This is a genomic window from Aromatoleum toluvorans, assembly GCF_012910905.1.
Taxonomy (GTDB): Bacteria; Pseudomonadota; Gammaproteobacteria; order Burkholderiales; family Rhodocyclaceae; genus Aromatoleum; species Aromatoleum toluvorans.
The window spans coordinates 55,577-106,251 of the sequence record NZ_WTVN01000013.1; the positions used below are offsets into that span (position 1 = coordinate 55,577).

Consider the following 50,675-nt stretch of genomic DNA (forward strand, 5'->3'; position numbering starts at 1 on the left):
CAGCTTGCTGCGGACCGGCAAAATGATATGACTTTCCCGTGCGGTGAAGCGTCCCGGCAGGCCCTTCCATGAGCGAAGAAAAGTTAACCATCGACCTGAACTTTGACAGTTCGCGAGGGCACTTCCTGCGCGCAATTCAGCACCAGTTGGACATTGTGACCTTGCTCTTAGCTGGCGCTGCCAAGGTTTCCGAGGAAGAATGCGAGCCACAGGGCTTTCATAATTTTAGCCCCGCCCATGGGGCCGCCCTTCCCCACGAGCAGGCTAGATCTAAAGCCGTAGGTTGGTTAAACACATGCTTTCTACGTGACTCAATTGAAGCGACGGATCAATTTCTGGGGCGATGCTTATCGTTCTGCTTCGCTATTCAAATAGCAGAAAAAGGTAAGGCAACCACCGCTGATTTAGATGAAATTGTACGGGTTGCCCCACAGCGCCATCACAAATTGCACTTCCCGGCCAAACTTCAGGAGTTGGAAAAGAAGTACGGGGTCAAACCCAACTTTACTGAGCACGTTCTTTCGCTAAACAAGCTTAGAACTTGTCTTGTACACCGACTGGGCGTCGTATCCAATCTGGATGCGAATGATGATGATCAATTAGTCGCCAAATGGATTTCCAGCAAGATGGTCTTGCGAGGCCTTCAAACCGGAACAGAGCTCGTTCTCACAGAGCCAGGTCAGGGGCTTCAGGAGGAGGCCATGCTCGAAATGCATATAGTTGAGCACGAAAAGGTGTTCCCGGTTGGCTCAAACATCATACTTGAGCCATATGACACATACAGCACCATCTTCACCTTATGGCGTTTTGGCCTTGCCTGCTCTGAAGCAGTTGAACGGTTCGTTGTTAGCGCGGGCGTTCCTGTGAGAAAGGCATGAGCGGCTAAACTGATGGGGCAATCGGACGGCAGCAAGCTGTGTGCACTGCTGCCGCTCAATCGGCGCCTTCTGACCGACAGCAAGGGCCGACAAGTTTGCATCGGCTGTCCGGCAGGTGTCAGAGCGGAGCCGTCGCTTGAACGGCGGCTACGCCGGACGGGTGACCGGCAGTAGTTGGGCCGGAAAGAGACTCGCGAAGTTGCTGACCAAGGTCGACGTCCCCGATCGCCGCGAGCCGGCCTGCCTCTTCAGCAGTGCCGGCGACGAGCACTTCGCGTAATTCTCTGCGGCGAAATATTCCGCCAGGCAGGTGCGGGTCACAGGGTCGTCGTCGACCACCAGCACCTTCGCATCATCGGGCATTCCCCGGGACTCCTCTCCGCGATATCCATCCTCACGGGGCGGGAACGGCAGCGCCGCCGGCGACATCCCGGTCGGATGTCATGCCGGCGGCGCGATCCCGTCAGTGCCCCTCCACCGCCACCTCGCGAACTATACGACGTTCGGCCGAACCGGCGGGTTCCGCGGGCGCGACGAACACGCCGAACTCCTCGGCGGCGTCGAGGATCCAGCTGTACAGGTAGTCCGCGAAGCTGCGACGGATCACGAGTTCCCAGCGCTCTTCATCGACGCGGCGGATGACGGCCGAGCCCTTCGCGAACACGCTGGAGATGCCCTTCCCGACCGGGAAGGCGCGCGGATGCACGTCGTAGGGCGTGCACTTCATCAGCAGCTCGCGCACCTTGGGACCGGTGAGCTCGAGCACGGTCTGGCCACCGCTCGTGTTCATCACCGCGTAGTGCCCGGAGAGCTCGCGCCGCAGCGCGGCCTCGGCTTCGAACTCGAGGCCGGCCGGTACGACGATCAGCCACTCGTCCGGCGACATCCACTGGATGCTGACGCCGCGCGACTCGTCGCGGGCGACCGGCCCCAGTGCGAGCGGCAGCGCGAGGCCCAGCACGCGCTCGACGCCGCCGCGGAAGGCTTCGTCCTGGGCGTTGCCGCGCAGCACGAGGTGGCCGAGGAAAGGTTTCTCGCGGACTACGACGCCGGCGTCACGGGCCGACGACGCGAGTGCGACGTTCACACGCGCCATCGCCAGCGGCGATTCCGACTTCACCGCGCCGCGCGGGTTCAGATCCATTTGTGCAATCTCAGACATTTTGACGTGCTCCATCGGCGTCGTAGAAGACCGGGCTCACGACCTCGGCCGCATGCACCCGGCCGTCGGCCATCGGCAGATAAACGGTTTGCCCCATGCGCTTGGCTCCACCCTTGACGACCGCGAGCGCGAACGAGTGGCCCAGGTTCGGGCTGTAGTAGCTCGACGTGACATGCCCGACCATCGGCATCGGAATCGTGATCTCCTTCTCGAGCACGATCTGCGCGCCCTCGTCCAGCACCAGCTTCGGGTCGAGCGGTTTCAGGCCGACGAGCTGCTTGCGGTCGTCGCGCTTCGTGTCCGGGCGCGTCAGCGCGCGGCGACCGATCCACGAGAACGGCTTCTTGTAGCCGACGCACCACTGCATGCCGAGGTCTTCCGGCGTCATCGAGCCGTCGGTTTCCTGGCCGACGATGATGAAGCCCTTCTCCGCGCGCAGCACGTGCATGGTCTCGGTGCCGTACGGGGTGAGGCTGTACTTCTCGCCCTTCTCGAACAGCGCCTTCCACACGTGCATCGCGTGGTTGGCCTGCACGTTGATCTCGTACGAGAGCTCGCCCGTGAAGGAGATGCGGTAGACGCGGGCGGGAACGCCGGCGACCGTGCCTTCGCGCATGTCCATGAACTTGAAGTTGTCGCGCGACAGGTCGATGTCGTCGGTGAGCTCGGCGAGCAGCTTGCGCGCGTTCGGGCCGTTGATCGCCATCGCCGCCCAGTGGTCGGTCACGGAGTTGAAGTACACCTCCAGCTCGGGCCACTCGGTCTGGTGCCACAGCTCCATCCAGTCGAGCACTGCCGCGGCGCCGCCGGTGGTGGTCGTCATGTGGAAGTGGTTGTCGCCGATGCACGCGGTCACGCCGTCGTCCATCACCATGCCGTCGTCCTTGCACATGAGGCCGTAGCGGCATTTGCCCACGTCGAGCTTGGTCCAGGCGTTGGTGTACAAGCGGTTGAGGAACTCGCGCGCGTCCTTGCCCTGGATCTCGATCTTGCCCAGCGTCGAGGCGTCGAGGATGCCGACCGATTCGCGCACGGCGCGGCATTCGCGCTGCACGGCCTCGTGCATCGTCTCGTTGCCGCGCGGGAAGTACCACGGGCGCATCCACTGGCCGACTTCCTCGAACTTGGCTCCGTGCTCGACGTGCCACGCGTGCAGCGCGGTGTAGCGGCGCGGGTCGAAGAACTCGCGGCAGTGGCGACCGGTGATCGCGCCGAAGGTGATCGGCGTGTAGTTCGGGCGGAACACGGTGGTGCCGGTCTGCGGGATCGTCTGCTTCAGGCAGCGCGCGGCGATCGCCATGCCGTTGATGTTGCCGAGCTTGCCCTGGTCGGTGCCGAAGCCCATGCCGGTGTAACGCTTGACGTGCTCGATCGACTCGAAGCCTTCGCGGGTCGCGAGCTCGATGCCGGCGGCGGTGACGTCGTTCTGCGGATCGACGAACTGCTTCGGGGCGCGCATCGCGGGCTTCACGTGCGGCACCTGATACAGCGCCACCGCCCTGCCCTCGCGGACCTTAGCGACCTTGGGCAGCGCGGGCGCTTCGACCTGGAAGCCGGTGCGCTGCGCCGCTGCAACACCCGCGGCGGCGCCGTCGGCGAGCGCCTCGGCAATCGCGCCCTTGCCCTGCACACCACCCACCGGGGTCATGCCCGGCACCTTGCCGGGGACGAAGCCGAGGATGTCGTCACGCCACTCGGGGCGCGCGCCGGTGTGTGCGGCCAGATGCACGACCGGGCTGTAGCCGCCCGAGCTCGCGATGGTGTCGCAGGACAGCGTCTCGACGCGGCCGGCGACCTTGAAACCGCCGATGTCGATGCGGGCGACCTGCGCGCCGCTGACGCGCTTCTTGCCGTTCGCCTCGATCACCGCAGAACCGGGGATGATGCGGATGTTGCGCGAACGCGCCTCATTGACGAGGTCGCCGTCCGGATGCTCGCGCGCATCGACGATCGCGACCACTTCGCGGCCGGCGTCGTGCCAGTCGAGCGCGGCGCGGTAGGCGTGGTCGTTGGAGGTCGACAGCACGAGGCGGCGGCCCGGGACGACGGCGTAGCGGCGGATGTAGGTCGACACCGCGCCGGCCACCATGTTGCCCGGCACGTCGTTGTGCGAGAACACCAGCGGACGCTCGTGCGTGCCGGTCGCGAGGATCACTTCGCCGGCGCGCACGCGGTGCATCCGGGCGCGCACCTGGCGGCGGCCGTTGATGCTCGGCGCGAGGTCGGCGAGATGCTCGGTGCGGCGCTCGTGCAGCGTCACGAAGTTGTGGTCGTGGTATCCGTTCGCGGTGGTGCGCGGCAGCAGCAGCACTTCGGGCATGGTCGCAAGCTCGGCGAGCACCGAGGCGACCCACGCGGAGGCCGGGCGGCCGTCGATCAGCTCGCGGGAATCGAGGAGCGAACCGCCCATCTCTTCCTGTTCGTCGCACAGGATCACGCGCGCACCGCTGCGGCCTGCCGCCAGCGCGGCGGCGAGGCCCGCGGGGCCGGCGCCGATCACCAACACGTCACAGTGACGGTTGATGTGATCGTAGATGTCCGGATCCTTCTCCTTCGGCGTGCGGCCGAGGCCGGCGGCCTTGCGGATGTACTTCTCGTACTTCGGCCACATCGACGCGGGCGCCATGAAGGTCTTGTAGTAGAAGCCCGGGGGCATGAACTTGCCGCCGACGCTGCCGATCACGCCCATCAGGTCCTTGTCGACGTTCGGCCAGCCGTTGGTGCTCGCGGCGACCAGGCCGCCGTACAGCGCCTGCTGCGTCGCGCGCACGTTCGGCACCTGGGCCGCTTCGCTCGCGCCGAGCTGCACGACCGCATTCGGCTCCTCGGCGCCGGCGGCGACGATGCCGCGCGGGCGGGAGTATTTGAAGCTGCGATTGACGACATCGACGGCGTTGGCGAGCAGCGCGGATGCGAGCGTGTCGCCGGCGAAGCCCTGGAGTTCGACGCCGTTGAAGGTGAAGCGCAGCGGGCGGCTGCGGTCGATGCGGCCTCCGGTGCCGAGTCGGTTCTGTTGGCTCATTTTGCCGCCCCCTTGCTGGAAGAAGCCTGTTTGGTGACGGACGGCTGCTGGCCGACCTTGTAGGTTTCGTGAATCTGGTAGCTCACGGTGTCACGCGTGATGTTGAAGAACTTGCGGCAGCCGGCGGCGTGGTACCACAGCTCGTGGTGCAGGCCGCGCGGGTTCTTGCGGAAGAACAGGTAGTTGCCCCAGTCCTCGTCGCTGGTGGCTTCCGGCTCGACCGGGCGCGCGATGTGCGCCTCGCCCTTCGGGCGGAATTCTTCTTCCTCGCGGTATTCCGCGCAGTGCGGGCAGTAGATGTGAAGCATGTTGTCTGCTCCTGTCAGTGCGCGACGCCCGCGGCGCCGTGCTCGTCGATGAGTTTTCCGGAGATGAAGCGGTCGATGGAGAAAGGTGCCGCGAGCGGATGCGCCTTGCCGGCCGCGAGCGTCGCTGCGAACACGTTCCCCGAACCGGGCGTCGCCTTGAAGCCGCCGGTACCCCAGCCGCAGTTGAAGAACAGGCCGCCGACGGGCGTCGCCGAGATGATCGGGCAGGCGTCCGGGCAGGTATCGACGATGCCGCCCCACTGGCGGTTCATGCGCACGCGGGAGAAGATCGGGAACATCTCGACGATGGCCTGCAGCGTGTGCTCGATGGTCGAGTAGCTGCCGCGCTGGCCGTAGCCGTTGTAGCCGTCGATGCCGGCGCCGATCACGAGGTCGCCCTTGTCCGACTGGCTGACGTAGCCGTGCACCTTGTTCGACATCACGACGGTGTCGAGGATGGGCTTCATCGGCTCGGATACGAGCGCCTGCAGCGGGTGCGATTCGACCGGCAGCTTGAAACCGGCCATGTTGGCGAGCACGCCCGAATTGCCTGCGGTGACGACGCCCACGGTGTCGGCCGCGATGAAGCCGCGGTTGGTCTCGACGCCGACGACCTTGTTGCCATTTTTTCGGATACCGGTGACTTCGGTCTGCTGCAGCATATCCACGCCGCGCGAGTCGGCACCGCGGGCGAAGCCCCAGGCCACCGCGTCATGGCGTGCGACGCCGCCGCGCGGCTGCCAGGAGGCGCCCAGCACCGGGTAGCGCGTGTTGCGCGACAGATCCATGATCGGCACGATTTCCTGGATCTGATTCACGTCCAGCACCTCGCCGTCGATGCCGTTGAGGCGGTTGGCGTTCACGCGGCGGTGGATGTCGCGCATGTCTTGCAGCGTGTGGCCCAGGTTCATGACGCCGCGCTGGGAATACATCACGTTGTAGTTGAGGTCCTGCGACAGGCCTTCCCACAGCTTCATCGCGTGCTCGTAGAGCCACGCGGCCTCGTCCCACAGGTAGTTGGAGCGCACGATGGTGGTGTTGCGCGCGGTGTTGCCGCCGCCCAGCCAGCCCTTCTCGACCACGGCCACGTTGGTGATGCCGTGTTCCTTGGCGAGGTAGTAGGCGGTCGCCAGGCCATGACCGCCGCCGCCGACGATCACGATGTCGTACTTCTTCTTGGGGGTCGGGTTGCGCCAGGCGCGCTGCCAGTTTTCGTGGTAACTGAGCGCGTGCTTGACGAGCCCGAAGCCGGAATAGTGCTGCATGACTCTATCTCCTTGAAGTGTGGTTTTCGCCGTCGAAGTCAGCCATCGATCAGCATTCGATGACATTCACGGCGAGCCCGCCGCGCGAGGTTTCCTTGTACTTGTCCTTCATGTCGCGACCGGTGTCGCGCATGGTCTTGATCACCTTGTCGAGGGACACGAAGTGCTTGCCGTCGCCGCGCAGCGCCATGCGCGCGGCGTTGATCGCCTTGATCGAGCCCATCGCGTTGCGCTCGATGCACGGCACCTGCACGAGGCCGCCGACCGGATCGCAGGTGAGGCCCAGGTTGTGCTCCATCCCGATCTCGGCCGCGTTCTCGACCTGCTCGGGCGTGCCGCCCATGACTTCGGTCAGCGCGCCCGCGGCCATCGAGCACGCGACGCCGACTTCGCCCTGGCAGCCGACTTCGGCGCCCGAGATCGACGCGTTCTCCTTGAACAGGATGCCGATGGCGGCCGCCGTGGCGAGGAAGCGCACGACGCCGTCCTCGGTCGCGCCGGGGATGAAGCGGTAGTAGTAGTGCAGCACCGCGGGGATGATCCCGGCCGCGCCGTTGGTCGGCGCCGTGACGATGCGCCCGCCCGCGGCGTTTTCCTCGTTCACCGCCAGCGCGTACAGGTTCACCCAGTCCATCGTCGTGAGCGGATCGCGCAGCGACGCTTCCGGTGCACTCGACAGCTTGCGGAACATCGCCGCCGCACGGCGCTTCACCTTCATGCCGCCGGGCAGCGTGCCTTCGATCTCGCAACCGCGCCGCACGCAGGCCTGCATCACCTTCCAGATGTGCAGCAGCCCGTTGCGCGTCTCGGCCTCGCTGCGCCACGCCTTCTCGTTCTCCAGCATCAGCTGGCTGATCGAGAGCTCGTTCACCGCGCACTGCGTCAGCAGCTGGTCGGCGCTGTGGAAGGGGTAAGGCAGCTCGGTGCTGTCCTCGACGATGCGGTCCGCGCCGGCGGCCTCCTCATTGACGACGAAGCCGCCGCCGACCGAGTAGTACACCTTGCTCGAAAGCTCACAGTCTCCCTCGCCGAAGGCCGTGATGCGCATGCCGTTCGGGTGGTAGGGCAGCGTCTGCCGGCGCAGGAAGACGAGGTCGGTCTTTTCCTCGTAGGGCACCGCGTGCAGGCCCAGCAGCGACAGGCGCTTGTTCTCGCGGATCGCCGCGAGACGGCTGTCGATGGTGTCCGGGTCGATGAGATCCGGCGCCTCGCCTTCCAGGCCCAGCAGCACGGCCTTGTCGCTGCCGTGGCCCTTGCCGGTGGCGCCGAGCGAGCCGTACAGCTCGGCGCGCACGCGGCGCACGCGCGGCAGCAGCCCCGCGTCCTTGAGCCCGGCGGCAAAGGTCAGAGCGGCACGCATGGGACCCACGGTGTGGGAACTGGACGGGCCGATGCCGACCTTGAACATCTCGAATACGCTGATCGCCATGACGTGTCGCTCCGTCGGTCGTTCAGCGGCTGGCCGGGTAGACCGGGAAGCGCGCGCACAAGGCCGAGACCTTCTCGCGCACCGCGGCGCTCACGGACTGGTCGTCGATGTTGTCGAGCACATCGCAGATCCAGTTCGTGAGTTCCTTCGCCTCGGCTTCCTTCAGGCCGCGCGTCGTGATCGCGGGCGTGCCGATGCGGATGCCGCTGGTGACGAAGGGCGACTGCGGGTCGTTCGGCACGGCGTTCTTGTTGACGGTGATGTGGGCCGAACCCAGCGCCGCGTCGGCCTGCTTGCCGGTGAGGCCCTTGGCGACGAGATCGACGAGGAACAGGTGGTCGTCGGTGCCGCCGGAGACGATCTTGTAGCCGCGCTCCATGAACACGCCGGCCATCGCGCGGGCGTTCTTCAGCACCTGCTGCTGGTAGGCGCGGAACTCGGGCTGCAGCGCTTCCTTCAGCGCGACGGCCTTGGCGGCGATCACGTGCATCAGCGGGCCGCCCTGGATGCCGGGGAAGACGACGGCGTTGAGCTTCTTCTCGAGGTCCGCGTTGCGGCGCGCGAGGATCAGGCCGCCGCGCGGGCCGCGCAGGGTCTTGTGGGTGGTCGTCGTGACGACGTCGGCAAAGGGGATGGGGTTGGGGTACAGGCCGGCCGCGACGAGACCCGCGACGTGGGCCATGTCGACGAAGAGATAGGCGCCCACGGAGTCGGCAATCTCGCGGAAGCGCTTCCAGTCGACCACGCGGGAATAGGCGGAGAAGCCCGCGACAATCATCTTCGGCTTGTGCTCGCGCGCCAGCGCTTCGACCTGGTCATAGTCGATCTCGCCGGTGGCCTCGTTCAGGCCGTATTGGACCGCGTTGTAGATCTTGCCGGAGAAGTTGACCTTGGCGCCGTGCGTCAGGTGGCCGCCGTGCGCGAGGCTCATGCCCAGCACGGTGTCGTGCGGCTCGAGCAGCGCCATGTAGACTGCGGCGTTCGCCTGCGAACCCGAGTGCGGCTGAACATTTGCGAAGTCGGCGCCGAACAGCAGCTTGGCGCGATCGATTGCGAGCTGCTCGACGACGTCGACATGCTCGCAGCCGCCGTAGTAACGCTTCGCGGGATAGCCTTCGGCGTACTTGTTCGTCAGCACGCTGCCCTGCGCCTCGAGCACGCGCGGGCTGGTGTAGTTCTCGGATGCGATCAGCTCGATGTGCGACTCCTGGCGCTCGAACTCGGCATCCATCGCCGCCTTCAGTTCGTCGTCGAAATCGGCGATATGGTCGGTCATTGCAAACATGCGTAACGTCTCCTCTGGTTTGTTGGCTATCGTGGAAGCCTTGTGCCGCATCGGAATGGCGGCCTCTTGGGAGGAGATGTTAGGAATTCTGTCGGAGGACCTTTTGCCTGTATCCGTCACGCACTTGCTCAATTTGGACTGCTGGGTGCGACAGCTTGCGAAATAGCGACAGACGGAAAAAACGCCGCGGGTGGAGGCACCAGGCGGCGTCGGGAACGGCAAGGGAAACGGCGGGCGCGTTTGCTGCGCCCAGGACCATTCAGATTGCGAACGGGTCCGTCACGCGGCAAACGCCTTCATGTGGAACACCTGCATGTCAGGCGGATAGCGATACGCCGCACCATGCGGGCAGGCGCGACGGTCGAGGCAACCGACGCTCATGCAGTGCTCGCCGGCGCCAGCGTGCAGGTGGCTGCGGCAACCGGCGTAGTCGAAGCCGGTGCCTGAATAGGCCCCGACCGGGCAGGATTTCAGGCAGGGCTTGTCGACACAGGCGTCGCACAGATGGACGCCCTCCCCGCCCGTGGCGATGTCGATCTCGGTGTCGAACAACAGCGCGCCGCGATAGGCGTGCCACAGGCCGTAGCGCGGGTGCATGAGGATGCCGAGCGGCGACGGGCGCAGGCCCTCCGCGCGCATCGCCCATTGCTGGAAGGGCACGAAAGGCCGGTCCGACGGGGAAACGGCCCGGGCCCCGAACTGCGCGGCAACGCCGCCGATCACTTCGCGCGACCAGGTGTCGAGCGGATCGCGCAGGTCTACCGGCTGGCTGTCGCGCCACGCGCGGAAATACGGCCAGGCCGATGCACCGGCCTGCCCCACCAGCACGACCGCGCGCGCCGCGCGCCCCGAGGGGCCCGGCGGCGCATGCTCGTCGCGTCCGAAGTTCAGGCCGCCGCGCACGATGAGGCCGTGGGCCGCCAGCGCTTCGCCGATCAACACGTCAATTCGATCACTCTTCATACCGCTGCAAGCATACCCTCGGAAGACGATGCGCTTGTCGCGATCGATGATCACGCAGGGAGAGTGGTTGTGGATGGGCTCGAAGTCTCGCCTCCTTCCACAAGCGGCCGCTCGCGCCGTCCGCGCCGCGACCGACCACCCTGCGCCACGCGCTCCCCTGCCTTGCTCTCCGGCAACGGCACGACCGCGCGCAGGTTCGGGAACGGGTCGGTCTTGTGCGGGATCGCCATCGCATCGACGAAATACTGCTGGAAGCTCGGCTCGACGGCGGTCTCGATCTTGTCGACACGGCGCACGATGGTTTCGATCTCCTCGCGCCGACCGCGGTTCAGCAGCGCGATGCGCGCGCCCGTCCCCGCGGAGTTGCCGACCGCCGCGACGTGCTCGAGCGGACAGTCGGGGATCAGGCCCAGGATCATCGCGTACTTGACGTCGATGTGGCTGCCGAACGCGCCGGCGAGGCTGATGCGCTCGACCTGCGCGATACCTAGCTTGTCCATCAGCAGGCGCACGCCGGCATACAGTGCGGCCTTCGCGAGCTGGATTGCGCGCACGTCGTTCTGCGTGATCTGCAGCGTGCGCTCATCGGTCTCGTACAGCGTGTACCCGAAGGTGCGCCCGTTCGGCCGGATCCGCGCGTTGCGTTCCGCGAGCGCTCCGTCGATCACACCGTCCTGGTCGATGATACCCGCGAGGTACATTTCGGCGATAATCTCGACGATGCCCGAGCCGCAGATCCCGGTGATGCCGGTCGCGGCCGTCGCGTCGGCGAAGCCCGCCTCGTCCGACCACAATTCGCTGCCGATCACCCGGAAACGCGGCTCGAGCGTCACCGGATCGATGCGCACCCGCTCGATCGCGCCCGGCGCCGCGCGCTGGCCGCAGCTGATCTGGGCGCCTTCGAACGCCGGGCCGGTGGGGCTGGACGCGGCGAGCAGGCGGGCACGGTTGCCGAGGACGATCTCGGCGTTCGTGCCGATATCGACGATCAGCGTCATCGCGTCGGTGAGATAAGGCGTCTCGGACAGGATCGCGCCCGCGGTATCCGCGCCGACGTGCCCGGCGATGCAGGGCAGCGCGTAGATGCGGGCGTTGGGGTGGATGTGCAGGTCGATCTCGGTCGCCCACAGGCCCGTGACGGCCTCGTCGGTGGCGAGTGCGAACGGCGCGCCGCCGAGTTCGACCGGATTAATCCCGAACAACAGGTGGTGCATGATCGGGTTGCCGACGAAGGTCGCTTCGAGGATGTCGACGACGGCGATTCCGGCTTCCTCCGCGAGTTCGGCCGCCAGCCCGTTGAGCGCCGCGCGCACCTCGCGCGTCATCTCGCCGTCGCCGCCCGGCTTCATCATCACGTACGAGACCCGGCTCATCAGGTCCTCGCCGAAGCGGATCTGCGGGTTCATCTTGCCCGCGGAGGCGACGACCTCACCCGTCTGCAGGTCGCACAGGTGCGCGGCAATGGTCGTTGAGCCGACGTCCACGGCCATGCCATAAACCTTCTCGCGCAGGCCCGGCCACACCGCGATGATGCGCTCGGAATCGACCACCGCGACGGTCACCTTCCATTCGCCCCGACGCAACGCAGACTGCAGCTCCTGCACGACCCGAATGTCGGCCTGCAGGTTCGTCAGCCGCCAGTCGAAATCGAGCGCTTCCTTGAGTCGGCGCAGGTCGGACGACGGCACGTGCATGTCCGGCTGCTGCACTTCGACGTAATACAGCCGTACTGCCGGGTCGAGCTCGATGTCGCGCACTTCGGCGCGCTTGCGCACAATCTGGCGATGCACCTGGCTGTCGGCGGGCACGTCGATCACGACGTCGCCGAGCACGGTCGTGGAGCAGCTCAGGCGCCGTCCGGGGCTCATCGCGCCGTGGGTCTTCTCCCAGGTTTGCTCGTTGTCGCTGCGCGCGCTGAGATTGCTCGCACAGGAGTTCACGCCGTGTTTGGCGAATTCGCCTTCGGTCAGGACGACCTGGCAGCGGCCGCAGATGCCGCGTCCGCCGCATACCGAGTCGATGTCGACGCCGAGCGCGCGTGCGGCCTGCAGGACAGGCGTGCCGAGCGGGAAGCGGCCGCGCCGTCCGGAGGGGGTGAAGACGACGAGGGCGTCCTGGGTCACGGGGGTCTCCTGGGGATTGGGTCTATTTTTTAGAAGGTTCCTCCCCCTTCAAGGGGGAGGACAGGAGGGGGATGGGTTTCTTACGTGCCTGCTGAACCCATCCCCACCCCGGCCCTCCCCTTGAAGGGGAGGGAGAGATGGTCTGACCAGCTTGCTAGCCTGCTAATCAGGCTTCCACGCGACGACGACGCGTTTCGCGGCGGCCGCGCGCTTCGCCGCCCTCGCCCGCCGGCGGCACTTCGCGGAACTTGCGGATCCAGCGCATGCAGTCCTGGTCGTGGCCCATCAGCACGTCGGCGCCCATGATCGCGGTCATGATCTCGGTATGCAGCGGGTTGGTGATCGCCGAGGTCATGCCCGAGGCGATCGCCATGCTCATGAACGCGGCATTGACGCCGTTGCGGTTGGGCAGGCCGAAGCTGACGTTGGAGGCACCGCAGGTGGTGTTCACCTTCAGCTCCTTCTGCAACCGGTGGCACAGCTCGAACACCTGGCGGCCCGAGGTCGATACGGCGCCGATCGGCATCACGAGCGGATCGACGACGACGTCGCAGGCGGGGATGCCGTAGTCCGCCGCGCGGTTCACGATCTTGCGGGCGATCTCGAAGCGCACGTTGGGGTCCTGCGAGATGCCGGTCTCGTCGTTGCTGATCGCGACCACCGCGGCGCCGTACTTCTTCACCAGCGGCAGCACCGATTCCAGGCGGTCTTCCTCGCCCGTCACCGAGTTCACCAGCGCCTTGCCCTTGTACACCGAGAGGCCGGCCTCGAGCGCCGCGACGATGGACGAGTCGATCGACAGCGGCACGTCGGTGAGCGACTGCACCAGCTTGACGGTCTCGGCGAGGATCGCCGGCTCGTCCGCGAGCGGGATACCGGCATTCACGTCGAGCATGTGCGCGCCGGCCTCGAGCTGTGCCTGGACGTCGGAGATCACGCGGGAGAAGTCGCCGGCGGCCATCTCGGCGGCGAGCAGCTTGCGGCCGGTCGGGTTGATGCGCTCGCCGATCACGACGAAGGGGCGCTCGAAGCCGATGACGACTTCCTTCTTGTGCGAGCTGATTACGGTGTCGGTCATGTTTCCATCCTTTGTGGATTGCGGGTGCCGGCCACCGGCACCTCGGTGTGAGGTTCTTGTCGTTGTGAAGCGCTGCGTCAGGCGGCGCGTCGCTGCTGGATCAGCGCCTTCGCGGTCTCGACCGCGACACCCGCGTCGCGGCAGTAGGCGTCCGCCCCGACGGCCTTGCCGAAGGCTTCGTTCAGCGGCGCGCCGCCCACCAGCACGATGTAGTCGTCGCGCAGGCCCTTTTCCTTCAGCGTGTCGATCACGACCTTCATGTACGGCATCGTCGTCGTCAGCAGCGCCGACATGCCCAGGATGTCCGGCTTGTGCTTCTCGAGTTCCTCGATGTAAGTCTCGACCGGGATGTTGATGCCGATGTCGATGACCTCGAAGCCGGCCCCTTCCATCATCATCGCCACCAGGTTCTTGCCGATGTCGTGGATGTCGCCCTTGACCGTGCCGATCACGATCTTGCCCACCGTCTCCGCACCGGTGTCCGCGAGCAGCGGGCGGATGATCTCCATGCCGCCCTTCATCGCGTTGGCCGCCATCAAGACTTCCGGCACGAACAGGATGCCGTCGCGGAAATCCACGCCGACGATGCGCATGCCTTCGACCAGCGCCTCGTCGAGCACCCGGCTCGCGCTCCAGCCGCGCGACAGCAGGATGTTGGTCGCCTCCACGATCTCGTCGCGCAGGCCGTTGTAGAGATCGTCGTGCACCTGCTCGATGAGTTCGTCATCGGGCAATGCCGCCAGATCGAAATCCTCGTCGTCGAACTGTTCCGCCATGTCGTCTTCTCCTTCAGGTCGTTGCGGGTGCCGAGCCCAGCGGACCCGATGCGGCACAGGTTAGGCGTAGCCCCCGCAACTGGCAGGCGTCTCAACGACCCGCTCATGTCCAATCGCGACAGGCTTGTGCAGCCGGATTCGTCCTGCGTGACCCCGACCATCTGCAATAACGGGGCTGTCGCCGCACGACCCGAAGTTGTCGTAACCAGACAAGCGAATGTCGGAAAGAAGACTAAATTGCGCATGGATCAATCTGCCGATGCTGTACGGAGACACCGCGGCGGAGCTCACGCCTCGTGGGCTGACACCAAAGACAACTAGCTCCATGGCCCATGCCGCCTTCGGAGCACCTGCCCCCATCAACTCTCCCCAGACTCACATGACCCCCTCGGATTTTGTTGGACTCATCGGTGTGATCGCCTGTCTGGTCGCGTATGCCGGCCTGCAGGTCGGCCGCCTCCGGCACGACGACCTTCGCTATCTCGGGCTGAACATCCTCAGCCCTGCCTGCCTGCTGTTCTCGCTGATGTACGACTTCAACCTCGCTGCCGTCATCACCCAGGTGTTGTGGCTCGGCCTGAGTTTCATCGGCCTTGTGAGGGCCTTGTATGCACGCGGTCGCAAGACCAGCCGCACGACGGCCAAGTGCGCGGAAAACGGAACCTGACGGAGGGACAAAATGGGCTTGATGCTGGGTATCGATACGGGCGGCACATTCACCGACGCGGTGCTCGTCGACGAGCATCGTGAAGTGATCGCCGCCGCCAAACAGCTGACGACGCGCTACGACCTGACCGTCGGCATTGCGCGCGCGATCGACAGCCTGCCGCCCGAATCCCTCTCCGACGTCTCGCTCGTCTCCCTGTCGACGACGCTGACGACGAACTCGGTCGTCGAGGGCAAGGGTTCGCCCGTCTGCGCGCTGCTGATCGGCTACGACGAGCGCCAGGTGCAGAACAGCGGGCTCGCGGAGCTGCTCGGCCCCGAGGCCATCGTCACCGTCGCCGGCGGGCACGATGCCGGCGGCGCCGAAGCCGCGCCGCTCGATGAAGAGGCCGTGCGCAAGGCGATCCTGAACTGGCGCGACAAGGTCTCGGCCTTTGCGATCTCGGCCACCTTCAGCGTGCGCAACCCGCGCCACGAAGTGCGGGTGCGCGAAATCGTGCAGGAGCTCTCGCGCAAGCCGGCGACCTGCGGGCACGAACTCGCGTCCTCGCTGGGCGCACCGCGGCGCGCGGCGACGGTGGCGCTCAATGCGCGCATGATCACCCACGTCCAGCGCCTCATCGAGTCGGTCGAGGCCATCCTGTCCGCGCGCGGCATCGACGCCCCGCTGATGATCGTCAAGGGCGACGGCTCGCTGATCAACGCGCAGTCGGCGCTGCAGCGCCCCGTGGGCACCGTGCTGTCCGGCCCCGCGGCGAGCGTGCTGGGCGCCTGCGCGCTGAGCGGACTGCGCGACGCGATCGTCGCGGACATGGGCGGCACGACCACCGACATCGCGGTCGTTCGCAACGGGCGGCCGGAACTGAGCTTCGACGGCGCCCTGATCGGCGGATGGCAGCCGATGGTCGAGGCGGTGCGCGTGTACTCGATCGGCCTCGGCGGCGACAGCGAAGTGCGCTTCAGCGGCGGCGAAGGGATCTCGATCGGCCCGCGCCGCGTCGTACCGCTCAGCCTGCTCGCGGCCGAACATCCCGAAGTGCTGCCTGTCCTCGAGCGTCAGGCGAACTCGGCGCCCCACAGCAGCCAACTGCGCTTCGCGCTGCGCCTGCAGCACGACGAGGCGCTGCTGGCGCGCCTGCCCGACGACGAACGGCAGGCCTGGGAACGCGTCTCCGCCAAACCGGTGGACATGGAATACGCCACCGCGGAAGACCGCCGGCTCGCGCGCGCCCTCGCCCGCCTCGAACGCAAGGGACTGGTGATCTACAGCGGCTTCACGCCCACCGACGCGGCCCACGTGCTCGGCATCTCCAGCCACTGGTCCACCCGTGCCGCCGAGCTGGGCGCGCGGATCTGGGCGCGCCAGATGCGCCGCCTGTACGGGTGCGGCACGTGGCCCGACGGCGACGCCGAAGGTCCGTCGCGCGAGGTCTTCGATCTCGTGGTCGACGGCATCAGCCAGAAGCTGATCGAGGCGGGACTGCACGAACAGAACCGGCTCGCCGCGGCCCAGGCGGACAAGCTCTCGCGGCTGCTCACCGAAATGGTCATGGAACAGCGCCGCGATCCGTCCAAGCCCTCCTTGTTCTCGGTCCAGTTCGCAAGCGACGCGCCCGTCGTCGCCGTCGGTGGTCCCGCCGCGAGCTACTACCCCGAGGTCGCGCGCGGACTGCGCACCGGCCTCTACATGCCCCGCTTCGCCGAAGTCGCGAATGCCGTCGGCGCGGTGCTGGGCGAGGTCTCGCAGCGGGTGCATCTGACGATCACGCAGCCGATGCGGGGGACTTTCCGGGTCTTCGCGCCCGATGGGCCGAAGGACTTCCCGCAGCTTGCCGAAGCCGTCGAATACGCCCGCACGCTCGCCGCGGACGAAGCCGCGACCCAGGCACGGGAAGCGGGGGCAGCCTCGGTGCATATCGACTTCGAAACGGACGAGAACAGCGTCACCAACGAGATCGACGGCGACGTGTTCTTCGAGATGCGGCTCACCGCGATCGCCTACGGCCCGCCGTGCCGGCGCACTGATCGCGTCGTCCAGGCCGTGCCGGCCTGATCAGCGGGGGCTCACTCGGCCCGGTCGCCGCGCGACTCCGCCAGCAGCCAGTCGCGCAGGATCACCGCCGAGGGACGCAGGGCCCGGTTGGGCGACGCGATGATGTAGATCGGATGGCCGGTCAGCACATGTTCCGCGAGGGGGCGCACCAGACGCCCCTGCTCCAGCAAGGGCGTGACGATGTGCCGCCACCCCAGTGCCATGCCCTGCCCCTCCATCGCCGCGTGCAGGACCACCGAATAGTCCGTGAAGCGCAGCTGTGCCCCGCTGCGGGGGACACTCACGCCGAACTTGCCGAGCCAGTCCGCCCAGTCGATACGCGGCCGGTAACGCTCCTCGAAATGCAGCAGCGTGGCCGTACTCAGCGACTGCGGCGTCGGATTCCCACCGAGCATCTGCGCGTACCCGGGGCTGCAGACGGGGAAGACATCCTCGTCGAACATCCGCCAACGCGCGTAGCGTGACCACTCCCCCCGCCCCAATGTGATCGCCAGGTCGATGCCGTCGGCGCTGAGATCGACGTCGGTGTCCGCGGTGATGCAGCGGATTTCGATCTGCGGGTTGGCCTGCTTGAACTGCGCCATCCGGGGCAACAACCACAAGGTCGCGGTCGCGGTCGAGGCGGAGAGCGTGACCTGATCCGAAGCGCTGAACTTGCGCACCTCACGCACGCCCTGGTCGATCACGCCCAAGCCTAGATTGACCTGCTCGTAGAGGTAGCGTCCCGCGTCGCTCAGGCGCACCCCCCGGTGCAGTCGTTCGAACAGCACGACGCCCAAGCTCTCCTCGAGCCCGCAGATCGTGTGGCTCACCGCCGGCTGGCTGATGCCCAGCGAAGCTGCCGCGCGCGTGAAGCTGCCGTGACGTGCCACGGTCTCGAAGACCAGCAAGGCGTGCAGCCGCGGACCGACCGAATCTTCTGCCATAAAGCTGGGTTATGTCTCACATGAAATTTGCTCTACTTCACACCCACTATACAGCTCAATACCATTGTTTCCGCAATCTCTTGCGTCATCTGGTTCGCAAATCCCGGGGTAGCAGCATGAATCGCATTCATGCGGAGAACACCGAAACGACGACGAGTGGAGATGACGCAGCCGGGTGGCCGACGTAAATAGCGAGAGTTCACGCTGCCCGGAACCGCGAGTCAGTGCAGTTGGAGGAGACATCATGAGTTCGGAAGCGAAGAGAGGGGATGTGACTTTCAAGGTGAACGGCGCCCCACCGGTGAGGATTGGTTTTCTGCTGCTCGGCAATTTCACGCTGATCGCGCATTCGGCCGCGATCGAACCGCTGCGCATGGCCAACCAGTTGAGTGGGCAGGAGCACTATCAGTGGCTCACGCTCAGCGAGACGGGCGAGCCGGTGCGCGCGAGCGACGGGCAGCGGGTGATGGTGGACGCAGCGATGGAAGACGCGCAGGACCTGGACATCGTGATCGTATGCGGGGGCCTCGCCCCCCAGCAGGCGATCCGCAAATCGCATCTGAGCTTCCTGCAGGCCGCCGCACGCCGCGGGTGCATGATCGGCGGCATTGCCACCGGCGCGTGGGCGCTGGCCCAGGCCGGCCTGATCGACGGTTACCGCGCGAGCATTCATTGGGAACTCATTCCCGCACTGCAGGAGGCTTTCCCCAAGGTGCTCGTGACGAACCGCCTGTTCGCGCTGGAAGCGAAGCGGCTGTCGGCGGCGGGCGGCACGGCTGCGCTGGACATGATGCTGCACCTCGTGGGGCAGCAGCACGGACCCGAACTGATGACGGCGATCTCGGAGATGGTGACCTGCGACCGCATCCGTAGCGCGCAGGAACAGCAGCGCGTACCGCTGCGGCACGTGCTCGGGACCTCGCAGCCGAAGCTGCTCGAACTGGTCGCGCTGATGGAAGCCAACATCGAGGAGCCGCTCGAACTCGAGGATCTCGCGGAAACGGCGAACGTGTCGCGCCGCCAGGTCGAGCGCCTCTTCCTCAAGCATCTCGGTTGTTCGCCTTCGCGCTATTACCAGAATGTCCGCTTGAACCGCGCGCGCCAGCTCCTGCGGCAGACCTCGATGACCGTCATCCAGGTCGCGGATGCCTGCGGCTTTGCATCGGCGCCGCATTTCTCGAAGCGCTACCACGCACTGTACGGCCTGCCGCCGAGCAACGAGCGCACCTGCGAGCCGGTGCAGCGCCAGGTGCGCGCACGGCGCGAGGTGTTCATGGCCGACGAGTTCGATGACTTCGAGCATTCGGGCTCACCGCTCTCCTCCGCAGAGATGGCGCTGCTGGCCGCGCGCTGCGAGGCGACCTACGGCAGCATGGGACGTGCTGACGCTCGTCTCATGGCCGCCTGAAGCAGGCGGTGAACGAAAAGCGGCCGGCATTGCCGGCCGCGAGACACCTGGCCTCGATCAGAAGGGAAGCGGAAGCTTCGCCGTACGGCCGCCGTCGACGACGATGACCTGCCCGGTGATGAAGGCGGCATCGTCGCTGGCGAGGAATACGACCGCGGCGCCGACATCATCCGGCTCGCCGGTGCGGCCGACCGGATGCAGCTTGAGCAGGCCGGCGCGAGCCGAGACGGGGTCGGGCTGGGCCTCGATGTAGTCGTTGCTCAAGTCCGAATTGATCCAGCCCGGCGCGATCGCGTTGCAGCGGATGCCGTCACGCCCCAGATCGACCGCCAGGGCACGCGTGAAGCCGTGGACGCCGGCCTTCGAGCCGCAATACGCCGCATGCCACGGGTTCGACCCGATGCCCTCGATCGAGCCGATATTCACGATACTGCCGCCGCCACGACGACGCATCTGGGGCAACAGCGCTTTCGCGAGGAAGACCGGCGCGCGCATGTTGACCACCATCATCCGATCCCAGTCCGCCTCGGTCATGTCGTCCAGCGACTTCTCGAACATGAAGCCGGCGTTATTGACCAGGATGTCTGCACCGCCGAAGCGCTCCTCGACCGCCCGGGCGATGGCATAGGGCGCTTCCACCTCGCCGAGGTCGGCGTTGAACCACGCGACGTTCGGATTTGCGCCCAGCACTTCGTCCAGCGGCTGGCGCTGGGCGACGAGCACCCTGGCGCCGGCCGCCAGCAACCGTTGCGTGATGCCGCGCCCGATGCCGCGTCCGCCGCCGGTGACGACGGCAACCTTGTCTTGCAGATCCATGTTCCTCTCCTCAACCCGAAACCGGCTTCGCACCGGTCACTTCCACGCAGGTGCCGGCGATGTAGCGCGCCTGATCGGAAGCGAGGAAGGCGATGACGTCCGCGATGTCCTCGGGTTCGGCGATGCGGCCGATCGGCACGGTCTTGTTCAGTTCCTCGACCGCCTTATCGGGATCGAGCCCGCGGCGCGCGAAACCGGTGCGGATCATCGGTGTGTTGATCTCGTGCGGGCAGACGGCATTGACGCGAATGCCCAGCGGCGCGCAGTCGCGGCCGAGGTTGCCGGTCAGCGCGGCGACGGCGCCCTTGCTGGTGCAGTAGGCGACGTGCCCGGGCCCCGGATAGGTACCCCAGACCGAGGACGTGTTGACGATGGCACCGCCGCCGCGGCGTTTCATGTGCGGAATCGCAGCGCGGCACATGAAGAAGACCGCGTTGAGGTTCACGTCCATCGCGGTGAACCACATGTCGTCCGTGGTTTCCTCGATCGTCCCGCGCGGGATGATGCCGGCGTTGTTGAGCAGGATGTCGACGCCGCCGAAGCGTTCCGCCGCACGGGCGATGACCGCCTCGCAGTACTCCTTCTCCCGCAGGTTGCCGGCCACGAAGTCGGCCTCGGCGCCGAGCGCGCGGGCTTCCTCGGCGGCGGCCTTGCAGCCGTCCGCGTTGATGTCCGAGATCATGAGCCGCGCGCCTTCCGCGGCGAACAAGCGCACCAGCGCCTGTCCGACGCCGCCGGCGCCTCCGGTGATCACGACGACCTTGTTTTCGAATCTCCTTGTCACAGCTGCACCTTTCTGATGGTTACGGGCGATTCATCTTCAAGGAGTGGAAAACTGCTGACAAACGAGTTTTTGGGTTGTTTCACTTGCGTTTTTGTTAAGTGATCGACCGCCAATGCACTGCCATCTGGCTTTTTCAGTTACTTTTTGCTTAACTCTGGAAAGTCTCTTTCACCGGACACACGGATGTCGAGCTCCCGGCATCTTCTTCCACCGCTCAACGCCTTGCGCGCCTTCGAGGCCGCCGCGCGCCACGACAGCTTCAAGCTGGCGGCGGAGGAGCTGTGCGTGACACAGGCGGCCATCAGCCGCCAGATCCAGACCCTGGAAGCGTTCTACGGCCAGAAGCTGTTCCTGCGCGGCAACCGAAAAGTCGAACTCACCGACGCCGGACACTCGCTGTATCTGGCAGCTTCGTCCGCCCTGCAGCACATCGCCACGGCCTCGCGGGACCTGCTGCGGCACAACCGCCATGAGGACCTGAATCTCATCACGACGACCGCCTTCGCCCAGCTCTGGCTGATGCCGCGGCTGAAACGGCTGCGGGCGCAATACCCCGAACTGCAGCTCTTCCTGGTCAGTGCCGACGGGAACCCCGACTATCACGAGCGCTTCGATGCCGCGGTGACGCTCGGGCTCGAAGAGCATCCGCAATACGTGGCGGAGCACCTCTTTTCGGAAGAAATATTCCCGGTGTGCACGCCCGGTTTTCTGGAACAAAATCCCCAGATCTCGACGCTGGAAGGGTTGATGACGGTCCCGCTGCTCAACCTCAACGCGAGCCACTGGAAGGCGAGGCTATGGGCGCCGGTCGATTGGGCGTTCTGGATGAGCCGGTTCGGGCTCCGCGCATCGATGGACAAAATGACGATGAACTTCAGTCATTTTTCGATGCTGCTCGATGCGGTGCATGAGGAAGTCGGTGTCGGGCTGGCCTGGCGTCACCTCGTGCAGCACCAGCTGGACGCGGGCCAACTGGTGCGACCGGTCGCCGAGACCTGGCTCGCCCCCGACCGGATGCACTACTTCGTCTGCCGTCGCGATCTGGTCGATTCCACGGGAATCAGGATCTTCCGCGCTTGGCTGATGGAGCAGACGGAGCCCCTGAGGGCGTGGCCCGGTTGAGGCGCACACCATGCCGGATACGCCGGCGACTCTATGCAGGCGTCAGTCTCGCCAGATCTTCGTCAGGGTATTCAGCAGGGCACCCATCGCCGGGTCGTTGCGGCGCTCGGTCGGATAGATGAACGAGAGCCGCGCCGCCGCATTGTAGGCAGGCAGCCGCCGGATCGTGCCGGCCTCCTCGCTCGCCTGCGCGAGGTCGCTCCGCAGCAGGCCGATGCCCACCTCGGCGGCCACCAGGGCATGGATCACCGCCTCGTGGTCGGCCTCGACCGTCTCCACCGGACGCATTCCCAACGTCTGGAGGATCTCCTGCATCATCGCGTGGTGGGCGCTGCGCGGGCTCATGCGGATCCACGGCAAGCGTGACAGGGCCTCGAGCGGGTCGGGATCCAGCCGATCGTGCCAGGCACTCGGGATCACCAGTTCGAAGACCATGTCGCGCAGCACCAACTCGTCGATACCCGGCATGGCGCTGCGGCAGACCGAGATCGCGCCGTCGATCTCCGAGCTGCGCAAGGCATCGTGGAACCAGCTGATCCGTCCCACCTGCATGTCGACGCGCAGACCCGGATAGTCCTGCGTTACCCGGCGCATCAGCGGCCCGACGCGCAGCATCGCCGGATCGTACATCGCCACGCCGATGCGCAGCTGGCCCGAGACCTGGCCGCGGCGCGCCTTCGCGTGGTGGAGAAAATCGCCGAAGGCATCGAGCGCACGCTCCGCCTGCAGCAACAGGTCCTGGCCGGCCTGGGTGAGCGCGACCGAAGAGGTGGTGCGCGACAGCAACTTCAGCTCCAGCGCCTCCTCGAGGCTCTTGAGCTGGCCGCTCACCGCCGGCTGCGTGATGTGGAGCGCTTCGGCAGCCTTGGTGACGCTGCCCATGCGCGCGACGGTAACGAAAGTCCGCAGATGCCGGATGTCCATGGCTCGGCATGGTAGCGCAAAAAAACCTGGGGCGATGGCCGGAAATCCAGTGCCGGCGGGGCAAACGGCGTCTTATGAGCTTCATCAGAAGAAACGATTTCATGGCCCTCGGGACGCGCTGATAGTCTGCAAGCGCTCCGGCGTGCGGTACGCATGGCGCCGAGAGCGATCCCAAAAAAACCGAGGAGACAACATGCGACATCAGTCTGGTTCGACTGCTGCCCACACGGCGGCGGCGCGTCTGGAACGCCTTCCCATCAGCGGCTACCACCGCCTGATCTTCATCATCATCGCCGGCGCTTTTTTCTTTGATTCCATCGACCTCGGCATGATGACCTTCGTGCTCGGTTCGCTGAAGGCGGAGTTCGCCCTCACCACGGCGCAGGCCGGCCTGCTGGCCAGTGCGAGCTTCGTGGGCATGGCCGCGGGTGCGGCGCTCTCCGGCCTGCTGGCGGACAAGTTCGGCCGCAAGCCGGTCTTTCAGGTCAGCATGGTGATCTGGGGCGTTGCCAGTTACCTGTGCTCCACCGCTGCCGATGCCGATACCCTGACTCTCTACCGGGTCATCCTGGGCTTCGGGATGGGCATGGAGTTTCCGGTGGCCCAGGCGCTGCTGTCGGAATTCATCCCGGCCGGCCAGCGCGGCAAGTACATCGCCCTGATGGACGGCTTCTGGCCGCTGGGTTTCATTACCGCCGGACTCATTTCCTACTACTTCCTCAGCATCGCCAGCTGGCGCACCGTGTTCGTCGTCCTGGCCATTCCCGCGCTGTTCCTGCTGGTCGTGCGCCGTTTCGTGCCGGAGTCGCCGCGTTGGCTGGAGCACGCCGGGCGTCACGACGAAGCCGAGCGGGTGCTGACTGCGGTGGAGAACAAGGTGAAGGCCAGCCTCGGGCTGCGCGAACTGCCGCGGCCGGTGGAAGTGCCCGCCGTACAGCAGGGCGGCCGGCGCGGTTTTGCCTCCCTGTGGTCGGCCGAGCATCGGTCCAGCACGATCATGGTCTGGGGCCTGTGGTTCTTCGCGCTCCTCGGCTTCTACGGCCTGACGACCTGGCTCGGCGCGCTGCTGCAGCAAGCGGGTTTCGCCGTCACCAAGTCGGTGATGTACACCGTGCTGATCTCCCTTGGCGGCATCCCCGGCTTCCTCACCGCGGCGTGGCTCGTCGAGAAATGGGGCCGCAAGCCGACCTGCATCGCGGCCCTACTGGGTGGTGCGTGCGGCGTGTTCCTCTACGGCCAGGTCGCGGCCAACGTCGGCAGCGAAACGCCGCTGATCCTCTCCGGCCTGCTGATGCAGTTCTTCCTCTTCGGCATGTGGGCGGTGCTCTACACCTATACCCCCGAGCTCTACTCGACCGGGTCGCGCGCGACGGGGTCCGGATTTGCGTCGGCCATCGGGCGGGTGGGATCGCTGCTCGGTCCCTATCTGGTGGGCGTCGTACTGCCCGCCTGGGGCCAGGGCGGCGTCTTCACCGTCGGTGCCGGCTGCTTCTTCGCCGCTGCCCTGATGGTCTATCTCCTCGGCGTGGAAACCCGCGGCAAATCCCTGGAGGAAATCGCCCACTCCCATGACGACACCGCGCGGCAGGCCGGCGTCGCCCTGGGGCGCGAAGCCACCGAAGCGGCCCGTTGAGCACCGCCAATCCTTCCATCGACAAGACATCAACGAGGAAAGACGCAATGAACGAGCTGCACCAAAACAGCATCGTGATCGACGGACTGGTCATCGCCAGATGGGATCGCCCGCTCTTCGAGGACATGCGCAAGGGCGGCCTCACCGCCGCGAGCTGCACGGTCTCGGTCTGGGAAGGTTTCCAGGAGACGGTGGCGAACATCGCGGACATGAAGAAGCTGATCCGGGAGAACGCCGACCTCGTCACCCAGGTGCGCAACGTCGAGGACGTCCGCCGCGCCAAGCGCGAAGGCAAGACCGGGATCATCCTAAGCTTCCAGAACGCTCACGCCTGCGAAGACCAGCTGGGGTATATCGAAGCCTTCGCCGACATGGGCGTGCGCATCATCCAGCTCTGCTACAACACGCAGAACCTGGTGGGCACCGGCTGCTACGAGCGGGACGGCGGGCTTTCCGGCTTCGGGCGCGAGTTCATCGCCGAGATGAACCGCGTCGGCATCATGGTAGATCTGTCGCACGTGGGGGCAAATACCTCCCGCGAAGCGATCCTCGCGTCCAGCAAACCGGTGTGCTATTCGCACTGCCTGCCCGCCGGCCTCAAGGAGCATGCGCGCAACAAGAGCGACGAGGAGCTGCGCTTCATCGCCGATCGCGGCGGCTTCATCGGCGTGACCATGTTCCCGCCCTTCCTGCGGCGGGGCATCCACGCCAACGTGATGGACTACGTTGAGGCGATCGATTACACGATCAATCTGGTCGGTGAGGATTGCGTGGGCATCGGCACGGATTTCACCCAAGGCTACGACAAGGGCTTCTTCGACTGGATCACCCACGACAAGGGGCGCTACCGGAAGCTGACCGAGTTCGGCACCATCCAGAACCCCGAAGGCCTGCGCACGCTGGGCGAGATGCCGAATCTCACCGAGGCGATGCAGGCCGCCGGCTGGAAGGCGTCGCGCATCGAGAAGGTGCTGGGGGCGAACTGGCTGCGGGTGTTCGGCGAGGTCTGGGGGGCGGCATGAACCGGCAACCGCAAGTACCCATCGACGTCGATCAGGAAACCGGCGTCTGGACGACCGATGGCCTGCCGATGCTGTACGTGCCGCGCCATTTCTTCGTCAACAACCATCTCGCGGTGGAGAAGGCGCTTGGCCGAGGGCAGTACGAGGCCGTGCTCTACCCCGCCGGCTACCAGTCGGCCTATCACTGGTGCAGCAAGGAGGCTGCACGCCATGGCCTGGGCGGGGTGGCGGTGTTCGAGCACTACCTCAAACGGCTGTCGCAGCGCGGCTGGGGGCAGTTCAGCTTTCGCGACATCGTCCCCGAAGATACCTCGGCGACCATCATCCTCGAACATTCGGCCTTCGTGCTGGCGCAGCCGCAGGTGCAGGGCCGCATGTGCTACATGTTTGCCGGCTGGTTCGCCGGAGCGATGGATTGGCTTTCCGACGAAGCGGGACGGACAACGCGCGCGCGCTGCCGAGAGCTCTCATGCGCCGGGGAGAGTGGCGAACATCGGCACTGCGTTTTTGAAGTGACACCGGTCGCGGTCCGGTAGCCCTCGGAGGCCCGGTCCCCCGGGCCTCATCCATCCCGGCAGGCGTGGCAAGCAGCCGAACCGCGATGGTCAACGCCAGGCGCTGGCCGTGGAAACGGCCAGCGCTGTATTCGTGGCGGATTGCCGGTCAGGCCCCCACCGCCTGCCTTTGAAGCTGCCGGTCCCGCCCCGGATACCACGGCACGCGCCCCTCGAGCACGCCGGAGCTCTGGATGATTTCGGCGACCGCCTCTTCCTGGCGGTAGGCCATCACATGCACGCCGCTGACGCCTTCGATCTCGCGGATCTCCTGGATCAGGTCGATGCACAGCTTCCTGCCTTCGGCCTTCTGCTTCTCCGCACCTGCCAGGCGCTTGATGACGCTGTCCGGGATATGCACACCGGGCACGTGCTCGCGGATCCAGGTGGCGCTCTTGGCGGATGCGAGGGGGCCGACGCCGGGCATGATGAACACACGGTTCGGCCCTTCGAGCAGGCCCAGGTCGCGCACCTGCGACATGAAGGTCTTCAGGCGCGGGATGTCGTAGCAGTACTGCGTCTGGATGAACTGCGCGCCCGCGGCGACCTTCTTCGCGAGACGATGCGGACGCCAGTCGAAGGGCGGCGCGAAGGGGTTCTCGGCGGCGCCGAGGAACACGCGCGGCGGCGTGTCGAGCTTGCGGCCGCTCTGGAAGCGCTGCTCGTCGCGCATCGCCCGCGCGACCTCCAGCAGCGACATCGAGTCGAGGTCGAACACGGGCTTCGCCTGCGGATGGTCGCCCGCCTGCACGCCGTCGCCCGTCAGGCACATGATGTTGGCGACGCCCATCGCCGCCCCGCCCAGGATCTCGCCCTGGATCGCGATGCGGTTGCGGTCGCGGCAGGAGATCTGCATCACCATCGCGTAGCCGCGGCGCGTCAGCAGCGCGCACACGCCGACACTGGACATGTGGCAGTTGGCACCGGAACCGTCGGTCGCGTTGATCGCGTCGACGTAGCCGTCGAAGATCGCGGCGCGCTTGAACACTTCGTCCGGATCGGCCGAATCGGGCGGGTCGATCTCGGAAGTCACCGCGAACTTGCCGGCACGCAGCACGCGTTCGAGGCGCCCGGGGGAAACGTGCCCTGGCAGGATCGGCAGTCCTTCGCCGGGTGTCGGTTCGTCGTCGAAAATCATTTCTGCTCTCCCTGCGCGGCGCGTTTCTCGGCGATCTGGCGCACCACGCGCAGCCAGGACGAGGTGTCGCGGAAGCGGTTATCGACCGGCTTCTGCACGACGTGGATCTTCCTGCCGGACTTCATGTGCTGGCTGCCGGCCCAAGCTTCCGCCCACACGCACTTCATCTCCGGCTTGACCTCGCAGTGCCCATTCGCGCGCACGCCGCCGCAGGGCCCGTTGCGCAGCGTCTTGGGGCAATTCATCGGACAGGACATGCCCGTGGAGCTCAGGGCGCACTGGCCGCACATCTTGCAGTCGAACAGGAAGCCCTTGATGGCCTTCTCGACCTTTGCGACCGGCCGCTCCGCGCGCGCGTATCCGACACGGCGCCACAGCGGATCGAGCCGCGTGATGACCGGCTCGAAGGCGTTGTAGATGATCTCGAAACCCCGTGAGTGTCGGACCACCCACCGGCGTACTGCGTACATGAATGTCTCCTTCGTCCGCCACCGCCGTTGGCGCGGTGGGCGTGGCTGTTTGTCGATGTCGTTTTATTGGGATTCGGTTCCTCCCCCTTCAAGGGGGAGGACAGGAGGGGGATGGGTTTCCGTGGTGCTAAACCCATCCCCACCCCAGCCCTCCCCTTGAAGGGGAGGGAGCGACCGTGCCCAATCAATCGTTCGCTGCGCTCCGATCGGCCGCTACGCCCTTCGCCCGGACCAGCGCTTCCAGATCCCCGTCGCTGAACCGCGCCTCGATGCGCGCAGCCTCGGCAGCCGCTTCGGCCTGCAGGTCGCCGCTGCACTCGCGTGGCGGCAGTCGCTGCCAGTCTTCGAGGTAGGCCTCGGAGCTGCCCTTGCCGGCGCGCATCGCGGCGCGGTCGATCGCGACCTGGAAGCGCTCGGAGAGCTGAGCCTTCGCGCTCTCCCGGCCGTTCTTGACGATTACCTGCGCAGGGATGTCACGCCACTGCACAACAATCAGCTTTGCCATGAAACCTGCTCCGTACGGGCGTCGCGCCCCTGCTGGCGTTGGAACCGGACGATGGCCGTGTGGAGGCCGCCGTAGCCGGTGAATTGGTAATGGAACTCGAGCCCGAGTCGCGCCGCGGCCTGCCGCGCCTGCTCGTGCAACTGCGCATCCTCGGCCTGCGCCAGGTAGACCAGGCGGCGGTAGTTGCCGAAATACATCGACGCGAGCTCGGGGTGACGTTCGATGCCGAGTTCCCGGATCACGAGGCGCTCGAAGTGCCGCACGAGGAAATCCGTGAGGTAGAAGCTGCCCGGCTCCGCGTCGGCGAGCGCCGTGAAGGCCTGCGTGCCGGCGTAGAACTCGTAGCAGTGCGCGCCCGGCAGGCGCTCGACGCCTTCCTCTTCGAGCACGCGGTCGAGCAGCCCGCCCGTGCCGCAGTCGGCATAACCGACGAGGATGCGCGTGAAACGCGCCCGCCCCGCGCGGATCTTTTCGCGCACCGCCTCGGGGATGCGCTCCGGGCGGTTGTGGAGGTCCGCGGGCAGGCACTGCAGCTGTACGTGCTGCCACCCGTTCGCAGCGATCACGGCCTTCAGCTCGCGGGCGAGCGCGCCGCAGGCGATGATCAGTACGGGGTCCACGTCCGCGTCCCGTCGTCTGCCGTCAGGCCGCGCGTCGCTGCTGGATGAGCGCCTTGGCGGTCTCGACCGCGACCCCCGCGTCGCGGCAGTAGGCATCGGCCCCGACGGCCTTGCCGAACGCTTCGTTCAACGGGGCGCCGCCGACCAGCACGATGTAGTCGTCGCGCAGGCCCTTTTCCTTCAGCGTGTCGATCACGACCTTCATGTACGGCATCGTCGTCGTCAGCAGCGCCGACATGCCCAGGATGTCCGGCTTGTGCTTCTCGAGTTCCTCGATGTAGGTCTCGACCGGGATGTTGATACCGATGTCGATGACCTCGAAGCCCGCGCCTTCCATCATCATCGCCACCAAGTTCTTGCCGATGTCGTGGATGTCGCCCTTGACCGTGCCGATCACGATCTTGCCGACCGTCTCGGCGCCGGTGTCCGCGAGCAGCGGGCGGATGATCTCCATGCCGCCCTTCATCGCATTGGCCGCCATCAGCACTTCGGGCACGAACAGGATGCCGTCGCGGAAATCCACGCCGACGATGCGCATGCCTTCGACCAGCGCCTCGTCGAGCACCCGGCTCGCGCTCCAGCCGCGCGACAGCAGGATGTTGGTCGCCTCCACGATCTCGTCGCGCAGGCCGTTGTAGAGATCGTCGTGCACTTGCTCGATGAGCTCGTCATCGGGCAATGCCGCCAGGTCGAAATCCTCGTCGTCGAACTGTTCCGCCATGTCGTCTTCTCCTTCAGGTCGTTGCGGGTGCCGAGCGCAGCGGACCCGATGCGGCACAGGTTAGGCGTAGCCCCCGCAACTGGCAGGCGTCTCAACGACCCCCCCATGTCCAAACGCGACAGCCCGATGTCCCCGCGCTGGACGCCTTTGCCAGCGCGGGCGCGGGTGTCGTGAGGCGATCCGAATTTGTCGTAACCAGACAGGCAAGCGCTCCCCGGAAGACTAAATTGGGCGACAGCCAAACGCCGGACGGATGACATCGTCCGCAACGGCCAACCATATGACAAAGAGGAGACGCGCGATGTCGGTAATGACCGAAGGCAAGAACATTTACGTACTCAAGGCGAGCTGCAAGGGCGTGATCGGCACGGTCGCCCGCATCTCGAGCTTCCTGGCCGAGCGCCACTGCTACATCATGGAGATGCAGCAATTCGACGAGATCCTCACCGGGCGTTTCTTCGTGCGCACGGTGTTCTCGACGACGTCGGGCCGCACGCCGTCCTTCGACGAGCTCAAGCGCGCCTTCGGCAACGAATTGCCGCGCGCCGAAGAAGACTTCACGTGGGAGATGCACGACACGCTGGCGCGCCCGAAGGTGCTGCTGATGGTGTCGAAGTTCGACCACTGCCTCGACGACCTGCTCTACCGGCTTCGCACCGGCGAGCTGAAGATGGAAGTGCCGGCGATCGTGTCGAACCATCCGGACCTCAAGCGCCTCGCCGACTGGCACGGCATCCCCTTCCATCACCTGCCGGTGACGCCGGAAACCAAGGCCGCGCAGGAAGCCCGCCTGCTCGAGATCGTCGCCGAGACCGGCTCCGACCTGGTCGTGCTCGCGCGCTACATGCAGGTGCTGTCCGAGGACCTGTGCCACAAGCTCTCGGGGCGCGCGATCAACATCCACCACTCCTTCCTGCCCGGCTTCAAGGGCGCCAAGCCGTATCACCAGGCGCATGACCGCGGCGTGAAGCTGATCGGCGCCACCGCGCACTACGTGACCTCCGATCTGGACGAAGGCCCGATCATCGAGCAGGCCGTCGAGCGCGTCGATCACACCTACCAGCCCGAGCACCTCGTCGCCGTCGGCCGCGACACCGAGTGCCTCGCGCTCGCCCGCGCCGTCAAATACCACATCGAGCACCGCGTCTTCCTCACCGGCAACAAGACCGTGGTGTTCCGATGAGCGCCGCGATCATCGACGGCAAGCGCGCCGCCGAGCACCTGCGTGCCGAGATCGGCCGCCACGTCGTGCGTCTGCGCGAACAGCATCTCGTCACCCCGGGCCTCGCCGTGATCCTCGTCGGCGAGGATCCGGCCAGCCAGGTGTATGTGCGCAACAAGGCGCGCCAGGCGCGCGAAGCGGCGATGGCCTCGTTCGAATACCGGCTGCCGTACAGCGTGCCGCAGGAAAAGGTGCTGGAACTGATCGAGCGGCTCAACGACGACCCGGCGGTGCACGGCATCCTCGTGCAGCTGCCGCTGCCGCCGCAGGTCGACGCCGACCGCGTCATCAACGCGATCCGCCCGGACAAGGACATCGACGGCTTCCATCCCGTCAACGCGGGCGCGCTGGCGACCGGCGGCGACGGCATGGTGCCCTGCACGCCGCTGGGCTGCCTGATGCTGCTCAAGCACCGGCTGGGCGACCTCGCGGGCCTGCGCGCGGTCGTGCTGGGGCGTTCGAACATCGTCGGCAAGCCGATGGCCGCGCTGCTGCTGCGCGAGAGCTGCACGGTGACCGTCGCTCATTCGAAGACGCGCGACCTGGCGGACGAATGCCGGCGCGCCGACATCCTCGTCGCCGCGGTGGGCCGGCCGCGCATGGTTCCCGGCGACTGGATCAAGCCCGGTGCGACGGTGATCGACGTCGGCATCAACCGCATCGACACGCCGGACGGCAAAGGGCGGCTGGTCGGCGACGTGGTCTTCGACAGCGCCGTCGAAGTCGCCGGTGCGATCACGCCGGTGCCGGGCGGCGTCGGGCCGATGACCATCGCCTGCCTGCTGCTCAACACGCTGGAAGCCGCCTGCCGCCAGCATGGCCTGCCCGTGCCGCAGGGCTTGATGGAGGCCGCGTGGGGATGAACCCTCCGCCCGGCCTCGCGGACGTCGTCGCCCAACCGCTGCGCCACCTCGGCGACGTGGTGCGGCTGATCGAAGCGCTCGTGGCGGCCGAGCTGTCCCGTCCGCGGCCGCCGGACGCGCTCACCCTGCAGCCGATGGGCGAGCTGCTTGCCCGCATCGGCAACCCGCAGCGCACGCTGCGCTGCATCCATGTTGCCGGTTCGAAGGGCAAGGGCAGCACCGCCCTGCTGTGCGAGGCGGTCCTCGGCGCGGCCGGCCTGCGCGTCGGCACCTACACGTCGCCGCACCTGCAGCGCTGGAGCGAGCGCTACCGCGTTGGCGGGCAGGAAGTCGGCGAAGCGGAATTCGTCGCCGCGGTGGAGCGCGTCCGCCCCCATTTCGCCGGGCTGCAGGGCAATGCACACCCGCCAAGCTTCTTCGACTTCGCGACGGCGACCGCCTTCGCGCTGTTCGAAAACGCCGGGGTCGACGTGGCGCTGATCGAAGTCGGGCTGGGCGGACGCCTGGATCCGACCAACGTCATCACGCCGCTCGTGTCCTGCATCACCAGCATCGAGCTCGAGCACACCGACCGCCTGGGCACCACGCTCGCCGCGATTGCCGGCGAGAAGGCGGGAATCATCAAGCCTGCAGTGCCTGTCGTGATCGGCGACCTCCCCCGCGAGGCGCTCGCGGTGGTGGAGGCGCAGGCGACGCGCTGCGCGGCCCCGCTGCATCGCCTCGGCATCGACTTCACCGCGGACGTGACGCGGACTTCCGCCGATGGCGTGATCATGCACGCCGAATGCGGCCCCCTGGCGCTGGACCTCACGCTACCGGTGCTGGGCCGCCATCTCGCCGGTAACGCCGCGATGGCGCTCGCGTGCATCCTGCACGCGGGGCTGCTGCCCCTGCCGCAACTCGCGGACGCCGCGCGCCGTGGCCTGGCGCAGGTCGCGCTGCCGGGGCGGACCGAAATCCTCGGACGCCGCCCGTGGGTCATCGCGGACGGGGCGCACACCGAATCCTCCGCGCGCGCCCTGATGCACTCGCTGGACGCTCTCGACTGCCGCGAGCGACACATGGTCATCTCCATTTCGTCCGGGAAGGATCTCGCAGGACTGCTGCCGATATTCGCCGCGAAGGCGAGCGCCTTCGTCGTCACGCGCGCCGACCGTCAGCGCTCGCTCGAACCGTCGGCGATTGCCGACTGGATCAGACTGCACTTCCCCGGACTCCCCGTGCGTGTCGTCGAGGATCCGCTGGCGGCGGTCAGCGAAACGCTCGTCCGCGTGCCGTCCGATTCGCTGATGTGCGTCACGGGCTCCGTTTATGCGGCGGGCGCCGCACGCACCGCCCTCGCCTTGTCGCCGACCGATTGAAGCCGGCCGCGAGCCCGCCCGCAGGCGCGGCTCACTGCGCCCACGAGAACGCGGCACTCCAGGCCGGATACTGCGCGACCGGCATCGGGCGGCTGATGTAATACCCCTGCGCAGCCTCGCAACCCAGCTGCCCGAGCCGCTCGGCGATCGTGCGGGTCTCGACGCCCTCGGCGACGACCCGCAGGCCGAGGTTGTGCGCCATGTCGATCGTCGAGCGCACGATCACGGACGAGTCCTCGCTACTGGCCATGCCGGACACGAACGACTGGTCGATCTTGATCGCATCGATCGGCAGCTTCTGCAGGTAGGCAAGCGATGAATACCCGGTGCCGAAGTCGTCGATCGACAGCTCGACACCCAGCTTCTTCAGCGCGACAAGCCTGTCGCGCGCGCCGATGGGGTCGTCCATCAACGCGCCTTCGGTGATCTCGAACGCGACCCAGTCCGGCGCGGCGCCCCACGTCGCGAGCGCGTCGCTCACGTGGTCGAGGAGCAGCGGGTCGCGCAGGTCGTGCGGCGACAGGTTCACGGCCAGCGGCACGGCGAGCCCGGCCGCGTGCCACGCGTAGCCCTCGCGCAGCGCCGCCCTCAGTACCCAATAGGTGAGCGGCGTAATCAGCCCGGCGCTCTCCGCGAGCCCGATGAATGCCCCCGGATCGATCAGGCCCAGACGCGGGTGATCCCACCGGACCAGCGCTTCGACCCCCGACACGCGGCCCGAGCGGATCTCGACCTTGGGCTGGCAGAACAGGCGCAGTTCCTCGCCTTCTATCGCACGGCGCAACTCGCCCATGAGCTCCAGGCGGTGCGTGCACTCCGTGTCCAGCCCTCCTGCATAAAAGAGATAGCGCCGCCCGGTCTGGCGGGCGCGGAAGTTCGCGATCGCCGCGCGGCGCAACAAGGCCTCGGGCTCGTCGCCATGTCCGGGGTACAGCGTGACGCCGATGGTGGCGCGTGCATCGAGCAGCAAACCCGAAAGCTGGACGGGCGCGGCGAGCGCCGCCAGGATGCGCTGCGAATGATCGCGGGCGGCCTCCGCATCGCCGCGCGCAAGCACGATCACGAAGGCATCCTCCGCTGCGCGCGCGACGTTCCCGGTCGCTTCGATGGCACACAGCCGCCCGGCAATTTCCTGCAGCAGCAGGTCGCTCTCGCGGTAGCCCAGCGCCTCGGTGATTTCGCGCAGGCTGCCGATCTGCAGGTGGAGCACCGCGAACGGACGATTCGCGCCGCGGGCGACGTCGACCGCGGCCCGTAGCTGGTCGTGCAGCTGCAGGCGGTTGGGCAGCCCCGTCAGCGCGTCGAAATACGCCATCTGCCTGATCGTCTCCTCGGCCGCGCGATGGCGGGCGCGCAGCCGCAGCGTCTCGATGCCGAACGAGAGGTCGTCGGCCGTCTCGGTGAGCAGCGCGACCTCGTCGTCGCTGAACGCGTCGGCCTCGGGGGCGCCTATCGTGATCGTTCCGATCACCACGCCCTCGACGTGCAAGGGCAGAGCGATGAAGGACCGGAACCGGTGTGCGAGGTCGGTTTCGAGCCAGGGGGTGGCGTACGGGTCCGTCTGGATGTTCTGCATCACGGAAGGCTTGCCGGTCCTGATCGCGGTGCCGGTCGGCCCCCGCCCCAGGGGCGTGTCCTCCGCCCAGCTGACCTGCACGGATTCGAGGTAGCCTTCGTCGACACCCGCGCTGGCGATCGCCCGTGCGGTCTTCGCTTCGTCGTTTTCCGCCCGTGTGACCCAAGCGAGGCGGTAACCGCCCTCCTCGACTGCGATACGGCAGAACTCGTGATAGAGCCTGTCTTCGTCCTCGGCGCGCAGCAGTGCGCGATTGCTTGCGCTGAGGGTGCGCAGCGCGCGATGGAGCCGCTGCAGCGCCTCCACGTCCGACGGCAATCGAGTCGAACTCTGCATGATCGTCTCCCCCAAGCGCACCGGCGCATTGCCGCTGATTCATCTTAGACCGCGGACGGGCGACGTTGGCGGATTGGAGATTCTCAGGGCGGATAAGCCAGCGTTATCCGCCGCATGGCGTGCATCGTCATGCGATGCCTGCGGCGGAAAGCGCAGCGTTCTTCCGCCCTACGATTCGTTCATGCGATTGCCCCGTGGGGCGGGAGCGGCTCCCGTCCCGGCTAGTACTCGACGCTGACGTCCGAGGCCGCCTTGGTGCAGCAGCTCAGCACGTAGCCTTCGGCGATTTCCTCGTCGGTGATGCCGCCGTTGTGCGCCATCTCGGTCTTGCCTTCCAGCACCTTCACCCGGCAGGTGCCGCAGATGCCCATGCCGCAGGCCTTGGGGATGGTGACGCCGGCCTTGGCGGCAGCGGCGTGCAGGGTGATTCCAGCGCCCGCCTGGACCGATTTCCCCGACTCCTTGAAGGTGACGCAGTACGTTTCCTGCGCTGCCCCCTCATGTTCATGCGCCTCGGCGGCATGCTCCTCCGCGACCGCGATGTCCGCTTCAGGCGTCGCACCGAAGGATTCCTCGTGGTAGCGCGCAAAGTCGTAGCCCGCCTCCTGCAGCAGGTGGCGCACCGCGCGCATGTAGGGCGTCGGGCCGCAGCAGAAGACCTCGCGTTCGAGGAAGTCGGGGGCGATGAGGTCCAGCATCGCGCGCGTCAGGTAGCCGCGATAACCGCTCCATACGTGACCGATCTCGGTGCGCTCGGAGATCAGATGCAGCTTGAAGTTCTCGATCCGCGTCGACATGTAGTCGAGCTCGGCGCGGTAGATGACGTCCTTCGGCGCGCGCGCGCTGTGCGCGAACACCATGTCCACTTCGGAATTCGTGTCGAAGAACCAGCGCGCCATCGACATCACCGGCGTGATGCCGACACCGCCCGAGAGGAACAGCACCTTCCGCGCGGGATAATCGATGCAGTTGAACTGCCCGACCGGCCCATGCACGGCGACAACGCTGCCCTCCTCCAGGTTGTCGTGCAGCCAGTTCGACACCTGGCCGCCCGGCACGCGCTTCACCGTGATCGAGAAGCTGTAGGGAATCGAGGGCGCGCTGGAGATCGTGTACGAGCGCATCACCTGCCTGCCGTCGATCTCCAGCTCCAGCGTCACGAACTGGCCGGGCTTGAAGAAGAACAGCACCGGCTCCTCCATGCTGAAGCAGAAGGTGCGGACGTCGTGGGTTTCCTGGATGACCTTGCGACAACGCACGACATGGCGGCCGTTGGCCCAGGTCTGGGTATTGACGGGGTTGAGGAATTCGGAGCTGGTGAGGCTGAGCATGGGGGGAGTTCCTGTACGGCCGATCGTCGTCCGGGGGACGGCAGGTACGGCTCTTGTCTTGGCCTACCGATTGGGGCGCGCCTGCCGGAAATCAGTTTCGATTCCGGCAGGCCCTGACGTCAACCCACCTTGATCCAGGTCGTCTTCAGCTCGGTGTAGTGCTCGTGGGCATACACGGACTTGTCGCGCCCGCCGAAACCGGACTGCTTGTACCCGCCGAAGGGGGTCGTGATGTCGCCTTCCGAGAAGCAGTTGACGGAAACCGTGCCGGCGCGGATGGCCGCCGACATGCGGTGGACGGTGCTGAGATCGTCGCTCCACAGCGAGGCTGCCAGCCCGTAGCAGGTGTCGTTGGCGATGGCGATGGCCTCATCCTCGGTGTCGAAGGGGATCACCGCGAGCACCGGCCCGAAGATTTCCTCGCGCGCGATTTCGGCATCCGTGGGCACATCATCGAAGATCGTCGGCGCGACGAAATAGCCGCCGGTTTCCTCGAGGATCTGCTCCCCGCCGGTCAGCGCCGTCAGGCCTGCCGCCTTGGCCCGATCGATGAAGCCCAGCACCTTGTCCATGTGATCCTTCTGGATCAGCGCGCCGAGCCGCACTTCCGGATCCAGCGGATCGCCGGTCTTCCATTCGGTCTCGAGCTGGACCAGCATTTCGTCGAGCAGCGCGTCCTTGATGGAGCGGTGCACGATCAGGCGCGAGCCCGCCGAGCAGTTCTCCCCCATGTTCCAGAAGGCGGAGGCGAGGACATTGCTCGCGACGGTCTTGAGGTCGCTCACGTCGGGCATGACGACCTGGGGATTCTTGCCGCCCAGTTCCAGCGCCACGCGCTTGAGATTGGTCGCGGCCGAGTATTCGAGGAAGCGGCGGCCCACCGCGGTGGAACCGGTGAAGGCGATCAGGTCGACGTCCGGATGCATGCCCAGCGCCTGGCCCGCCGTGCTGCCGAGTCCCGGCACGACGTTCAGCACGCCGGCCGGGATGCCCGCCTGATGGCCGAGTTCGGCGATGCGGATGGTGGTCAGCGACGTGAGCTGGGCGGGTTTCACGATGACGCAGTTGCCGGTGACCAGCGCCGGGCCCAGCTTCCACCCCACCATCATGGCGGGAAAGTTCCACGGCAGCACCGCGCCGACGACGCCGAGCGGCTCGCGGCGGACGGTCGCGACCACGTCCGGCGCGGTCGGGGCGACCGCGTCGTAGAGCTTGTCGGCCGTCTCGGCGTTCCAGCGGATGGTGTTGGCGGTGTCGGGGATGTCGACGTTGAAGCATTCACCGATCGGCTTGCCCGCTTCCAGCGACTCGAGGATCGCGAGTTCCAGGCGATGTTCGTCGATCAGGTCGGCAAAGCGCTTCATGATCGCCTTGCGCTCGGCGGGCGCGAGGCGCGACCACACGCCCAAGTCGAAGGCGCGGCGGGCCGCCTTGACCGCGAGGTCGACGTCCTCGGTGTCACACGCGGCGACTTCGGTCAGGACTTCGCCGGTCGCGGGGTTCAGGGTCGGGAAGGTCTTGCCCGAGCGGGCGGGCACGAAGTGGCCATCGATGAAGGCCATGTTGCGGTACTCGAGGCGCTTGATCTTTTGCGCGATCGCGTCGCGGGTCAGGGTATCGGTCATTGGATTCTCCTCCGTTGTAATGATTAAAGTTCGACGCCGGCCTGCCACTCTTTCCACATCAGGGTCGAGCGCACCCCGATGCCGAGCAGCGGCTCGGGGGGATTGGCGACCGGCTTGGGCTGTTGCAGCAGGATGTCGAGCAGTTCGCTCTTGCTGCCGAGCGCGTATTCGGCGATGAGTTTTCCGCCGATCGTGCCGCGCGTCAGGCCCAGTCCGTTGCAGCCCACGGCACTGAACACACCGGGAGCGATCTCGCCGAAGGGCGCGCCGCCATTGCGCGACAGGCACAGTGCGCCACCCCAGGTGTATTCGAACTCGATGCCGGACAGCATCGGGAATCGCCGCTCGTAAGAACGGCGGTGGGATTCGCGCACGCGTTCGAGGCGGCTCGAACCGGCACTGACGTCGGGGTTGTAGGTGAAGGAGTTGCGGATGCAGATGCGACCGCCGGCAATACGGCGCACGGTCGTTCCCATCGGGTCGGCGGGGATCAGGCCCCAGCTCTCCTCGCCGCCGAGCCGCGCGAGCTCGTCCGGCGTGAGCTGCCGGGTCAGGCTGCCGTAGGTATAGATCGGCAGCATCAGGCCTTTCAGCCCGAGCTTGTCGAACTGCGCGGCATAAGCGTTGTTCGCCAGGATGAGGCGCGGCGTGGTGATGCGCCCCTGGTCGGTGACGAGCTTGTGCGGCTTGCCGACCACGATCTCGCGCACCGCGGTGTCCTCGTACACGCGCACGTTCTCGGGCAGCGTCGCGCCGAGCCCGCGCACGAGCGCCGCCGGCTGGACCAGCACGCAACCGGGCGCGTGCACGCCCGCGCGGTAGAAGTCCGTTCCCGTCACCGCCTTCATCTGCCGGGCGTCGAGCACGCTGTAAGGCTCGCCGAGCGCCGACAGGCCCTTCGCGAAGCCCTCCAGCGCCCGCTCGCCGCGTGGCTCCACGGCGCCGTGCAGCTTGCCCTGCTCGCGCCAGTCGCACTCGATCCCGTGCGTCTTGACGATGCCGCGCACGTAGTCGATCGCGGCGCGGTTGAGGCGGATCTGCGCCAAGTCGGCAGACTGGTCACCGGTGTAATCGTGCTTCGTGAGGTCGTGCGGCAGGTCGACCATGAAGCCGGAGTTGCGCCCCGACGCGCCGAAGCCCACGCGACGCGCATCCACCACCGCGATGGACGCGTTCGGCTGGAGTTCGGCCAGCCGGCGTGCCGCCGCGAGGCCCGACAGGCCCGCGCCGAGCACCACCCAGTCGGCCTTGATATCGCCCTTCAGCGGCTTCGACGGGGGAGGCGGAGGCAGCATCTCGTACCAGCCACAGCGCCCATCGTCCTGGGGCAGAAAATTGCATTTGAGCTGCATGTGAAGCGCCTCCGCCGCCGGTCCTTAACCGCGGAAAGAAACCAGCGTGTCGTAAGCGCGCTTGAACGCGGCCTTCTCGGCCTCGCCCAGCGGCAGCAGCGGACGACGCGCGGGGCCGACCGGCAGACCCGCCAGTTCGCAGCCGAACTTGACGTATTGGCAGAACTTGCCGCCCTGTTCGAGCAGGTTCAGCATCGGCATGATGCGCGCGGCCAGCTCGCGGCCCTTGACGAAGTCGCGTTCGACGACGCAGGCCTGATACAGCGCGACGTGCTCGGGCGCGAGGAAGTTGGACGCGCCGCATACCCAGCTGCGCGCGCCCCACACGAAGAATTCCAGGATCTGGTCATCCATGCCGCAGCTCAGCTGCAGCTGGTCGGCGTGTTCGGTGGCGAGCGTGTGCATGCGCTGGATCGAACCCGTGCTCTCCTTGATCGCCTGCACGTTCGGGCGGTCGCGCAGCGCGTTGATGAACTCGAAGCTCATCGGCGTGCCGGTGCGGTCCGGGAAGTTGTAGAGCATGATCGGCAGGCCCAGCGCGTCATCGACGCAGCGCACGTGCGCGAGCAGTTCGTCCTGCGTGGGCTGGCAGTAGTACGGTGCGGCGACGAGGATGGAACCGAAGCCGGCGGCCTTCGCATGACGACCCAGCTCCAGGCTCTCTTCCGTCGTCGTGGCGTTGATCCCCGCCATCAGCGGCAGGCGACCTTTGACGTGGTCGGCGACGTAGTCGAACAGGCGCTTGCGCTCGTCCTTGCTCAGCGCGTAGTACTCGCCGGTGGTGCCGCCGACGATCAGGCCGTGCACGCCCTGCTCGATCAGGCGGTCGATCGTCTTTCCGACGATGTTGTAATTGATGGAACCGTCTTCGGCAAAAGCGGTTGCGACGGGAGTCCAGATGCCATCGAAATTCATTGCGTCTCCTGGTAGCTATTCTTCAAGGGGTATGGGGGCGAAAAAATCTTAATTTCGTCGGACAAACGGGACAATCAACATTTCGTCCCGGCAATTCATGAATGGGCGTTATGAATCGAACGTCGACCGGCAGATTCAATAAGGGCCAATTCGTGTCCGGCTATCTTGCGAACTGCTGGAGCCGGAATTTGCCGGGGGCGACATGAAAGAATTGCCGGAAGCATTGGCAGAAGTGCGAGATGCTTGCAAATCCGCTGGCAACGGCAATTTCCGCGATCGGCTCGTTCGAGTGCTGCAAAAGCTGGCGCGCATGGGTCACGCGCAATTCCAGGTAATACCGTGACGGCGAGGCACCCAGATGGCGATTGAAATGCCGGTCCAGCTGCCGCCTCGACAAATCGGATAATTCGGCTATTTCCTCGATCGCGAGCGGCTCGTCGATATTGTTGTGCATCAATTCCAGGGCCAATTTCAGGGCCTGCGGCAAAGTGGGATCCCGATCTGCCGGCGCCCCCATGACCTCATGGCTTTTGTCGCAGCCCAATATTTCCTCGACCGAATCGACGACCGAAGACTCGTAATCGCACCGCAGCCACGCCAGCATCATTGCGAGGGAGCTGTTGGCACCCGCGCAACTCATCCGGTTGCCATCCAGGACGTGGGAATGCCGCGAAACCTGTGTTCGCGGGAATCGCTCGCCCATCAGCGCCCGCGTATCCGGATGCACGGCGCATTCGTGTCCGTCGAGCAGGCCGGCATCGGCGAGGAAGAAGGCTCCGTTCCACAGGGCGCCGAGCGTCGCCCCGGCAGCATGGGCCGCAAGCAGCTGGGAGCGGAGTGCGGGCAAGCCCTGCAACCGGACCCGGAGCCCGCCGCAAACGATGAGCAGATCGCCGCGCCGCACCTGAAGCGCCGCGAGATCGCCGTCCACGGAGATGCCGATGCCCAGATCGCTGACCGCCATTTCGCCGTCGGTACTCACGACCAGCGTCTCGAACAGCGGCTCCCGGCTGACGAGGTTCGTGGTCACCAGGGCGTCCACTGCCCCGGTGAAGGCCATCAGCGAAAAGTGATCGAGCACGACGAAGAACACGCGCCGGCCACTGCCCCGGGAATCCGTCCAGCCGCGCTCGTGCAGGTGGGGAAGATTCTTGTGCTTCAGCAGGCTCCTGAACGGAACGTGGATCCTGTCCGCCGGACGTCCGCCGTGATCGATCTCCGCCAAGGACTCGACGCGGATCTTCGGCGCAACCTTCGCCGGTTCCGGTCGCCGCGATGTCATGACTAGTGGCATGGATGTGCCCCTGCGAACGGGACGCTCCGGCGAACCCGCCGATGCGTCCTCAGCCCCTGGTCAGCCGAGGGCGGTTTCCGTTGTCGCGGATTCGCTGCCCGGCCCTGCCTTCGATCCGTCGGTGCGGCTCAGGATCAGATCGAACAGCGACGCGCAGCTCGCGCTCGCTGCGAGCTCCGCCACCTGGCGCTCGATGGCCTTGCTCTGCGCCTCGGGGAGCGCCCCGCGGGCCATGCGGTGGAACTTCTCCCGGAACTCTTCCCCGGACATGCGCGTCGCGGGGTCGCCCTTCGCGGCCGTGGTGACGCTGCTCAACTCGCGCCCGTCCTTGAGCCGGAGATGGACCCGCGACAGGATCTCCTCGGGGAAACGCTCCGACAGGTCATCGGCCTCGACGATCTCGATGCGGGCACTCAGCGCGCGAATATCCGGGGCATGGATCGCCTCGCCGGTCACCTCGTCCGGCCCGACCTGCCCGCGGCAGATCAGCGCCGCGAGGGGGAAGGCCAAGGCGTACTGGGCCTCGTCGGCATTGGCGGGAGCGTGCCCCTGAAGCCGCATCGACTCGTGGAAGGTCTCGACGCGGATGCGCTCGATGTTCTCGGCGCGGATATCGGGATGCTCCCTGCGCAACGCCTCCATCGCCGTGAGCGCCGGCTGCGCCCAGCGGCAGACCGGCCACGGCTTGAAATACTGCGCATCGATCTCCCAGCGCTCGCCGAGGTCGTGCCAGTACGGAGCCACGTCGCTCCGCTCGACCGTTTCTGCCGGTGCACCGGTCACGCCCGCACGGGCAAGCAGCAGCGCGTTGATGCCCGCGTACGCCCCCGCTCCATGCGCGTCGCGCAGCATCGAAGGATGATCGACGAGGCGCATCATCGGGCAGCGCGGCCCGAAGTACTCGGCGATCCCGAGCGCGTGACGGAAGGTGTGCTCGTCGAGGCCGAGGAGCCGCGCGCCTCCGCACACGACGCCGACGCCCGAGAAGGCGCCCGACGCATGGTATTCGGGCGCCGTCGCCATCAACGCGGCGCCCGCGCGCAGCCCGGTCTCGTAGGCGATGCACAGCGCGCTCAGGAACTCCTCGCCGCTGATCGCATGGCCCTGCTCCCGGTACGCGTCGGCGAGCGCCAGGAGCGCCGGCACGACGGTCGCACCGGCGTGCCCCTTCGACGTGAAGTGGCCTTCGTGCGCATCGAGGCTGTCGACGCAGAAACCGCCGGCCCACGCGGCCCCGAGGGGATGGACACGGTGCCCGTCGAACAGGATCCGGCTCGCGACGGTGGCGCCCGGGTAATGCTCGATGGCGTACTGGCGAAGGATGCTGCTGGTCTGGTTGTTGCGCGCGCCTGCCGCGACACCGAGGATATCCAGCAGGCTGATCAGAACGAGCTGACGTGTGGCAAGCGGGGCTTGCTCGAAATGGAAATCTTTGACAAACGAGTACAGGGACATTTGCTCTCTCACACCTGGCCGCATGGCCAGACACGAAAATCAGGCATGCGAAGGGCCGGAGGTGCCCGCGACGCGGGCCCCTCGTCACACCACTGGCGATACGGATTGCTTACTTGGCGGCGCGCGCCTGGGCGAGCCATTCGTCGAATTGCGCGCGGTGCTGCTTCACCCATTCGGCGGCATGGCGGCGGACGTCTTCAGCGCTCTTCTCCCCGTTCTGCATCCTGAGGTTCTGCGCACTCTCGTCGTCGGCACTGATCTGCACGTGCGCGAGGAATTCGCGCGCGGCGGGGTTCTTCTTGGCAAAGTCCTTGTTGAGCACCGCCTTGACGGTGTCGAGCGCGAAGCCGAGATTCTTGCCATCCACGATCGTGTTGACGCTGTTGTCTCCGCCCGGCAGGTCGGTGCGCGGCACCTCGAGCCACACCACGTCCTTGCCCGGGACGAGCACGCCGGAAATCCACTGCGGCATCCAGGTGACGTAGAGGATCGGTTGCCCCTGCTTGTAACGCGTGATGGTGTCGGCCATCAGGGCAAAGTAGGAGCCGCGGTTGTGGGTGACCGTGCGCTCCAGTCCGTAGGCCTTCAGGTGGTGCTCGGTCACCAGTTCGCAGCCCCAGCCGGGGTTGCAGCCGGTCAGGTCGGCCTTGCCGTCGCCGTTGGCATCGAACAGCTTGGCGATCTTCGGATCCTTCAGGTCGCCCAGGGACTTGACGCCGTACTTGTCGGCAGTCTTCTTGTCGATCAGGTAACCCTGCACCACACCGGGGATCACGTTCCCCACCTTCATCATGGCGCCGTCGCCGCCGGCCCTCTGGTAGAACTTGTCGTGCAGCTTTTCCCACAGGTGCACCGTGAAGTCCGCGTCACCCTGCGACAGGGCCACCATCATCGTCGGGTACTCGGTCTCCTTGGGATCCTTCACCGTGTAGCCCAGTTCGCGCAGCCCGGCCATGGCGATTTCACCGCGGAAGCGCTCCTCCGCGATCGGCGGAAAGATCGGCGTGACGCTCTTGCCCTGCCCCGGCTTGTCGGGCGCGGCCGCCATCGCATGGATCGGCAGCAGGGTGACGGCAGTGACCGTCAGGACACGGGCCATCTTCTGAATCAGGTTGCCGGCATCGAACAACATAGTCTCCTAACCTCTCTTTTTGGTTATGCAGCGGGAAGTGAATTACAGCGCGTGCCGGACGGGGCCGGGCTTCGTGTGGTTCAGGTGCAGGAGCCGCAGGCCCAGGCCGATGGGGCCCCGCTGGTACCAGCGCCGCGTCATGTCGGTGGAGGCGCTGCGCTCGCCCATCGCCTGCGTCAGGCGGTCGAGGAAGATCGCCAGCAGCACCAGGCCGACACCGCCGACAGTGGCCAGGCCCATGTCCAGGCGGCCGATGCCGCGCAGCACCATCTGCCCCAGGCCGCCGACCGAGATCATCGAGGCGATCACGACCATCGACAGCGACAGCATCAGGGTCTGGTTCAGGCCGGCCATCATCGTCTGCGTGGCCAGCGGCAACTGCACCCGGGTCAGCATCTGCCAGGGCGTGGCGCCGAAGGCGCGCGCCGCCTCGATCTTGTCCGCGGGAACCTGGCGGATGCCGAGATTGGTCAGGCGCACCAGCGGCGGCAGCGCGAACACGATGGTGACCAGCACGCCCGGCACGTTGCCGATGCCGAACAGCATCACGACGGGCACCAGGTACACGAAGGCCGGCAAGGTCTGCATCGCGTCGAGCACCGGCCTGATGAACTTCTCCAGCCGATCGTAGCGTGCGCACAGGATGCCCAGCGGCACCCCGAACAGACCGCAGAAGAAGACCGAGGTGAGCACCAGCGCCAGCGTGGTCATCGACTCCGCCCACACGCCGATCAGGCCCAGGAAAAAGAGGGTGACGGCACACAGCATGCCCATGCGCCGTCCGGCAACCTGCCAGCCCAGCAGCGAGCCCAGGATGATGCCGATGGTGGGGGGCACCGACAGGAGCAGGCTCTCGATACCGTTGAGCACCTGGTCGATGGGCCAGCGCACCGCGCGAAACACGTCGCGGAAATGCTGGACGAAATACGTCAGACTCGCCTCCACCCAATCCCCGAGCGGGATCTGGAGGGTCTGGAACGGATCAAGTAGATTGAATTCCGACATCTTGCCTACCTGCTATCTGTGATGTTTTTTCGAAGACTCAGTGGCGGCTGAGCGATTTCAGCAGCGATTCGCGCGAGATCGTGCCGTGCAAGGCCCCGTCCCGCGTCACGACGGGGAGCGGATACGGCACCGCGGCGGCGAGTCCGAGGACGTCGTGCAAAGGCGTATCGAAGGGAACGACGCTCAGATCCTTCGGGGCCAGCTTGCGGGCCCCGTCAGCGCGGCCGGTGCAATTGTCCAGAACCCCCAGGAAGCGCCCGTCGTTGTCGACGATGAACGCGTACGGAATCGCCGGCGCCTCGGGCGTCGCGCCGTTCGTCTGTCGAACCACGATCTCCGATTCGAACTTCGCCACGTCGCCGGCCCTGAGAACCTTCGACGAATCGACGTTCTTGAAGAAGGTCTCCACGTAGGCATCGGCCGGGTTGTTCAGGATCTCCTGCGGCGTGCCGACCTGGACGACGCGCCCGCCCTCCATGATCGCAATGCGGTGTCCGATGCGGATCGCCTCGTCGAGGTCGTGGGAGATGAAGATGATCGTGCGCTTGTGCTCGGCCTGGAGACGGATCAGCTCGTCCTGCATTTCGGTACGGATGAGCGGATCGAGGGCCGAGAAGGCTTCGTCCATCAGCAGGATGCTGGGGTCGTTGGCCAGCGCGCGCGCCAGTCCGACGCGTTGCTGCATGCCGCCCGACAGCTGATGCGGGTAGCTATATTCGTGCGCCGCCAGCCCGACCTGCGCCAGCGCTTCGCGCGCCCGGCGATTGCGCTCCTTCTCGGCGACGCCCGAGATCTCCAGTCCGAACGCGGCGTTTTCCAGCACCGTCATGTGCGGCATCAGCGCGAAGGACTGGAACACCATGCTCATTTCCTTGCGCCGCACATCGAGCAGCTGCTTGTCATTGAGCCCGGTGATTTCCTTGCCGTTGAGATAGATGCTGCCGGAGGTCGGTTCGATCAGGCGATTGAACAGCCGCACCATCGTCGATTTGCCGGATCCGGACAGGCCCATGATGACGAAGATTTCACCGCGCTTCACGGTGAAATTGGCATCGAAAACACCGATCACCTGCCCCGTCTTCTTGAAAATCTCGTCCTTGTCGGCGCCTTTCTCCAGCATCTTCAGCGCCTCCTGTGGCCGGTCGCCGAAGACCTTGAAGATGTTCTTCACCACAAGGATGTCGTCGTCCCTATTCATTTGCCACCTCGTCTCCTTTTATATCCGGAAAGATTCGCCGAAGCGTCTCCTCTTGTCTGCCTATAAGTTATAGGCCGCGGGAGACTACGTCCAACGATGTATTCGTCGGGTATTCGATAACCCACGGTAATCAATCGATCAGTACACCTTATGTCGATAAGGCAAACTATTCGACCTGGACCGGGGAATTGCCGCGGGCGTCCTTTGGCACCCGCTGAAGGGGCCGGCAACGAATACCGGCCCCGAGGAAGGAATCAGACGTTCAGCTTGCGGCGCATCGTGTCGCAATACCAGTCATCGAACTGGCAGGGGCCGTTCTCGGCGGTGTCCGAATAGGGGCCCGCCACGTAAGCGGGAGAGCTCACGCCGGCCTGCGTCCCCTCGACGAGCCTGCGGTCCTGGTCGTTCGTCGCCTTCCACACGCGGGTCAGGTGCTCGATGTCGTAATCGACCCCCGCCTCGGCATTCTTGTGGACCAGCCACTTGGTCGTCAGCAGGGTCTGGTCCGGGCCCATGGGCAGGACGCGGAAGCTCAGGGCGTGATCGCCGAGAAAATGGTTCCAGGTCGACGGGTAGTTGAAGTAGAGCAGCGCGCCGATGTTCTCCACCCCGCTCTGATCGAGGCGGCGCGACACCGCCGGCTTTCCGTCCATCGTGTAACTGACGGCGTTCGGTGCGAGCGGAATGCGCGTCATGCGGAATTGGCCGTTCTCGGCCATCACGAGCCGGCTCGGCAGCCCCTTCGCTTCACAACGATCCCAGAAGGCCGCGAGCTCCGGCTCCTCCGCGCCCCCCACCCCGGCGACCGAGAGGTTTTCGACGAAGGAATTCAGCAGTTCGGGGTGGGAACCTTCGCAGTGATAGCACTCGCGATTGTTCTCGAACACCAGCTTCCAGTTTCCCTTCTCCACAATGCTGGCCTCGTAGGCTACCTTGCAGTCAACGAGGCTGTGGGGGGCAAGGAATGGCGTGACGGCCTTGCGGAACGTCTCGAAATCGGGCGCCGTTTCGGCGACGCAAACGAAGATGTAGCTTTCCACGACTGCGCAGTGGGCAGGTTTCAGGCCGTATTGCTGCTTGTCGAAATTGCTGCCCATGTTTCCGGCGAACAGCAATTTCCCGTCGAGATCGTAAGTCCATTTGTGGTACGGGCAAACCAGCTTGGCGGCTTTCCCGTGCGCCTCGCTGCAAACCCTGGAGCCGCGATGGCGGCAGGCGTTGTGGAAGGCGCGGATTTCGCCGTCAGCCCCGCGCACGACGGCGATCGGATAATCTCCGATCTGGAGCGTGACATAGTGCCCGGCTTTTTCGAGTTCGAATGTATGCGCGGCAAATATCCATTCCTTATGCCAGATCTGCTCCAGGTCATCACGATATGCATCCTGATCGCTGTAAAGCTCACCGGGAAGGCCATGACGCGCCTTGCGCTGTTGCAGGAAACGGACGGTCTTGGTTTGATTGCTCACTTTTGACAACTCCTCCTGTGGGGCTCGGTCCCCCTTGCCGCCGCCTGGGTCCGCCGATAAACCGGGCGGGATCGACGGCTCGCAGAGAGATCCGATTTGCGTTGAATCAACACTCGTTTTTTGATTTTGTAACTGCCCCAGTCTAGTTACGCTGTGCCTCCCCGCACAATCGACTTTTTCTGAAAAAAACTGATAACCTCGCGTTATGAGTAAGCCCGCCGATCCCGACCAGACCCTGCTCAAGATGCCCTCGCTGCGGGCAGTGAAGTGTTTCGTCGCCGCCGCGCGATACCAGAGCTTTACCCGGGCCGCGGAGACGCTATGCGTGACTCAGGCGGCAGTCAGCCGCCAGATCCGCGAGCTCGAGGATCACCTCGGCACGGCGCTGTTCAAGCGCGTCGGGCGTTCGGTCGAGCTGACCACCGCCGGCTCCCTCTTTTTCGACGCCGCACAGCTGTCGTTCATCAACATCGCGCAGGCGGCGGACCGGATCCGCGAGGACGAGGGCCGGGCGGCGCGGCCGCGGCGCAGCCTGACCCTGTGCTGCTCGCCGGCCTTCTCGGCGCTGTGGATGGCGCACCGCCTCCCGAGCTTCTTCAGCGCGAACCCGGACACCGATCTCAATCTGGTCACCACCCAGAATTTCCTCTCGATGGAACCGGGCATCCATCCCGATATCTTCATCACCAAGATGTCACGCGTACGGCCCGGCTACATCAGCGTGCCGCTGTTCCATGACCGGATCTATCCGGTATGCACGCCGCGCTATCTGGAGGCGCATCCGGACATCCGGACCCTCGAGGGGCTGCGGGATGGCGTACTGCTCAACCTGAGTCCCTATGGGCGCTCGCAGGTCGCCGAGCACGTCGATTGGGGGATCTGGTTCGCCATTCACCACCTCGACATGGAAGATCGTGTCCGCCGCGGTCCCCACTACTTCAACGCCAACGATTACAACCTCCTCGTTCAGATGGTGCTCAGTGACCAGGGGGTCGCCCTCGGCTGGGATCACCTGGTCGGACCGCTGGTCGAACGGGGGCTGCTGGTCAGGCCGGTCGAAGAGGAAGTGGTGCTGGAAGAGACTCACCATTACCTGTCCTACCGCGAGGACAAGGCGGACGATTGCGCCATGATCCGCTTCCGGGACTGGTTCCTGGATCAAAGCGGCATTCAGGCAAACGGCTGATTCCTTCCCGTCGGCGAGCCCTCGCCGACTTCGACGCCAGCGTCCGCCGATCCGGTTCGGCCCCATTTGGCGCTCCCCCAATGCGTGTAATTGAGCGACCTGTGCGGCAGCGTCATCGATACGTCCAAAAAAGGACATTTGAAGTCCGCTGCACCACATTCTCCCCCGCGGGCAAATTCTAAGATTTGTTGCAATTAACCGCCAAAGAGCGGGCTATCCGCGCGTTGCCGCGTTCGCGGGCCGCAGCGGCTGCTTTGCCATCCCCTGCATTTCCACACCCGCACCAGTCCACAAGGAGACAACAAGATGAGCCACTCACCATTCCGCAGGGCGGCACTCCCCGCTGCAATTGCGGGGATCTTGATCGCATCGGCCTACGCGCCGGCACACGCCGACGAGGGCGACGGCCAACTCAAGATCGGCGGTGCGCTGCGCGCGCGCTACGACTACCGCGACTACGGCGACAAGGTCAGCAAGCTGAGCTTCGACACCTTCCGCATCGACGTCAATTACGACTCGTCCACGCTCTTCGGCTCGGCCCAGTACCGCTTCTACGGCAGCGCCTTTCCGTACGACTACACGAAGGAGATCGGGCGCATCAACTTCCCCGCGTGGGCGTGGCTGGGCTACAAGGTGGGCGAGGACACGCGCGTCGTGGCCGGCATCAACCAGGTCCCCTTCGGCCTGCTGCCTTATGTCAGCAGCACCTTCTACCAGAGTCTCGTCAACGTCATCGGCCTCGAGGACGTCCACAACCTGGGCGCCAAGGTGCAGCAAAAATTCGGCGCGCTGGACGTGCAAGTCGGCTTCTACCCCCAGGACGGCGGCGACTGGGCCGGCACTTCGCGTGACTCGAACCGCTACTCGGTCAACGTCGTGAAGGCCGACAGCTACGTGACCGGCGGCAGCAACAACAAGGAGCGCAACCTGATCGTCGGCCGGGTGGCCTACAAGTTCGAGCATGGCGCCGAGTCGAGCTCCGAAGTGGGCGTCTCCGCGCTGCACTCGACCCTGCACAACGAAGACACCGACGACGACGGCACGCGCAAGGCCTACGCGTTGCACTACGGCGGCAAGTTCGGCGCACTCGGCATACTCGCCGAGCTCGGCCGCCAGGACATGTCGCCGCGCAACCCGGCGGCGGTGGGCAACGACGCCGTCACCTTCGGCGCCTATGACGGCTCCTTCAACGTGGCGTCGAAATCCAATTTCTACTCGGCCGAGGTGAACTACGCCCTGCCCTGGACCTTCGGCCCGGTCAGCAACATCACCCCTTACCTGAACTACAGCGTCGTCGCGAAGGACAAGTCCGCCTTCAAGGACTCCCAGCGCATCAACCTCGGTGCCCACTTCACCGCGGGCCCCCTGTTCATCTACACCGAGCTGCGCTGGGGCAGGAACGACCCCTATACCGGCGACTTCGTGAACGGTGCCGCGGCCGGCGGCGCGGACAAGTGGAACAAGGCGTTCTACGCGAATATCGGCTACTACTTCTGATCCGCAGTTCGCCCTGCAAGTGCGCCCCGGGTCCGAAAGGATACCGGGGCGTTTTTTTGGCGCCCGTTTGAAAACCGGCAGCAATCGGGATAGGGGCGGTCAGGCTTCCTGACCGATCCCCTCCCACACCACCCGGCATGCGGGTCCGCACCGGGCGGTTCGAGCAGTTGAGGTCATGAGAGCCGCGGCACGCCGAGTCGGTCGAAGTAG

General features: G+C 66.0%; 44 protein-coding genes and 1 pseudogene. 13 read left to right on the plus strand and 32 right to left on the minus strand.

Going from position 1 to position 50,675, the window contains the following annotated elements:
- The first annotated feature begins 68 nt into the window (after positions 1-68).
- Complete coding sequence (locus tag GPA22_RS10370) at positions 69-878, plus strand: hypothetical protein (protein WP_169255995.1); 810 nt, start codon at positions 69-71, stop codon at positions 876-878.
- Positions 879-1,025: 147 nt separating this feature from the next.
- On the opposite strand, the gene GPA22_RS10375 is transcribed toward GPA22_RS10370, so the two are convergent.
- The 11 genes from GPA22_RS10375 to GPA22_RS10425 all read right to left on the minus strand — a co-directional run bounded on the left by GPA22_RS10375 (position 1,026) and on the right by GPA22_RS10425 (position 14,289).
- Positions 1,026-1,241, minus strand: coding sequence for a response regulator (locus GPA22_RS10375; protein WP_169255996.1), 216 nt, complete (start codon positions 1,239-1,241; stop codon positions 1,026-1,028).
- Between the two features lie 100 nt (positions 1,242-1,341).
- Complete coding sequence (locus GPA22_RS10380; RefSeq protein ID WP_246264246.1) at positions 1,342-2,040, minus strand: sarcosine oxidase subunit gamma; 699 nt, start codon at positions 2,038-2,040, stop codon at positions 1,342-1,344.
- Positions 2,033-5,062 carry a sarcosine oxidase subunit alpha family protein gene (locus GPA22_RS10385; RefSeq protein WP_169255998.1) on the minus strand — a complete coding sequence of 1,010 codons (3,030 nt, stop codon included), beginning with the start codon at positions 5,060-5,062 and terminating at the stop codon, positions 2,033-2,035. Before GPA22_RS10385 ends, GPA22_RS10380 begins: the two co-directional genes overlap by 8 nt.
- A complete protein-coding gene (locus GPA22_RS10390; RefSeq protein WP_169255999.1) occupies positions 5,059-5,370 on the minus strand; it encodes a sarcosine oxidase subunit delta in 312 nt (103 codons plus the stop codon). The genes GPA22_RS10385 and GPA22_RS10390 overlap by 4 nt, the downstream gene beginning before the upstream one ends.
- A 14-nt stretch (positions 5,371-5,384) precedes the next feature.
- Positions 5,385-6,635 (minus strand): sarcosine oxidase subunit beta family protein, encoded by a 1,251-nt coding sequence (locus GPA22_RS10395; protein WP_169256000.1) that lies wholly within the window; start codon positions 6,633-6,635, stop codon positions 5,385-5,387.
- A gap of 49 nt (positions 6,636-6,684) precedes the next feature.
- Positions 6,685-8,064 (minus strand): L-serine ammonia-lyase, encoded by a 1,380-nt coding sequence (locus GPA22_RS10400; RefSeq protein WP_169256001.1) that lies wholly within the window; start codon positions 8,062-8,064, stop codon positions 6,685-6,687.
- A 22-nt stretch (positions 8,065-8,086) separates the two neighbouring features.
- Positions 8,087-9,349 carry a serine hydroxymethyltransferase gene (glyA, locus tag GPA22_RS10405; protein WP_169256002.1) on the minus strand — a complete coding sequence of 421 codons (1,263 nt, stop codon included), beginning with the start codon at positions 9,347-9,349 and terminating at the stop codon, positions 8,087-8,089.
- A gap of 279 nt (positions 9,350-9,628) precedes the next feature.
- Positions 9,629-10,291, minus strand: a complete 663-nt coding sequence (locus GPA22_RS10410; RefSeq protein WP_343036010.1) for a hypothetical protein — start codon at positions 10,289-10,291, stop codon at positions 9,629-9,631.
- 71 nt (positions 10,292-10,362) lie between these two features.
- Positions 10,363-12,435, minus strand: a complete 2,073-nt coding sequence (locus GPA22_RS10415) for an ASKHA domain-containing protein (protein ID WP_169256004.1) — start codon at positions 12,433-12,435, stop codon at positions 10,363-10,365.
- Positions 12,436-12,601: 166 nt separating this feature from the next.
- Positions 12,602-13,513, minus strand: a complete 912-nt coding sequence (locus GPA22_RS10420; protein ID WP_169256005.1) for a methyltetrahydrofolate cobalamin methyltransferase — start codon at positions 13,511-13,513, stop codon at positions 12,602-12,604.
- 77 nt (positions 13,514-13,590) lie between these two features.
- Entirely contained in the window at positions 13,591-14,289 is a 699-nt protein-coding gene (locus GPA22_RS10425; protein WP_169256006.1) for a corrinoid protein, read from the minus strand.
- 379 nt (positions 14,290-14,668) lie between these two features.
- Between GPA22_RS10425 and GPA22_RS10430 the strand changes: the two genes are divergently transcribed.
- Both GPA22_RS10430 and GPA22_RS10435 read left to right on the plus strand, forming a co-directional pair.
- Positions 14,669-14,956 (plus strand): CBU_0592 family membrane protein, encoded by a 288-nt coding sequence (locus GPA22_RS10430; RefSeq protein ID WP_169256007.1) that lies wholly within the window; start codon positions 14,669-14,671, stop codon positions 14,954-14,956.
- Between the two features lie 12 nt (positions 14,957-14,968).
- Entirely contained in the window at positions 14,969-17,008 is a 2,040-nt protein-coding gene (locus GPA22_RS10435) for a hydantoinase/oxoprolinase N-terminal domain-containing protein (protein ID WP_169256008.1), read from the plus strand.
- An 11-nt stretch (positions 17,009-17,019) separates the two neighbouring features.
- Here the strand turns inward: GPA22_RS10435 and GPA22_RS10440 are convergent, their stop codons facing one another.
- Positions 17,020-17,934, minus strand: a complete 915-nt coding sequence (locus tag GPA22_RS10440) for a LysR substrate-binding domain-containing protein (protein ID WP_169256009.1) — start codon at positions 17,932-17,934, stop codon at positions 17,020-17,022.
- A gap of 244 nt (positions 17,935-18,178) precedes the next feature.
- Here GPA22_RS10440 and gbdR point away from each other — a divergent pair, with 244 nt between their 5' ends.
- A complete protein-coding gene (gene gbdR / locus GPA22_RS10445; protein ID WP_169256010.1) occupies positions 18,179-19,342 on the plus strand; it encodes a choline metabolism transcriptional regulator GbdR in 1,164 nt (387 codons plus the stop codon).
- Positions 19,343-19,399: 57 nt separating this feature from the next.
- Here gbdR and GPA22_RS10450 read toward each other — a convergent pair whose 3' ends face one another.
- Both GPA22_RS10450 and GPA22_RS10455 read right to left on the minus strand, forming a co-directional pair.
- The gene (locus tag GPA22_RS10450; protein ID WP_169256011.1) at positions 19,400-20,158 is read right to left on the minus strand and encodes an SDR family NAD(P)-dependent oxidoreductase; all 759 of its coding nucleotides are present in this window, start codon (positions 20,156-20,158) and stop codon (positions 19,400-19,402) included.
- Positions 20,159-20,168: 10 nt separating this feature from the next.
- Positions 20,169-20,942 (minus strand): glucose 1-dehydrogenase, encoded by a 774-nt coding sequence (locus tag GPA22_RS10455; RefSeq protein WP_169256012.1) that lies wholly within the window; start codon positions 20,940-20,942, stop codon positions 20,169-20,171.
- A 183-nt stretch (positions 20,943-21,125) separates the two neighbouring features.
- On the opposite strand from GPA22_RS10455, the gene GPA22_RS10460 reads away from it, so the two are divergent.
- A complete protein-coding gene (locus tag GPA22_RS10460) occupies positions 21,126-22,064 on the plus strand; it encodes a LysR substrate-binding domain-containing protein (protein WP_169256013.1) in 939 nt (312 codons plus the stop codon).
- Between the two features lie 42 nt (positions 22,065-22,106).
- On the opposite strand, the gene GPA22_RS10465 is transcribed toward GPA22_RS10460, so the two are convergent.
- On the minus strand, positions 22,107-22,988 hold the full coding sequence (locus GPA22_RS10465) for a LysR family transcriptional regulator (RefSeq protein ID WP_169256014.1): 882 nt from the start codon (positions 22,986-22,988) through the stop codon (positions 22,107-22,109).
- Positions 22,989-23,181: 193 nt separating this feature from the next.
- On the opposite strand from GPA22_RS10465, the gene GPA22_RS10470 reads away from it, so the two are divergent.
- The 3 genes from GPA22_RS10470 to GPA22_RS10480 are packed head-to-tail and all read left to right on the plus strand — an operon-like array spanning position 23,182 to position 26,179.
- The gene (locus GPA22_RS10470) at positions 23,182-24,621 is read left to right on the plus strand and encodes an MFS transporter (RefSeq protein ID WP_169256015.1); all 1,440 of its coding nucleotides are present in this window, start codon (positions 23,182-23,184) and stop codon (positions 24,619-24,621) included.
- 47 nt (positions 24,622-24,668) lie between these two features.
- A complete protein-coding gene (locus GPA22_RS10475; protein WP_169256016.1) occupies positions 24,669-25,643 on the plus strand; it encodes a dipeptidase in 975 nt (324 codons plus the stop codon).
- Positions 25,640-26,179: a DUF5943 domain-containing protein gene (locus GPA22_RS10480; protein WP_169256017.1), complete on the plus strand. Its 540-nt coding sequence runs from the start codon at positions 25,640-25,642 to the stop codon at positions 26,177-26,179. Before GPA22_RS10475 ends, GPA22_RS10480 begins: the two co-directional genes overlap by 4 nt.
- Before the next feature lie 127 nt (positions 26,180-26,306).
- Here GPA22_RS10480 and GPA22_RS10485 read toward each other — a convergent pair whose 3' ends face one another.
- From GPA22_RS10485 to GPA22_RS10505, 5 genes are all read right to left on the minus strand, one after another.
- Complete coding sequence (locus tag GPA22_RS10485; protein WP_169256018.1) at positions 26,307-27,335, minus strand: methylenetetrahydrofolate reductase; 1,029 nt, start codon at positions 27,333-27,335, stop codon at positions 26,307-26,309.
- The gene (locus tag GPA22_RS10490; protein ID WP_169256019.1) at positions 27,332-27,805 is read right to left on the minus strand and encodes a methylenetetrahydrofolate reductase C-terminal domain-containing protein; all 474 of its coding nucleotides are present in this window, start codon (positions 27,803-27,805) and stop codon (positions 27,332-27,334) included. Before GPA22_RS10490 ends, GPA22_RS10485 begins: the two co-directional genes overlap by 4 nt.
- 184 nt (positions 27,806-27,989) lie before the next feature.
- Entirely contained in the window at positions 27,990-28,310 is a 321-nt protein-coding gene (locus GPA22_RS10495) for a virulence factor (protein WP_169256020.1), read from the minus strand.
- The gene (locus GPA22_RS10500) at positions 28,298-28,930 is read right to left on the minus strand and encodes a DUF1638 domain-containing protein (RefSeq protein WP_343036011.1); all 633 of its coding nucleotides are present in this window, start codon (positions 28,928-28,930) and stop codon (positions 28,298-28,300) included. Before GPA22_RS10500 ends, GPA22_RS10495 begins: the two co-directional genes overlap by 13 nt.
- A gap of 22 nt (positions 28,931-28,952) precedes the next feature.
- On the minus strand, positions 28,953-29,651 hold the full coding sequence (locus GPA22_RS10505) for a corrinoid protein (RefSeq protein WP_169256006.1): 699 nt from the start codon (positions 29,649-29,651) through the stop codon (positions 28,953-28,955).
- 301 nt (positions 29,652-29,952) lie between these two features.
- Here GPA22_RS10505 and purU point away from each other — a divergent pair, with 301 nt between their 5' ends.
- Genes purU through GPA22_RS10520 form a run of 3 tightly spaced genes read left to right on the plus strand, consistent with a single transcriptional unit; the run spans position 29,953 to position 33,097 of the window.
- A complete protein-coding gene (purU, locus tag GPA22_RS10510) occupies positions 29,953-30,834 on the plus strand; it encodes a formyltetrahydrofolate deformylase (RefSeq protein ID WP_169256022.1) in 882 nt (293 codons plus the stop codon).
- Positions 30,831-31,736 (plus strand): bifunctional methylenetetrahydrofolate dehydrogenase/methenyltetrahydrofolate cyclohydrolase FolD, encoded by a 906-nt coding sequence (folD, locus tag GPA22_RS10515; RefSeq protein WP_169256023.1) that lies wholly within the window; start codon positions 30,831-30,833, stop codon positions 31,734-31,736. Before purU ends, folD begins: the two co-directional genes overlap by 4 nt.
- Entirely contained in the window at positions 31,733-33,097 is a 1,365-nt protein-coding gene (locus GPA22_RS10520; protein WP_169256024.1) for a bifunctional folylpolyglutamate synthase/dihydrofolate synthase, read from the plus strand. The genes folD and GPA22_RS10520 overlap by 4 nt, the downstream gene beginning before the upstream one ends.
- A gap of 31 nt (positions 33,098-33,128) precedes the next feature.
- On the opposite strand, the gene GPA22_RS10525 is transcribed toward GPA22_RS10520, so the two are convergent.
- From GPA22_RS10525 to GPA22_RS23090, 12 genes and pseudogenes are all read right to left on the minus strand, one after another.
- Positions 33,129-35,009 carry a putative bifunctional diguanylate cyclase/phosphodiesterase gene (locus tag GPA22_RS10525; protein ID WP_169256025.1) on the minus strand — a complete coding sequence of 627 codons (1,881 nt, stop codon included), beginning with the start codon at positions 35,007-35,009 and terminating at the stop codon, positions 33,129-33,131.
- A 221-nt stretch (positions 35,010-35,230) separates the two neighbouring features.
- Positions 35,231-36,340 carry an FAD-binding oxidoreductase gene (locus GPA22_RS10530; RefSeq protein WP_169256026.1) on the minus strand — a complete coding sequence of 370 codons (1,110 nt, stop codon included), beginning with the start codon at positions 36,338-36,340 and terminating at the stop codon, positions 35,231-35,233.
- 119 nt (positions 36,341-36,459) lie between these two features.
- The gene (locus GPA22_RS10535; RefSeq protein ID WP_169256027.1) at positions 36,460-37,965 is read right to left on the minus strand and encodes an aldehyde dehydrogenase; all 1,506 of its coding nucleotides are present in this window, start codon (positions 37,963-37,965) and stop codon (positions 36,460-36,462) included.
- Between the two features lie 23 nt (positions 37,966-37,988).
- Positions 37,989-39,317, minus strand: coding sequence for an NAD(P)/FAD-dependent oxidoreductase (locus tag GPA22_RS10540; protein ID WP_169256028.1), 1,329 nt, complete (start codon positions 39,315-39,317; stop codon positions 37,989-37,991).
- Positions 39,318-39,341: 24 nt separating this feature from the next.
- Positions 39,342-40,232, minus strand: a complete 891-nt coding sequence (locus GPA22_RS10545) for a dihydrodipicolinate synthase family protein (RefSeq protein WP_169256029.1) — start codon at positions 40,230-40,232, stop codon at positions 39,342-39,344.
- Between the two features lie 160 nt (positions 40,233-40,392).
- The gene (locus GPA22_RS10550) at positions 40,393-41,526 is read right to left on the minus strand and encodes a GlxA family transcriptional regulator (RefSeq protein WP_211169053.1); all 1,134 of its coding nucleotides are present in this window, start codon (positions 41,524-41,526) and stop codon (positions 40,393-40,395) included.
- A 60-nt stretch (positions 41,527-41,586) separates the two neighbouring features.
- A complete protein-coding gene (locus GPA22_RS10555; RefSeq protein WP_169256030.1) occupies positions 41,587-42,981 on the minus strand; it encodes an MmgE/PrpD family protein in 1,395 nt (464 codons plus the stop codon).
- 109 nt (positions 42,982-43,090) lie between these two features.
- The gene (gene proX / locus GPA22_RS10560; RefSeq protein WP_246264248.1) at positions 43,091-44,113 is read right to left on the minus strand and encodes a glycine betaine/L-proline ABC transporter substrate-binding protein ProX; all 1,023 of its coding nucleotides are present in this window, start codon (positions 44,111-44,113) and stop codon (positions 43,091-43,093) included.
- Positions 44,114-44,155: 42 nt separating this feature from the next.
- On the minus strand, positions 44,156-45,118 hold the full coding sequence (gene proW / locus GPA22_RS10565) for a glycine betaine/L-proline ABC transporter permease ProW (RefSeq protein WP_169256031.1): 963 nt from the start codon (positions 45,116-45,118) through the stop codon (positions 44,156-44,158).
- Between the two features lie 37 nt (positions 45,119-45,155).
- The gene (gene proV, locus GPA22_RS10570) at positions 45,156-46,316 is read right to left on the minus strand and encodes a glycine betaine/L-proline ABC transporter ATP-binding protein ProV (RefSeq protein ID WP_169256032.1); all 1,161 of its coding nucleotides are present in this window, start codon (positions 46,314-46,316) and stop codon (positions 45,156-45,158) included.
- A gap of 254 nt (positions 46,317-46,570) precedes the next feature.
- A complete protein-coding gene (locus GPA22_RS22760; protein WP_246264250.1) occupies positions 46,571-47,413 on the minus strand; it encodes an RHO alpha subunit C-terminal catalytic domain-containing protein in 843 nt (280 codons plus the stop codon).
- A gap of 75 nt (positions 47,414-47,488) precedes the next feature.
- Positions 47,489-47,782 (minus strand): annotated as a pseudogene (locus GPA22_RS23090) (Rieske 2Fe-2S domain-containing protein); the annotation flags it as partial.
- Between the two features lie 205 nt (positions 47,783-47,987).
- Between GPA22_RS23090 and GPA22_RS10580 the strand changes: the two are divergent.
- Positions 47,988-48,968, plus strand: a complete 981-nt coding sequence (locus tag GPA22_RS10580) for a LysR family transcriptional regulator (protein ID WP_169256033.1) — start codon at positions 47,988-47,990, stop codon at positions 48,966-48,968.
- 306 nt (positions 48,969-49,274) lie between these two features.
- Positions 49,275-50,465 carry a hypothetical protein gene (locus tag GPA22_RS10585; protein ID WP_169256034.1) on the plus strand — a complete coding sequence of 397 codons (1,191 nt, stop codon included), beginning with the start codon at positions 49,275-49,277 and terminating at the stop codon, positions 50,463-50,465.
- Positions 50,466-50,675 lie beyond the last annotated feature (210 nt).

Coding starts and splice junctions, on each gene's coding strand:
- GPA22_RS10370 (WP_169255995.1), top strand. CDS start 69: ATGAGCGAAGAAAAGTTAACCATCGACCTGAACTTTGACAGTTCGCGA.
- GPA22_RS10375 (WP_169255996.1), bottom strand. CDS start 1,241: ATGCCCGATGATGCGAAGGTGCTGGTGGTCGACGACGACCCTGTGACC.
- GPA22_RS10380 (WP_246264246.1), bottom strand. CDS start 2,040: ATGTCTGAGATTGCACAAATGGATCTGAACCCGCGCGGCGCGGTGAAG.
- GPA22_RS10385 (WP_169255998.1), bottom strand. CDS start 5,062: ATGAGCCAACAGAACCGACTCGGCACCGGAGGCCGCATCGACCGCAGC.
- GPA22_RS10390 (WP_169255999.1), bottom strand. CDS start 5,370: ATGCTTCACATCTACTGCCCGCACTGCGCGGAATACCGCGAGGAAGAA.
- GPA22_RS10395 (WP_169256000.1), bottom strand. CDS start 6,635: ATGCAGCACTATTCCGGCTTCGGGCTCGTCAAGCACGCGCTCAGTTAC.
- GPA22_RS10400 (WP_169256001.1), bottom strand. CDS start 8,064: ATGGCGATCAGCGTATTCGAGATGTTCAAGGTCGGCATCGGCCCGTCC.
- glyA (WP_169256002.1), bottom strand. CDS start 9,349: ATGTTTGCAATGACCGACCATATCGCCGATTTCGACGACGAACTGAAG.
- GPA22_RS10420 (WP_169256005.1), bottom strand. CDS start 13,513: ATGACCGACACCGTAATCAGCTCGCACAAGAAGGAAGTCGTCATCGGC.
- GPA22_RS10425 (WP_169256006.1), bottom strand. CDS start 14,289: ATGGCGGAACAGTTCGACGACGAGGATTTCGATCTGGCGGCATTGCCC.
- GPA22_RS10430 (WP_169256007.1), top strand. CDS start 14,669: ATGACCCCCTCGGATTTTGTTGGACTCATCGGTGTGATCGCCTGTCTG.
- GPA22_RS10435 (WP_169256008.1), top strand. CDS start 14,969: ATGGGCTTGATGCTGGGTATCGATACGGGCGGCACATTCACCGACGCG.
- GPA22_RS10440 (WP_169256009.1), bottom strand. CDS start 17,934: ATGGCAGAAGATTCGGTCGGTCCGCGGCTGCACGCCTTGCTGGTCTTC.
- gbdR (WP_169256010.1), top strand. CDS start 18,179: ATGAGTTCGGAAGCGAAGAGAGGGGATGTGACTTTCAAGGTGAACGGC.
- GPA22_RS10450 (WP_169256011.1), bottom strand. CDS start 20,158: ATGGATCTGCAAGACAAGGTTGCCGTCGTCACCGGCGGCGGACGCGGC.
- GPA22_RS10460 (WP_169256013.1), top strand. CDS start 21,126: ATGTCGAGCTCCCGGCATCTTCTTCCACCGCTCAACGCCTTGCGCGCC.
- GPA22_RS10465 (WP_169256014.1), bottom strand. CDS start 22,988: ATGGACATCCGGCATCTGCGGACTTTCGTTACCGTCGCGCGCATGGGC.
- GPA22_RS10470 (WP_169256015.1), top strand. CDS start 23,182: ATGCGACATCAGTCTGGTTCGACTGCTGCCCACACGGCGGCGGCGCGT.
- GPA22_RS10475 (WP_169256016.1), top strand. CDS start 24,669: ATGAACGAGCTGCACCAAAACAGCATCGTGATCGACGGACTGGTCATC.
- GPA22_RS10480 (WP_169256017.1), top strand. CDS start 25,640: ATGAACCGGCAACCGCAAGTACCCATCGACGTCGATCAGGAAACCGGC.
- GPA22_RS10485 (WP_169256018.1), bottom strand. CDS start 27,335: ATGATTTTCGACGACGAACCGACACCCGGCGAAGGACTGCCGATCCTG.
- GPA22_RS10490 (WP_169256019.1), bottom strand. CDS start 27,805: ATGTACGCAGTACGCCGGTGGGTGGTCCGACACTCACGGGGTTTCGAG.
- GPA22_RS10495 (WP_169256020.1), bottom strand. CDS start 28,310: ATGGCAAAGCTGATTGTTGTGCAGTGGCGTGACATCCCTGCGCAGGTA.
- GPA22_RS10505 (WP_169256006.1), bottom strand. CDS start 29,651: ATGGCGGAACAGTTCGACGACGAGGATTTCGACCTGGCGGCATTGCCC.
- purU (WP_169256022.1), top strand. CDS start 29,953: ATGTCGGTAATGACCGAAGGCAAGAACATTTACGTACTCAAGGCGAGC.
- folD (WP_169256023.1), top strand. CDS start 30,831: ATGAGCGCCGCGATCATCGACGGCAAGCGCGCCGCCGAGCACCTGCGT.
- GPA22_RS10520 (WP_169256024.1), top strand. CDS start 31,733: ATGAACCCTCCGCCCGGCCTCGCGGACGTCGTCGCCCAACCGCTGCGC.
- GPA22_RS10525 (WP_169256025.1), bottom strand. CDS start 35,009: ATGCAGAGTTCGACTCGATTGCCGTCGGACGTGGAGGCGCTGCAGCGG.
- GPA22_RS10530 (WP_169256026.1), bottom strand. CDS start 36,340: ATGCTCAGCCTCACCAGCTCCGAATTCCTCAACCCCGTCAATACCCAG.
- GPA22_RS10535 (WP_169256027.1), bottom strand. CDS start 37,965: ATGACCGATACCCTGACCCGCGACGCGATCGCGCAAAAGATCAAGCGC.
- GPA22_RS10540 (WP_169256028.1), bottom strand. CDS start 39,317: ATGCAGCTCAAATGCAATTTTCTGCCCCAGGACGATGGGCGCTGTGGC.
- GPA22_RS10545 (WP_169256029.1), bottom strand. CDS start 40,232: ATGAATTTCGATGGCATCTGGACTCCCGTCGCAACCGCTTTTGCCGAA.
- GPA22_RS10550 (WP_211169053.1), bottom strand. CDS start 41,526: ATGCCACTAGTCATGACATCGCGGCGACCGGAACCGGCGAAGGTTGCG.
- GPA22_RS10555 (WP_169256030.1), bottom strand. CDS start 42,981: ATGTCCCTGTACTCGTTTGTCAAAGATTTCCATTTCGAGCAAGCCCCG.
- proX (WP_246264248.1), bottom strand. CDS start 44,113: ATGTTGTTCGATGCCGGCAACCTGATTCAGAAGATGGCCCGTGTCCTG.
- proW (WP_169256031.1), bottom strand. CDS start 45,118: ATGTCGGAATTCAATCTACTTGATCCGTTCCAGACCCTCCAGATCCCG.
- proV (WP_169256032.1), bottom strand. CDS start 46,316: ATGAATAGGGACGACGACATCCTTGTGGTGAAGAACATCTTCAAGGTC.
- GPA22_RS22760 (WP_246264250.1), bottom strand. CDS start 47,413: ATGGGCAGCAATTTCGACAAGCAGCAATACGGCCTGAAACCTGCCCAC.
- GPA22_RS10580 (WP_169256033.1), top strand. CDS start 47,988: ATGAGTAAGCCCGCCGATCCCGACCAGACCCTGCTCAAGATGCCCTCG.
- GPA22_RS10585 (WP_169256034.1), top strand. CDS start 49,275: ATGAGCCACTCACCATTCCGCAGGGCGGCACTCCCCGCTGCAATTGCG.